Here is a 57,150-nt window from a genome sequence, read left to right as displayed (position 1 = left end):
GCGATTGCTGCAACGCGTTCGTCCGACGACTTCATCAGCCGGCCCAGCTGGATCGAATGCCAGGCGTCAAACAAGAACTGGCGCATCAGGGTGCGGCCGAAATCGCCGTTCGGCACCTCGCACAAGAGCACGTTGCGGAAATCCCAGGCGTCGCGCAGGAAGGCGAGATCGTCGGCGGATTTGCCGTCGCCTTCAACTTCGGCGGCAAGGCCGAGCCACATCTGGGTCTGGCCGATCATGTCCAGCGCAGTGTTGGCCAGCGCGATGTCCTCTTCCAGCACCGGCGCGTGGCCGCACCATTCGCTGACCCGGTGGCCGAGGATCAGGGTGTTGTCCCCCATCCGCAGCAGGAACTGGAAAAATGCTTCTTCGCGGGCCATTACATCGCCCCCACTTCTTCGGGGATGTCAAAGAAGGTCGGGTGGCGGTAGACCTTGCTTTCCGACGGCTCATAAAGCGGGCCCTTGTCGCTGGGCGAGGAAGCGGAAATGTGGTTGGCTTCCACAACCCAGATCGACACGCCTTCGTTGCGGCGGGTGTAGACGTCGCGGGCGTTCTTGATCGCCATTTCGGCGTCGGGGGCATGCAGGGAGCCGACGTGGCGGTGGCTCATGCCGTGCTGGCCGCGGATGAAGATTTCCCAGAGGGGCCATTCGTTTTTCATGTCTCAAATCCTCCTGGCTGAGGGGGCGCTGTGCGTCAGGGCGGAGCGCCGGAATGCTTGGGGTTATTCGGCGGCGTGCCGGCGTGCGGCTTTCTTCTTGGCGTGGGCAAGGAGGCCGTCGCGGACCCAGGCGCCGTTGTCCCAGGCCTTGTTGCGGGCGGCGAGGCGGTCAACGTTGCAGGGGCCATTGCCCTGGATCACGTCAAAGAACTCACTCCAGTCCGGGTCGGTGTAGTCGTAGTGGCCGCGTTCCTCGTTCCATTTCAGGTCGGGGTCGGGGATCGTCAGGCCCAGGTATTCGGCTTGCGGCACGGTCTGGTCGACAAACTTCTGGCGCAGTTCGTCGTTGGTGTTCATCTTGATCTTCCAGGCCATCGACTGGGCGGAATGGACCGAGTCCTTGTCGGAGGGCCCGAACATCATCAGCGACGGGTACCAGAGGCGGTTCAGCGCGTCCTGGGCCATTTTCTTCTGCTCCGGGGTTCCTTCCGCCATCTTGCGGATGGCGTCATAGCCCTGGCGCTGGTGGAAGCTTTCTTCCTTGCAGATGCGGATCATCGCGCGGGAGTAGGGGCCAAAGGAGGTCCGCTGCAGCGGCACCTGGTTCATGATCGCCGCGCCATCCACCAGCCAGCCGACCGCGCCGATGTCGGCCCAGTTCAGCGTCGGGTAGTTGAAGATCGACGAATACTTCATGCGGCCGTCCAGCAACATTTCGGTGATCTCGTCGCGGGAGGCACCCAGGGTTTCCGCCGCGCAGTAGAGGTAGAGACCGTGGCCTGCCTCATCCTGCACCTTGGCGAGGAGGATCGCCTTGCGCTCTAGCGTCGGCGCGCGGGTGATCCAGTTGCCCTCGGGCAGCTGGCCGACGATTTCGGAATGGGCGTGCTGCCCGATCTGGCGGATCAGCGTTTTGCGGTAGCCTTCTGGCATCCAGTCCTTGGGCTCGATCTTCTCGCCCGCGTCGATGCGCGCCTGGAAGGCCGCCAGCTTTTCCGGATCGTCCTGGGTCGCTTCGGATTTGATCATCTGAGCATACATGTCTGGGACCTCCCCTAGGGTTCGTTACACGCGTTCGAGGATCAGGGCGGTGCCCTGACCGACGCCGACGCACATGGTGCAGAGCGCATACCGCCCGCCGGTGCGCTGAAGCTGATAGGCAGCGGTCAGCACCAGCCGCGCCCCGGACATGCCGAGCGGGTGGCCCAGTGCAATCGCACCGCCGTTGGGATTAACATGGGGTGCTGCGTCCGGAAGGCCAAGCTCGCGCAGGGTGGCAAGGCCCTGGGAGGCAAAGGCCTCGTTCAGCTCGATCACGTCCATCTGTTCGATGGTCAGGCCGGTGCGGGCCAGAACCTTGCGGGTCGCGGGCACCGGGCCGATGCCCATGATGCGCGGCTCGACCCCTGCGGCGGCCATGCCGACGATGCGGGCCATCGGTTTCAGGCCGTTCTTCGCCGCAGCCGCTTCATTCGCCATCAGGATCGCCGCAGCGCCGTCGTTGACGCCGGAGGCATTGCCTGCGGTCACGGTCTTGTCCGGGCCGTTGACGCCCTTGAGGCCCGCCAGCTTCTCGGCCGAGGTGCCGGGGCGGGGGTGTTCATCGGTGTCCACCACCAGATCATCGCCCTTGCGCTGGGGGATGGAGACCGGGGTGATCTCGTCCTGGAAGATCCCGGCCTCATGCGCGGCGGCCCAGCGGGCCTGGCTGCGGGCGGCGAAGGCGTCCTGATCCTCGCGGGAGACGCCGTAGTCCTCTGCCACATTATCGGCGGTTTGCGGCATCGAGTCGGTGCCGTACATCTCGTGCATCTTCTTGTTCACGAAGCGCCAGCCGATGGTGGTGTCATAGACCGCATTGGCACGGGTGAAGGCAGAGGTGGCCTTGGGCATCACGAAGGGCGCGCGCGACATGCTTTCGACGCCGCCGGCGATGGCCATGTCATAGTCGCCGGCCTTGATCCCGCGGGACGCCATGCCGACCGCATCCATGCCGGAGGCGCAGAGGCGGTTGATGGTGGTGCCGGGCACAGAGGTGGGCAGACCCGCCAGCAGCGCCGCCATGCGGGCCACGTTGCGGTTGCTTTCACCGGCCTGGTTGGCATCGCCAAAGATCACATCGTCGAGGGAGCCCCAGTCCACGTCCGGGTTGCGCGCGGCAAGCGCGGCAATCGGCAGGGCGGCAAGATCATCGGTACGCACCTGGCTCAGCGCGCCGCCGTAGCGGCCGATCGGGGTGCGGGTGGCATCGCAGATGAAAGCATCCATGGGTGTTCGCGTCTCCTGTGGCGGCAGTAGATAAGCCGACCATTTAGTCGGTGATACGCGCAGAAGTGATTCTGGGCAAGAGAGATGTAACCAGATCGAACAAAGTGGTGGAATTCTGTAACGTATTAATGGTTCTCTTGCTGATCCTTCATATTTCGGTCGCTCTGCGCCTTTGCGCGTATGATCCATTCAGCGTCGCAGTGGCTGTCGAAAATAGTTTACATGTTGACTAATTGCGAGTGTCCGCTCTGATTGGAGAAGCGCGAGGTATCTGTTCGCTGCGATCTTTGCGGTGATCGGAAAGGGGAGGGGTGAATGAATATTCTCTATATCATGTTTGACCAGCTGCGGTTTGACTACCTCAGCTGTGCTGGGCATCCACATCTACAGACGCCTCATTTGGATGGGCTGGCACGGCGCGGGGTCCGGTTCACCAGAGCCTATGTGCAGTCGCCCACCTGCGGTTCTTCCCGTATGTCGAGTTACACCGGGCGCTATCCCTCAAGCCACGGGGTGCAGTTCAACGGTTACCCGCTGCGGGTGGGCGAATGGACAATGGGTGACCACTTGCGCAAGACCGGGATGAGCTGCCACCTGATTGGCAAGACGCATATGGTTGCCGATGCCGAGGGGCTGGAGCGTCTGGGTCTTGCCCCTGACAGCATCATCGGTGTGCGCCAGACGGAATGCGGTTTTGACCCATTTGTCCGTGACGACGGGCTGTGGGCTGAGGGGCCGGACGGTTTTTATGACAGTAAGCGAAGCCCCTATAATGAGTATCTCAAATTGCAGGGCTACCCCGGCGACAACCCCTGGAGCGATTTTGCAAACGCCGGCGTGGATGGTGACGATATCGCCTCTGGCTGGTTCATGGTCAACGCAGACAAGCCCGCCAATATCGCGGAGGAGGACAGTGAGACGCCCTGGCTCACCCGTGAAGCCATGCGGTTTATCGAAACTGCGGAGAGGGAGGGCGATCAGCCGTGGTGTGCGCATCTGAGTTACATCAAGCCGCACTGGCCATATATTGTGCCTGCGCCTTACCACGATATGTATGGTCCTGAGCATGTTCTGCCCGCAGTTCGTTCGAGCGCCGAGCGCGAGAATGCGCATCCGGTATTTGCCGGTATGATGAACAATCAGATTGGTCAGGCCTTCTCCCGTGAGGAAGTGCGTCAGAAGGTGATCCCCGCCTATATGGGGCTGATCAAACAGGCTGACGATCAGATGGGTCGGCTGTTCTCCTGGCTTGAGGCAACCGGGCGAATGAAGGATACGATGATCGTGGTGACCTCGGACCATGGCGACTACCTCGGCGATCACTGGCTGGGCGAGAAGAACCTTTTCCATGAACCGTCGATCAAGGTGCCGCTGATCATCTACGATCCGCGGCCCGAGGCCGACGCCACCCGCGGCACCACCTGCGATGCACTGGTCGAGTCGATTGATCTGCTTCCGACATTTCTGGAGGCAGCGGGCGGCGCGGCGGCACCTCATATCCTGGAAGGGCGCTCATTGATGCCCTTGTTGCGCGGCGAAACTCCAGAGTGGCGCGACTACGCGGTGGCCGAGTTTGATTATGCGACGCTCCCCCTGTCCGAAACACTTGGCCTGGCTCCGAAAGATGCGAGGCTGTTCATGATCGTGGATGCGCGCTGGAAGTTCATGCACGCCGAGGGCGGGCTTCGGCCCATGCTGTTCGATTTGCAGGAGGATCCAGGTGAGCTCGTGGATCTTGCCAAAACGAAGGCGCATCAGGAGGTGATCGACCTCATGTACGATCGACTGCTCGAGTGGGGGCTGCGGATGTCGCAACGCATTACCCTTTCTGACGAGCAGATTGCCAAGCGCCGAGGGAAATCGGTGCGCAAAGGGATCCTGTTGGGCGTCTATGAGCCGTCGGAGGTGGATGCAACCCTGACCGAGGCCTATCGTCGACCGGTTCCGAAAGCTGAGAGCTGACCGTCTAGCGCCCAAATACCGCGAGACGCACCGTCACGACCCGCAGGCAAATCGTGATGCTTGGCAAGCGGCGCAGACGCGCGGCATGATATCTCTTGTCAGGTCACGAAGCCGGATTTAGGGTCGGCATCAAGTTTGCGGAATGATGTTCCGCATGGCGAAATGTGCGGGGGTGACGTCTGCGTCCTGATCCGTGCCTGCCGCAAGGCAGCTGCGTTCCCGCGGTTGGAGCCTGTCGAAGTTTTGCTCGGCATCGCTCGCAATAAGAGGAAAGATCCATGACTGAAGCCGTTGTTTATGAGCGTATTGGCGATATTGCAGTGCTGGGCGCGCAGAACCCGCCAGTGAACGCTCTTGGCGTTGACGTGCGCCGTGGGCTTCTTGCCGGGATTGAGCGCGCCGAGGAAGAAGGCGCACGTGCCGTACTGATCTACGGCGAGGGGCGAACCTATTTCGCTGGCGCCGATATCCGCGAGTTCGGCAAGCCGATGCAAGAGCCCGGATTGCCTGACCTGTGCAACCGCATCGAAGCCGCCAAGCTCATCGTGGTTTCTGCCCTCCACGGCACCGCGCTGGGCGGTGGGTTGGAAGTGGCGCTGTCGTCGCACTACCGGATTGCAGTGCCAAGCGCCAAGATGGGCTTGCCTGAGGTGCATCTGGGCATCATCCCGGGCGCTGGGGGGACGCAGCGGCTGCCGCGCGTCACCGGAACCGAGGCCGCGCTGGAGATCATCACCACCGGCCGCCATGTGTCGGCGGCAGAAGCCTTCGACAAGGGGGTCGTTGATCGTATTGCGGAGGGCAGTCCCCGCGAAGTCGGTCTGGCTTACACCCGTGAATTGCTGGACCAGGATGCGCCGCGTCGACCGGTCTGTGATATGTCGGCACCGGAACCCATCGATTTCGATGAAGCCTATGAGAGGGTGCTCGCCCGGGGCCGCGGTCAGCTGTCCCCGGCCGTCGCGGTGCGTGCCGTTCAGGCTGCATGTGAAGCCAAGAGCTTTCTTGACGGGGTGCGCCAGGAGCGAGAGCTGTTCAAGAAGCTGATGGAGAGCGATCAGCGACAGGGTCTGATCCACGCATTCTTTTCGGAGCGCGCGGTCAGCAAGCTGCCAGAGCTGGCCGATGTGACCCCGCGCGACGTCGCCTCGATGGGGGTGATTGGTGGCGGCACGATGGGCGCAGGCATTGCAACCGCCGCCCTGTTGTCGGGGCTGCCCGTAGTACTGATCGAACGTGATGATGCGGCGACGGTCGCAGCTCATGAACGGATCGAAGGCAATCTGAAAGGGGCGCTTAAACGCGGCAAGATCGATCAGTCGCAGTTTGATACCATGATGAACGAGGCGCTGCAGCTGGCGACGGATTATGCAGCGCTGTCGCAGGTCGATCTGGTGGTCGAAGCAGTGTTTGAAGACATGGACGTCAAACGCGACGTTTTCTCGGCGCTGGATACGCATTGCAAACCCGGCGCAATTCTCGCCAGCAACACGTCATATCTCGATATCAATGAAATCGCTGCTGCGACGCGCCGACCGGCGGATGTGATCGGGTTGCACTTCTTCTCCCCGGCGCATGTGATGAAACTGCTTGAGGTCGTGGTTGCAGATCAGACCGCGCCTGATGTGATCGCCACCGGAATTGCCCTTGGCAAGCGGCTGAAGAAGATTTCTGTGCGTTCGGGTGTCTGCGATGGCTTCATCGGCAACCGGATCATGAACAGCTACCGCAAGGCTGCCGATTACATGGTGCTGGACGGAGCCTCACCCTACCAGATTGACAAGGTGATGACCGGGTTCGGATTTGCGATGGGGCCATTTGCGGTGGCGGATCTGGCAGGGCTTGATATCGGCTGGGCAGCCCGCAAACGGCGGGCGCCGACACGCGATCCCCGTGAGCGGATTGTGCATTTTTCCGATATGCTCTGCGAAGCTGGAGATTTCGGGCAGAAGACCGGCCGGGGTTTTTATGTCTACGAAGAGGGCAAGCGCGGCGGGACCCCAAATCCACAGGTATCCGAGTATATCGAACGCGATCAGCGGGATCAGGGCGTGACGCCGCAGGTCTTGGCCAATGACGAGGTCCTGCGGCGCTACATGTGCGCGATGGTCAATGAGGCGGCGAAGGTTGTCGGCGAGGGCATCGCCCGGCGTCCGCTGGATGTGGATATGGTATTGCTGTTCGGCTATGGCTTTCCGCGGTTTTGGGGCGGCCCGCTGAAATGGGCTGACCTGCAAGGTTTGGATAGCATCCTCAAGGACATCAAACGCTATGCCAAGGAAGATGCGTTTTTCTGGCAGCCGGCGCCCTCGCTGGAAGAGCTTGTCGCCGAGGGCCGCAGCTTTGACGATCTCAACAAGGAGGCCCGGTGAGATGAAACAGGCTGTCATCGTTTCCGCTGCCCGCACTGGGTTGGCCAAGTCTTTTCGCGGATCGTTCAACCAGACCCATGGCGCGACTTTGGGCGGCCATGCCGTAGCTGCAGCCGTCGAGCGGGCTGGCCTAGATGGTGGAGAGATCGAGGATTGCATTATCGGCTGCGGGTTCCCCGAACAGGCTACGGGTCACAATATCGGACGTCAGATTGCGCTGCGCGCGGGATTGCCGCAGACCGCAGCAGGCATGACTGTGAACCGGTTCTGCGCCTCGGGTCTTCAGACCATCGCGCTTGCGGCCCAGCAGATTACGGCCGAAGGGGCTGGCCCGATGGTTGCAGGTGGGGTCGAGAGCATCTCCATGGTGCAGCCCAATGTGAAGCAGGTGCAGGACCCCTGGTTGCAGGCGCACAAGCCAGACGTTTATTTGGCCATGATCGATACCGCAGATATCGTTGCCGAGCGTTACGGGATCAGCCGGGAAGCGCAGGATGCCTACGGGCTGCGCAGCCAGCAGCGGATAGCAGCGGCGCAGGGTGCAGGGCTGTTTGACGACGAAATCGTGCCCATGCAGACCGTTATGGCTTTAAAAGATAAGGAAACCGGTGAGGTTGGCACCCGCGAGGTGACTGTGGATCGCGACGAATGTAATCGCCCGCAAACCACTTTGGACGGGCTTGCCGGATTGGACCCGGTGCGTGGCGAGGGCAAGTTCATCACCGCAGGAAACGCCAGCCAGCTTTCCGATGGTTCGGCGGCGGTCGTGATGATGGAGGCCACCGAGGCAAGCCGTCGAGGGCTGAACCCGATGGGGGCGTTTCGCGGGTTCTGCGTTGCCGGCTGTGCGCCTGACGAAATGGGCATCGGCCCGGTACATGCGGTGCCGCGCCTGCTGGAGCGGCACGGGCTGACAGTCGCGGATATCGATCTGTGGGAGCTGAATGAGGCTTTTGCCAGCCAGGCGCTCTATTGCCGTGACCAGCTCCGTATCCCGGATGAAATCTGCAACGTGAACGGCGGATCAATTGCTATCGGCCATCCCTTTGGCATGACAGGCGCACGAATGGTCGGGCATCTGCTGCGTGAGGGCCGTAGACGTGGGGCCAAGTTGGGTGTTGCAACCATGTGCATCGGCGGCGGCATGGGTGCTGCGGGCCTGTTCGAGATCTACTGACTATCTGGGTACGGCTTCGCCGGTAGGTGCGGTCCAAGTAGATCCCGGATGAGAGCAGCGGGCACTATCGAAATAGCGCGGGGAGGTACGCGGAGATGGATCTGAATTACTCGACCGAAGAGTTGGCCTTTCGCGCGGAAGTGCGCGCCTTTCTGGAGGCGAAGCTGCCTCAGGATCTGTCGGACGCTGTGCGCCTGGGGCGGGGTATCGGCAAAGAGGGGCATGATCGCTGGCACCAGATCCTGAACGATCAGGGGTGGCTGGCACCGACCTGGCCGCAGGAGTATGGCGGCTGCGGCTGGAATGCGGTCCAGCGCCACATCTTCGAAGAAGAATGTTGTCGCGCCCACGCGCCGCGCATCGTTCCGTTTGGTTTGACCATGCTTGCGCCGGTTCTGCAAAAATTCGGATCCGATGCGCAGCGCGCGTATTTCCTGCCCAAAATTCTGTCCGGTGAACACTGGTGGTGTCAGGGATATTCCGAGCCGGGCGCAGGGTCCGATTTGGCCAGCCTGAGCACGCGCGCAGTTCGCGATGGTGACCATTATATCGTCAACGGACAAAAAACTTGGACCACGCTTGGCCAATTCGCCAACTGGATTTTCTGTCTCGTCCGCACTGATCCTCAGGCCAAGCAGCAGGAGGGGATTTCCTTTCTGCTGATTGACATGGCGACACCAGGCATCGAAGTGCGGCCGATCATCCTTCTTGATGGCACCCATGAGGTCAACGAAGTCTGGTTCAATGATGTGCGCGTGCCTGCTGAAAATCTGGTTGGTGAGGAAAACAAAGGCTGGACCTATGCCAAATATCTGCTGACCCATGAACGCACCAATATTGCAGGTGTCGGGTTCAGCCAGGCAGGGCTGGAGGCGGTGAAACGTCTCGCGCGTCACCAGCTTCATCGCGGTCGCCCGCTGATCGAAAATCCACATTTCGCCGCGCGACTCGCCCGCGCGGAAATCGATCTGATGGCCATGTCCACCACCAATCTGCGCATCATCTCAGCTGCGGCCCAAGGGCAGGCGCCCGGCGTCGAAAGCTCCATGCTCAAGGTGAAAGGCACCGAAATACGTCAGGAGATCAACGATCTCGCACGGCGCGCAGCGGGCGTTTATGCCCTGCCGTTTGCGTCGGAGGCGGTAGCCGGTGACAACAACGCGCTTTCTCCACCAGAGGGGAGCGAATCTGTCGCGGCCCAGTATTTCAACAATCGAAAACTGTCGATCTTCGGTGGATCGAACGAGATCCAGAAGAATATCATTGCCAAGGTTTCTCTGGGAGGCAGGACATGAACTTTCAGCTGACAGAAGAGCGCCAGATGCTTCAGGACAGTTTGCGCCGGTTTCTTCGCGATCGGTATTCTGTCGCCGCCCGAAACCAGGCGCTTGCCGATCCTTCGGGGTACTCTCCGGAAATTTGGGGACAGCTTGCTGACCTCGGGGTGATTGGCGCGCTGCTGCCCGAGGCCGCTGGTGGATATGGCGGGGCCGGATTCGACATTGCGACGGTGTTTGAGGAATTGGGCCGGGTCGGCGTTGTTGAACCGGTGCTTGACAGCGCCGTTCTTTGTGGCGTGCTGCTGTGTGGCTCTGGCACAGATCCGATTTCGCCGCGTGATCAGAAAATGATTGATCGGCTGATCGCTGGAGATCTGCAGCTGGCCTTTGCCCACGGCGAGCCTGCCAGCCGGTATGAGCGTACCTGGATCGAAACCAAGGCTGTCGACGAGGGGGATGACATTCTGCTCACCGGGCGGAAATCCGTGGTGGTGAATGCAGAGGCGGCCGACTTGCTGATTGTTGCCGCGCGCGAAGCGGGGTCACCCGGAGATCGTGACGGCCTGTCCCTATTTTGTGTTCGCCCCGATGCACCCGGTCTGCGAATGCGGGGTAGCGCATTGCTGGCAGGCGGCAGAGCCGCCGAGATGGAACTGGATTGTGTTCGGCTGTCGAAATCAGCGCGGATCGGCGCAGCTGGCAATGCTGCGGACCGTATCGAAGGCGCCATTGCCGCGGCGGAGGTTGCGCTCGCCGCAGAGACGCTTGGCGCGATGGAAACAGCCGTACGGCTGACGATGGATTACCTGACTACACGGCAGCAATTTGGACGTCCAATCGGCACGTTTCAGGCCTTGCAGCATCGCGTTGCAGAGATGTTGATCGAGCTCGAACAGGCGCGTTCTGCCGTGATCAATGCAGCAGGCCACCTGGAGGATCTGCCACTGGTGCGGGATCGTCATATCGCCGCCGCGCGCAATCTCATCGGGCGGACGGGGCGCCATATCGCGGAAGAGGCGATCCAGCTTCACGGAGGCATCGCGATGACTGCCGAATATGAGCTGGCCCATATCGCCAAACGCATCGTCTTGGCGGAACACCGCTTTGGTGATGCTGATACCCAGTTGGAGCGGTTCATTGACCTCACGGCGGCCTGATCCGATATCGCAGGCCACCGAGGCTGCGGCAGCACATGGGTCCGGGGGCACCAAGCGCATCATTGACGATCCAGGTTGTCAGCAGATGGTCGGGTATCGCACCGAGATCGATACGCAAACCGGGGCGTGCCTTGTGATGCTGGAGCTTGCTCCACAGCACCTTAACCGCAATGGCCTCCTGCATGGTGGCATCGTTGCGACCCTGATGGATGTGGTCTGTGGCAATACTGCATCTCAGCATTTTGACGCAGCCTTGCACCCGCCGGTGGTGACCGTCTCACTGACCTTGTCCTATATCGCGGCTGCACGGTCCGGGCAGGTTGTGGCATCGGCAACGGCAACAGGCGGTGGCGCCTCCCTGGCCTATGTGGCGGGAGAGCTGGTGGATGGTCGCGGGCAGATCTTGGCCACCGCGAGCGGGGTCTTCAAAAGGATACGGGGCTGAGGCCCCCGCGGCGCAGCTTTGTCTGCGGAGGGGGTGACAGATATCAACACGACCACGGGGAATCGAACATGACGCTTTGGCACGAGTATCTTGAGCAACATGCGCGCCATCGTCCGGAGTCTCCGGCCTTCAGCGACAGCGGCGGGACGAAGTGGACCTATGGTGAGCTTGCCCGCGTCTGCGATGAACTGCGATCTCATCTGGTGGCCGCTGGAGTGGGGCCGGGTGACCGGGTCATGTTAGTCTGCGAGAACTGCTGCGTCGCCGTAGCGGCCCTGTTTGCTACCTCACAATTGGGCGGTGTTGCAGTTCCCGTGAATGCCCGGATGCGAGCGCCCGAGGTCGAGCGTATCCGTGCCCATGCCGAGCCGACAGTGATCCTGCTGACGGTGGCCGCTTCGCCGGATGCTGCGGCCCACGCGGCCCGATTGGGCGCACACCCGATGCCGGGCGATCTGGGCAGCTTGCAGATCGTCATGTCAGCCCCCGGAGAGGGTGTTGCGGCGGGCGATCGAGGCGATGAAACGATACCGTCCGATCTGGCCGTGCTGCTCTACACAACCGGTACGACCGGTAATCCAAAGGGGGTGATGCTCAGCCATGGAAACCTGAGTTTCGGCGGCGGTGCCTCGGCTCGCTTGCGCGATATGACCGTAAGAGATGTGATCTATGGCGTTTTGCCACTTAGCCACGTGTTTGGCCTTGCGTCCGTTCTGACCGCCTCCGTGATGATCGGGGCCGAGGTTCGTCTTGAGGCGCGCTTTAGCGCGGCGCGGTTTTATCAGGCGTTGCGGAGCGGCGTCACCTTGGTTTCCGCCGTACCGCAGATGCACGCGCTGGTGATGCAATACGCTAAGGAACAGGGGTTGGCGCATCTTGATAGTCCCGATCTGCGCTATGTCTCCTCTGGCGCGGCTCCGCTCGACCCGGATTGGAAACGGCGGGCGGAAGATTTTTACGGCGTTGCCCTGCAGAACGGCTATGGGATGACCGAGGCCACGGCAGGGATCTGCGCGACACGCAACTGCCTGGGTGACCCTGATACATCGGTTGGCTCACCGCTATCGGGGGTTGAGGTGCGTCTGGATGAAAATGTCCCGGGCGGCGGCGGCGGGCTGGGAGAGATCTGCCTGCGCGGAGACAACGTTATGCTCGGCTATTTCCGCAACCCGAACGCCACGCGGGCGGCTCTCGATCCCGAAGGTTGGCTGCGCAGCGGCGATATGGGGCGTTGGGACCAAAGCGGCAATCTGCATATCGACGGACGCGCCAAGGAGCTGATTATCCATGGCGGTTTCAATGTCTTCCCGCCGGAGGTCGAAGCAGCTCTGAATGCCCATCCGCAGGTGGTTCAATCCGCTGTTGTCGGCCGCCAGATGGACGGGGACGAACAGGTGGTCGCCTTTGTGCAGGTGGCCACTGCCGATGCGCCTCGGGTTGAGGACTTACGTCTCTTCGTGGCAGAGCGTCTGGCAGGCTATAAACGGCCCGGCCTTATTGTGCTCACAGAACAGCTGCCAGCGGCACCGACAGGCAAGATCCTGAAGCATCTTCTGCTGTCCCATTTCGCGGACCGGCTGGCGTGAAGCGCCCGCGCCGCGCAACGCGCGGCGCTTGGCCCAACGGCTTCAGCGCCTTTCTTGAAAGGCGTCGCAGCGGGCGGGAGTTCCTTGTGTCCGCCCTACTGAATGCGCGCTGCTGTGATGTCGCTCGCTCAGGCCCAGACGCCAGCAGCAGCGGCTCGGATGTTGCGGATATTTTCTCCGTAAACCTCCGGCGTATCGACGGAGCCGCCCTTGAACACTGCTGATCCGGCGACCAGCACGTCCGCCCCGGCTTCGGCCACCAGCGGTGCGGTCTTGGGGTCAACGCCGCCATCAATCTCGATATGCACCGGGCGATCACCGATCATGGACCGCAGGCTGCGAATCTTGGCGGTCATATCGATGAACTTCTGACCGCCGAACCCGGGGTTCACCGTCATGACGCAGATCAGATCGGTCAGATCCAGCAGATGGGCAACCGCCTCGGCAGGGGTGCCGGGGTTCAGGGCCACACCGGCTTTCATACCTGCCCCACGGATCGCTTGCAGGGTGCGATGAATATGCGGCCCGGCCTCGACATGTGCGGTCAGAACGTCGGCCCCGGCATCTGCATAGGCGTCGATATAGGGGTCAACCGGTGCAATCATCAGATGCACATCCATCACGGTTTTGACATGTGGGCGAAACGCCTTCACCGCCATCGGACCAAAAGTAAGGTTGGGTACAAAATGCCCGTCCATCACATCGATATGAACCCAATCGGCGCCTTGGGATTCGATGGCCTGAATCTCCTGGCCAAAATTGGCAAAGTCGGCAGACAGGATCGAAGGTGCGATTTTGATGGAGCGGTCGAAAGACATGGCAGCAGTTCCTTGGTTTCGTGGGCAGCGTTTCGTCGCCGTATAGCGGCTTGTTGCCGGCGCGCCTAGGGGCGTGCTGGCTGTTGTCATGCCGGCCGTTACAAAAGCTTCACCGCGATGACACACAAGTTTTGATCTGGCAGCTTAGTCAGTCCCGCAAAGAGACGGGAGCCTCAGGTGCTGCGAATTGACAAACTGACCAAGAGATTCGGCGACAAGATCGCGGTGGATGCCGCGACGCTGGATATCGACAAGCCCTGCATGATCGGCATTATCGGCCGCTCGGGCGCGGGGAAATCCACGTTGCTGCGGATGATCAACCGGCTTGGGGACGCCAGTGAGGGGCGCATACTTTTCGAAGGGCGCGATGTGACCCAGCTGCGCGGCAAGGAGAAACGCGCCTGGCAATCCGATTGTGCGATGATCTTTCAGCAGTTCAATCTGGTTCCGCGGATGGATGTCGTGTCCAACGTGCTGCACGGCACGCTCAACCGTCGCTCGAGCCTTGCGACGTTGTTCAATCTCTACCCGATGGACGACATCCATCGCGCGATTGATATCCTTGACCGGCTTGGTATCGCCGAACACGCCGCAAAACGGGCCGAGGCGCTCTCGGGTGGTCAACAACAGAGGGTCGCGATTGCACGGGCTCTGATGCAGGATCCGAGGATCATTTTGGCGGATGAACCGATTGCCTCGCTTGATCCGATGAATGCCCAGACAGTCATGGAGGCACTGCGCCGTATCCACGAGGAGGACGGCCGCACTGTCATCGCCAATCTGCACACACTGGATACCGCACGTCGCTACTGCGACCGTGTTGTCGGCATGCGGGATGGGCGCATCGTGTTCGATGGTCTGCCGGAGCAGCTGACGACCGGTGTCGCCCGCGAGATCTACGGAGCAGGCGCGGACTTCTCCGAGGCCGCTACCTCTACAGAGATTGAGACATTGAACCGTATTCAGCCGCGCCGACAGCCTGTTCCCGCGAACTGACAGTTTTTTCCAAACCCGGCGGTTCGTTCGCCGACATGACCAACCAGAGAGATTGACTAATGAAAAACCTTATTGCTGCCATTCTGGCGACCACCGCGCTGACCGCACCGGTTCTTGCTGAGACCTCGGAAATTCAGGAATTCCGTATCGGTATTCTTGGTGGTGAAAACGCTCAGGATCGCCTGAACAACAACGAGTGCCTGCGTCAAAAGACCGAGGATCTTCTGGGGGTCGAAACCAAACTCTTTGCCCCGGCCGACTACAACGGGGTGATCCAGGGGCTGCTGGGCGGCACCATCGACATGGCGTGGCTGGGTGCATCCGGCTATGCCAAAACTTATCTCAGTGATCCGGCGGCGGTAGAGCCGATCCTGGTAAAGGTGAATAACGACGGTGGCTATGGCTACTATTCCATCGGTTTCACGCGTAAGGATAGCGGGATCACATCGCTCGATGACATGCAGGGCAAGACATTTGGTTTTGGTGATCCAAACTCCACCTCCGGTTTCCTGATCCCTTCGATCGAGATTCCACAGGTAACCGGCGCGACCATGACCTCCGGCGATTACTTTGGCGAGGTTAAATTCACGGGCGGGCATGAGCAGACAATCGTCGCTGTTGCGAATGGCGATGTGGACGCCGGCGTCAGCTGGGCTGACGGTCTGGGCGAATGGGAAGATGGTTTCAACTCCGGCGCGCTGCGTCGCGCGGTTGATGCAGGTCTCGTCGATATGAACGATCTGGTGCAGATCTGGCAGTCCAAGCCTATTCCCGAGGGCCCGGTTGTTCTGCGCACCGAACTGCCCGAGGACGTGAAGCTGAAGATGACTGGCCTGATGGCCTCTCTGAAGTCGATGGATGCTGAATGTTTCTATGGTGTGGCCGCCGGTGAGGCGAAAGGCTTCATGCCGATCACCCACGAGGCCTACGAGGTTATCATCGAAGCGCGGAAATTGAAGTCCAACTAATTTCAGTACCTAAGCGCGCGGGGTTCGGAGAATTCGTGCCGAACCCCGCCATTTTATCTGCCAACTGCCCTGGTTCGGAACTGACTGCGCGCAGTCTCCACCACGTGAAACATCGAAAGCCCAGCCGTTCGGCTGTTTTCGACGACACAGGATCCCATTCATGACAGATGCAACAGCCTCGGCCCCTTCGGTGTCCGACATTCAGGCCGATTACCAGGCGCTGATACAGCGCAAGCGCCTTTATGGCGGGATCCTTCTGGCCGTATTTGTGGCGATGATGGCCGCCGGTTTCAGGATCGCCGACGATCGCAACGCAGGGTCTTTCTGGAATGGGATTACCCATGTTTTTGACTACCCCTCTGAGGTGCTTTCGGAAGCGGTCGAGAAGGTGGCCCTATTGCCCGGGCATGTGTTACAGTTTTCACCGGCCCTGATCGAGACCTTGAACATCGCTGCCGCTGCCACGCTGATTGGGGCAATCTTCGGAACCATCCTGTCTTTGTTGGCAACACGGGGGCTGGCGCGCTGGCCGCGCCTTATCCCGCTGTTCCGCCGGATGCTGGATATCTTTCGTGCGATCCCGGAAATCGTCATCGCACTGGTGCTGATCTTTCTTTTGGGTGGTGGACCGGTGCCTGCGATGATCGCGATTGCGATCCACACTGCGGGCGCTCTGGGCAAGCTGTTTTCCGAGGTGAATGAGAACGCATCGCTGAAGCCTGTCGAAGGACTGGCCTCTGTCGGGGCCGGTTGGGCGCAGCGCATGGTGCTGGGCGTTTTTCCCCAGGTCGGCCCGAACTATGTGAGCTACGCACTTCTGCGGTTCGAAATCAATATCCGCGCCTCCGCCATTCTCGGCTTCGTCGGGGCAGGCGGTATCGGCTACGAGCTGCGTAACGCCATGTCCTGGGGGCAGGGGCGGTATGATGAAGCTGCGGCGATCTTTCTTTTGCTGTTTTTTACCATCGTCCTGGTGGATCAACTGTCGGGCCTGCTGCGCGACCGGCTGACCCACGGAGCCAAACAATGACGACCTTTGACACCACTGTTCCGCCGACCTTGCGCAAACTGGACATGGAGCGCCTGTTCATCCGCAAGCGCGTCCTGAGCCTTTCTCTGCCGCTCTTGGTACTGGTCTATCTCGCCTATGTCGTCGTCGCCTTCGACGTTGCGGGACTGGCCGCGCGGATGAATCCGCAGAATGCCCGCACGCTGGTGGCAGATAGTTACAGCTACAAAACCCACGTCACGCGCGACAATCGGACAGGTGACGTTAGCGTCGCCATCGAGGGAGAGCGCAAAGGGGCCTATCCCGATGGGCAAGCGCCGGAGTGGGTTTCCCTCGCGACGACACCGTCCGACGTTACCGTGATTGACCTCGAAGATGGTCATCAGGTTCGCTTCGGCCCCGAGAGCATTGTTTTTGATATCCCCGGCTATGGTAGGATCCGCGCAACCCCAAGTCGCAGCGCTGGCGTGCAGGCCGAATTTCCGGCAGGCGATCTGCCGGATTGGATCAATGTCTCAAAGAACCGGCTGGCAGTGACGACCGACGCCGGGCGTCTGACGGTGACCCGTAACCGTGCGGAGGTGTTTCGGTATTTTGCTGGTTGGGAGCTGTTCTTCTTTACCCTCGACAGCCGTTACCACGGTCTGGGGCCCGGTGAGCTGATGACCCGGGCCGCAACCGGTGAAGCGGGCGCGATCTTCCACGATTTCTGGACCAACAAGATGTGGCGGCATCAGGATGTGGCCTGGGCCATTTTCGAAACGCTGCTGATGGCGTTCCTTGGCACGATGGGCGCGGGGCTGATTGCGCTGCCGCTCGCATTTGCTGCTACCCGGAACTTCATGCCGCTGCGCGCGGTCCGCTTTGCAACCCGTCGCCTGTTTGATTTCGTGCGCGGCGTCGACTCTCTGATCTGGACCGTGGTCCTTGCCCGGGCCTTTGGACCCGGTCCGCTGACTGGCGCTTTGGCGATCCTGGTGACCGACACTGGCACTTTTGGCAAGATTTTCTCAGAGGCGCTGGAGAATGTGGACGAGAAACAGATCGAAGGCGTTGCCTCCACAGGCGCGAAGCCGGCGCAGCGCTATCGCTTCGGTGTCATTCCGCAGATCACGCCTGTCTTGCTGAGCCAGCTGCTCTATTTTCTGGAATCAAACACGCGCAGCGCAACGATCATTGGCGCCATCACCGGTGGCGGTATCGGCTTGCTGCTGACTCAGGCCATTATCACCCAGAAGGACTGGGAAGAGGTTGCCTATTACATCGTGCTGATCATTCTCATGGTGATGGTCATGGATTGGGTGTCCGGTTGGCTGCGCCGCCGCCTGATCAAGGGCGAGCCGGGCCGCAAGGCCCGCCGTCAGGGTGGCGCGATGCTGCTGCCGTGACCGTTGGCGGTGCTAAGAACCTGTCTCTTCAATATCTTCGAAAGCCACCCAATGCCCCGTCTCTCTGCCGATCAGCCGTATCTTCATTCCAACTGTTCGATTGCAAACAGCCAGTTTGGCGCCTTCGTCGAAATCGGGGCGGAAAGCCGGGTACTGAACAGCCGGTTCGGCGATTACAGCTACTGTGATCGCTACTGTGATATCGCCAATGCTGAGATCGGGAAGTTCTCGAATATCGCCAGCGCCACGCGTATTGGCGCCACCGATCATCCGCTGCAAAAGGCCTCGCTGCATCATTTCCTCTACCGCTCGTCGGCCTATTGGGACGACATCGAAGATGACGCGGACTGGTTTCAGCATCGTGCCAGTCGGCTGGCACATATCGGCCACGACACCTGGATCGGGCATGGTGTGCTGATCAAGCCCGAGGTGACCATTGGCCACGGTGCCGTGGTGGCGGCCGGGACTGTCGTTACCAAGGACGTTGCCCCCTATGCGATCGTCGGGGGAAACACGGCGCGGCTCATCCGGCGTCGGTATACCGAAGCAGTCGCTGAGGCGATGATCGCCTTGGCCTGGTGGGACTGGGACAATGCCCGGTTGAAGGCGGCGGTCCCCGATTTTCGAGCGCTAAGCGCCGAAGCCTTCTTAGAGAAATACGCATAGCACCTGCCTGCGGATCAGCCATCAACGAGGGCGTTATGCAGGCAGGTCACCCGTCGGCCAAACCCGCGTCATCCTGATCGCTGACGGTCAGGGTCACCCGGTCCCCGGCAAACCAAGTTCGGCCAAATTCGACAGGGGTCCCGTCTGGCGCTGCGTTGATGCCGGTTGTCCGCAGGATCGGGCTGCCCTCGGAGATCCTGAGGTGCAGTGCCTGCGTGGCAGTTGCGAGTTTGGCCGTGATACGGGTCTCCACCCTCGTATAGTCGGTGACCCCGCAGATCTTCAGCGCCGCTGTTACCGATTGGGTCTCTTGCAACGCGGGGAGCAGATCAGGCAGGTCTTCGGCGGGGAACACGCTTTGGAAGAGGGCAATCGGCTGGCCATCCGCCAGTGACAACCCATCATAGACATGTACGGCTGTTCCTGATTCCAGCCCCAGCGCTTCGGCTTCTCGGCGGTCGGCAGCCCTGGTCTCCAGGCTGAGGATTTTCTTTGCTGGAATACGTCCCAGCCGAGCGACGTTCTGGTGAAAGCGGACTCTTTTGCCAATCGGGTAATCTGTTGGCTGAGCCGCAACAAAGACACCGGCGCCCCGGCGGGCGTGAACCAGCCCCTGGTCTGCCATCTCCGACAAGGCGCGACGGACAGTGTGGCGGTTGACCCCAAATCGGCCTGCGAGCTGCACCTCTGGCGGAAGCTTGTCGCCGGTCTGATAGCGCCCCTGTGCGATGTCATCGGTGAGGCTGATGGCGATGGATTTCCAGACCGGGGTGCGGGGCATGTCACGAAACTTTCACAAGGTTGTCGTTGCGCCGCGTGGGGCGACTCAGGTAACATTTGTCTAGTTGTATAGATAAGCTAGACAAACAGGCCAAGAGGCTTCGACAAGATGAACAGAGAAAACAGCATGACAGCGGGTGGTACCGGCAGCGGGGTGGACCGCCAAGCATGGATGAGCCTTCTTGCCTCTGCAAATGCCGCGGCATTGGAGGAGCTCTGGCAGAGCTATGGGCAGAACCCCGATCACGCATGGCTGCGCCCGCCCGAAGTTGGCGGCGTGATGGTGCGGGGGCGCATGGGGGCCAGCGGAGCGGCCTTCAACCTAGGTGAAATGACGGTTACCCGCTGCGCGCTGACATTGGCCGATGGCGTTGTCGGCCACGGCTATGTTCAGGGCCGTAACAAGGCACAGGCTGAGATCGCCGCCAAGATTGATGCGCTGATGCAGACTGGGGCGGCGGCTGACGTGCAGCGTCAGATCCTGGCACCGCTGCGCGAGGCAAAGCAGGCGAAAAAGGCGGCTCGGGCTGCAAAAGCCGCCGCTACGAAAGTTGATTTCTTTACAATGGTGCGGGGGGAAGACTGATGTCGACGCAAGCCCAGGCTTCTCATTTCTCTGGTGGTTTTGCTTCTCCTGCGGTGCAGTCGGCGCATGCGTTTCGCGCTGCGATGACCGCCATGGCACGTCCTGGCCAGATCATGGACATCACTGGCGCAGCGCCACCCGATGACCTGTCTGTCGCCGCTGGCTGCCTGTTGCTGACGCTGTGTGATCCCGACACGGGTCTCTACCTAGCGCCGGATGTTGACACGCTGGCGGTGCGGGAATGGGTCACCTTTCATACAGGCGCGCCGCTGGTGGCGGCTGATGTTGCAGATTTTGCGCTGGGCGGCTGGGCTGCGCTGGCACCAGTTGATGCCTATCGTATCGGCACGGCTGAATACCCGGATCGCTCGGCCACTCTGATCGTTGAAATGGACGAACTTGCACCACCCAACGCTGAATTGAGCGGCCCTGGCATTAAAGACACCGCCCAGATCCACCTGCCTGATCTGGGCGCATTTCAGGATAACTCTGCGCTCTTCCCGCTGGGGTTCGACACTTATTTCACCGTCGGCAGCCAGCTTTGCGCGCTGCCACGTTCCAGCCGGATTGCTCCGCTGTCCAAGAAGGAGGGCTAAGACATGTATGTTGCCGTAAAAGGGGGCGAACGGGCGATTGACAACGCCCATGCGTGGCTGGCCGAAGAACGCCGGGGCGATACATCGGTGGCCGAGCTGAGCCTGGCCCAGATTCGCGAACAGCTGAGCCTGGCGGTGAACCGGGTGATGGCTGAGGGTTCGCTTTACGATCCTGACCTGGCGGCGCTGGCGATCAAACAGGCGCGTGGGGATCTGATTGAGGCGATTTTTCTGATCCGCGCCTATCGCACAACGCTGCCGCGATTCGGTGCATCTGAGCCGGTTGAAACGAGCCGTATGGCCTGTGACCGACGGATCTCTGCGACCTTTAAGGATGCGCCTGGTGGTCAGGTGCTTGGACCGACCTTCGATTACACCCATCGCTTGCTGGATTTCAAACTGGCGGCGGAGAGTGATGCCGGAGATCTGCCGGAGGCCCAGACAGCTGAGCCGCGGAGCGAAGACACGCCACATATCCTGACTTTCCTCGATGGCGAGAACATTATTGAACAGGAGCCTCAGGACGATACCGAACCGGGCGACCTGACGCGCGAGCCGATGTCATTTCCGGCGGGGCGGGCGGTGCGTCTACAGTCGCTCACGCGCGGGGACGAAGGCTTCATCCTTGGCATGGCCTATTCGACCCAGCGTGGCTATGCGCGCAACCACGCCTTTGTGGGGGAGCTGCGCATCGGCACCGTACCAGTCGAAATGGAGATCCCAGAGCTGGGTTTCGCGATTGAGATCGGAGAGGTTGAGCTGACCGAATGCGAGACCGTGAACCAGTTCAAGGGGTCGAAAACCGTGCCACCGCAGTTCACCCGCGGTTACGGTCTGGTATTTGGTCAGTCAGAGCGCAAATCCATCGCCATGGCCTTGGTTGATCGGGCGCTGCGCTGGAAGGAGCTGGGCGAGGATAACCTCGGCGCCGCGGCCCAGGACGAGGAATTTGTTCTGAGCCACGCCGACAACATTCAGGCCACAGGCTTTCTAGAGCACATCAAACTGCCACATTATGTGGATTTCCAGTCCGAGCTGGAACTGGTGCGCAAATTGCGCCGCGAGGCAACCGAGCTGGCAGAAACACTTGCTGCGCAGGAGGCTGCGGAATGACGTTAGTCGCAGCCGCCATCTCGTCCCCCAAAGCCATGATCTCCTCCATCGTATTGCCCCTCGGCACCAGCGTAACTGCCGTTCTGTGGTCGCGACTTAAGCGGTTGAATACGGAACAGTTTGACGACCAACAGTATTGCGACCACAGCCAGAACGAGGGTCGTTACGGAAAATTCCTGCAAAACAAATGCTCCCAAATACGGGCCGTGAGGGAAAAGTAATGACCGACTACAACTTTGCATATCTCGATGAACAGACCAAGCGGATGATCCGCAGGGCGATCCTGAAGGGGCTGGCGGTACCGGGCTATCAGGTCCCCTTTGCCAGCCGTGAAATGCCAATGCCCTATGGCTGGGGTACAGGTGGCGTGCAGGTGTCGGCAGCGACGCTGACGCCGGATGATACGTTGAAAGTGATCGATCAGGGTGCCGATGACACCACCAACGCGGTCTCGATCCGGAAGTTCTTCGAAAACACCGCAGGCGTAGCCACCACTGAAGAAACTGCGAAGGCCAGTGTTATCCAGACCCGCCATCGTATCCCTGAGGCGGAGCTGAGCGAGGATCAGATCCTGGTCTATCAGGTGCCAATCCCGGAGCCCCTGCGCTTTCTCGAGCCGCGGGAGACCGAGACCCGCAAGATGCACAGCCTGCAGGAATATGGGCTGATGCACGTGAAACTTTATGAGGACATCAGCCAGCACGGCGCGATTGCGACCTCCTATGCCTATCCGGTGAAGGTCGCAGGCCGCTATGTGATGGACCCCTCGCCGATCCCGAAATTTGACAACCCGAAAATGAACATGGCAGCGATCCAGCTGTTTGGCGCAGGGCGCGAGCAACGCATCTACGCGGTGCCGCCTTATACCGAAGTGGTCTCGCTGGATTTTGAGGACTATCCGTTTGAAGCCAGCAAGGCGGATCACCCCTGCGATCTCTGCGCGGCCGAAGACAGCTATCTGGATGAGGTGATCCTCGACGACGCGGGCAACCGGATGTTTGTTTGCTCGGACACGGATTATTGCCGATCCCGGCGTGACGCTGGCCATATTGGCCGCCTGAGTGAGGAGGCCGCGTGATGACGCCGCTGCTGCAAGTAAAGAACCTGGCCAAGATGTATGGCGCGCGGATTGGCTGCACAGATGTCAGCTTTGATCTTTATCCGGGCGAAGTCATGGGCATCGTTGGTGAAAGCGGGTCGGGGAAATCGACTCTGTTGAACAGTATGGCGGGGCATCTGACGCCGGATCGTGGTGAAGTGATTTTCGACACCCGTGCAGACGGGCCAATGGATACTGTCACAATGTCGGAACCTGCGCGTCGCATGCTGGGGCGCACGGATTGGGCTTTTGTCCATCAGCATGCGCGTGAGGGTTTGCGGATGTCCGTTTCGGCGGGCGGCAACATCGGCGAGCGGCTGATGGCTGTGGGGGATCGTCACTACGGGAACATCCGCTCCCATGCTGCGGATTGGTTGGGGCGGGTCGAGATCGCCGAAAGCCGCATCGATGACCGGCCCACAGCTTTTTCCGGCGGGATGCAGCAGCGACTTCAGATTGCCCGCAATCTGGTCACCGGGCCGCGCCTTGTCTTCATGGACGAACCCACTGGCGGGCTTGATGTTTCGGTGCAGGCGCGGCTGTTGGATCTGTTGCGCGGGCTGGTGCGGGAAATGGGCCTGAGCGCCATTATCGTGACCCATGATCTCACGGTGGTGCGTCTCCTGGCGGATCGGCTGATGGTCATGAAAGACGGTCATGTCGTCGAGGCTGGTCTGACCGATCAGGTGCTGGATGACCCGCAGCACGCCTATACCCAATTGCTGGTTTCCAGCGTTCTTCAGGTCTGAGGATCCGAGATGATTGAACTTCAAAACGTCAGCAAGAGCTTCACCCTGCACAATCAGGGCAGTGCGGTCATCCCGGTCATGGAAGGTGCAAATCTAAAGGTGGCCCCCGGAGAGTGCATTGGCCTGATAGGCGCATCCGGGGCGGGAAAATCCACTCTGATGCGGGTAATCTACGGGAATTATCTGGCGGCATCTGGCAGGGTTATGGTGGGCGGCGTGGATGTGGCGAAGGCGGCTCCGCGCGAGATCTTGGCGCTGCGCCGTGAAACGCTGGGCTATGTGAGCCAGTTCCTGAGGGTCGTGCCGCGAGTACCAACGCTTGATGTCGTGGCTGAGCCGCTTCTGTCGGTGGGCGTTGATACAGCTGCGGCGCGCGACCGGGCCGCGACCCTGCTTGCCGGATTGAACATACCGGAACGCCTGTGGCAGCTCAGCCCGATCACCTTCTCGGGTGGGGAACAGCAGCGGGTGAACATTGCTCGCGGTTTCGCCCATACCTACCCGGCGATGCTCTTGGACGAACCAACGGCGAGTCTCGATGCGCAAAACCGGGCGACCGTTCTGTCTCTGATCGAAGACGCCAAGGCGCGCGGCGCCGCCATTATCGGTATCTTCCACGATGAGGCCGCACGCGAGCAGGTCTGCGATCGTTTTGTCGATGTTTCAGCCTTTACCCCAAAGGCTGCTGCATGATCCTGGAGCCTTCGATAGCCCCTGTTATCGCTGTGGTTGGCCCCTCAGGGGTTGGCAAGGATAGCCTGATGGATGCGCTGATGGCCCGTCTGCCGGGCGTGCAGAAGCAGCGGCGCGTCATCACGCGGGCGCCGGAACTGGGTGGTGAAGACTATGAGGCGGTAAGCGAGGCCCGTTTTGCAGCGCTCCGTGCCGAGGAGCGGTTTGCGCTCCATTGGCAGGCGCACGGTCTGCATTATGCGATTCCACGAGAGATAGACGAGGCGCGTGGGATCGCATCGGGCGTCTTGGTGAACCTTTCGAGAAAGGTGCTCCTCGAAGCGCAGGATGTTTTTGGGGTCCTGATTGTTCTGTCTGTCACAGCCACCCCAGAGGCGTTGGCGGCGCGGTTGGCCGAGCGCGGGCGCGAGGATGACGCTGAAGTCAGCCGCAGGCTTGCCCGCGCGGCAACGCCGTTACCGACCGGGCTCGAGCATGTAATCGACATCGACAACAGCGGTGAACTGGACGGGGCGATCAAGGCCGCAGAAGCAGCCCTGGCCCCCTGGCTTCAGCCAGTGAGGGCATGACGATGGATCAGCTGAAAACGACCGTCGCTGCCCTCGCCGACCAGAGCCAGATCTCCAAGAACAAAGGGCGCTGGCACCAGCGGCACGAGCCGGTCCTGCAACATGCTTTCGATGGCAGGCAGTTCCGCCTTAGGCCGTTTGCCGGTCAGCGTGATGTGGAACCGGAAGCTGTCGCCGACATAGGGGTAGCCCCAGGTGAGAAGCGCCTGTTCCTGAGCGGGCGTCAGACCTCCAGTGCGGCGCCGATCCAGTTCAGCTGCCGAAGGTGGAGAGCGGAAATCGTCCAGATCCCGCACGCAGTTAAACGCAAGGCGGTTCAGCGACAGCTGATCCCCGGTCGGACAAAGGGCAAGGAAACGGCCAAGCCGTGTGAGAGTCAGCCCGTCCAGCCGAACTGGTGCCATCTCAGTTGCGAACTGCGCAAACCGCTCAGCCAGAGCGTCCGCTGTCTTGCCCTCAGCGAGCCGAAACGGCGGCTTGATGGTCGCGTGAAGCCCGTATTTGCGCGGCACGTCAGTGATTGCAGCAACGTCCAGACCGGTGTTCGGGGGATGATCCAGCGGACGCCCTTCGCAAAGGTCCCAGCCCAGCCAACTGGATGCAAATCGGCTCCATTCCGCCTGCTTGGGCGGCACATAATAGATCGCGTATCGCGTGAATGTCACAATGGCCTCCTAGGTGTGGCCCGTTCTATAGCTCAAACCGTGTGAAACTCAGATGACAGAACCTATGATCCTTGCCAATGCCACGCTCGTTCTTCCCGGAGAAACCCGCACCGGTTCCGTCACCCTGAAAGATGGGCAGATCGTGGATATCGCCGATGGCGCATCCGTACCGAATGGGGCTATTGACCTAGAGGGAGACTTTCTGTGCCCCGGTCTGATTGAGCTGCACACCGACAACTTGGAGCGACATATTCAACCGCGACCGAAGGTCGACTGGCCCCATGCCGCGGCCATTATCGCTCATGATGCCGAGCTGGCGGGAACCGGGATTACCACAGTTTTTGATGCAATGCGCGTTGGCTCGATCAAGGCGGCTGAGTCCCGCTACGGCGCCTATGCCCGTAGTCTTGCATCTGAATTGCTTGAGCTTCGCGATCAGGCGGCGCTCAAGATCAGCCATTTTCTACATCTGCGCGCCGAGGTGTGTTCTGAAACCCTGGTACAGGAGCTGAACGAATTTGGGGAGGAGGACCGGGTCGGTCTGGTGTCCCTGATGGATCACACGCCGGGACAGCGCCAGTTCCGCGACATGTCAAAGCTGGAAGCCTATGTGAAGGGCAAGCATGGCTTTGATGACGACGGCTTCCGAGCGCATGTAGCGGGACTGAAGCAAATGCGCGAGACCTATGGCGACCTGCACGAGGTCGAGGCGGTGAATGCTGCGCGCCGCTTTGGAGCGGTTCTGGCGAGCCATGATGATACAACTGCAGACCAGGTGGCGGTATCAGCCGGTCACGGCATCCATCTTGCTGAATTCCCCACCACCGTCGAGGCGGCACAGGCCTGCCATGCGCACGGCATCAAGGTGATGATGGGCGCGCCGAACCTGATCCGCGGGGGTTCGCATTCCGGCAACGTTGCGGCAAAGGAGCTTGCGGAACTAGAGCTTCTTGACGTGCTGTCCTCCGATTATGTGCCTGCGGCCCTGTTGCTGGCAGCTGCGCAGCTTGGCGATATCTGGGGTGACATGTCGCGAGGCCTCGCGACCGTCACTTCGGCACCGGCGGACGCGGTGAACCTGACGGATCGTGGACGTATCGACATCGGAAAGCGCGCAGATCTGATCCGCTTCCGAATGCGGGCAGGGGTGCCAGCGTTGTCTTCCGTCTGGTCACAAGGAAACCGCGTCGCCTAGTGCCTGCGCGGCAGGGCTGCGCCAGTCAGGCGCGATAGAACAGGTAGCGCCCCGGTGGAATATCCGCCGGGCCTTGCAACTCTTCAAATCCGACCAGCGGCTGACCTGAAACGATGACCCCGCCCGGCGTCATCACTGCCGCAATGGCCGGTGACAGAGCCGCAGCCTCGGCGATGTCCCGCTCCGGGACGCCGAAACCCAGATCATAATGGGCCAGCGCTATTGGGCTGTTCTCGCCGGCCAGCTGGTCCAGCATCGGGCGCGCCTCCCCTTGGAGGAAGTCTGCTTCTGGCGGCACGCAGGAGGGATGGCACTGCAGCACCCGGTCGATGACCCGCACCCTGCGGTCAGGCAATGTTTCGCGCAGGTGGTCATAGGTGCGGCCGTTGCCCAACCCGATATCAAGAACATCACCGCTCAGGCCACGAATTTGGTCTGCGGCCCAGTTGAGCCCATCTCGCTGCGCGGTCAGGCGACGCAGCATGGAATCCAAGCGGCTCATTCAGTTAATCCTTTCATCAAAAACCCAAGCACGCCCCGGGCCGTCCAGCAGGCGGCGTATCACATCGCTGCAGAACGTCCATGTCACATCGTCCTGCACCAGATGATGGGTCAGGATGCCATAGGGTTCGGCGACATCGGCCTGCCCCTTGCGGCGCGCTGCGAGCTGCGTGACCAGCTGTGAAAGAAGCAACGCTGGCGGTACGAGTGAGCGCGTGCCCTTCCAGTCGATCGGGTCCAGATGCGTATTGATCTGCCATAGACCCGGGGCTGCCTTGGCCCGTCGCCGAGGAGCAAAGGTCGATAGCGCGCTATAGCCGAGTCCGGCCAGCCAGGGTTCAACTTCGGCGTCGATCCGGTTCCAGGGAGGGACGAACATCGGTCTTAGCCGATCGCCAAAAAGGTCACGCAGAAGGGTCAGGGCGTTCTCTGCATCCTCCAGCACGTCATCTATCGGTCGATGGGTGCCGAACTCGGCCTTCTTTTCACCATGCGGGGCATGGTTCTGATGCGCCCAGCCATGAACCACCGGCACCAGCGTGTCGACCTGAGCCAGCCGATTGGCAAGGGAGGAGGTTGCGTCACGTCCCACAACCGCGAGATGGGCAGGTAGCGCCAGTTGCTGCGATTGTTCGATTAGCCGGTCGAGCTGTGGTGTCGCCGCAATCGCGTCGTCATCGCGCCACCACAGCGGCAGGATCAGCCCATCCTCCTGCCACCTGGCAAGCTCTCGGTCCAAATTGGTCCAATCGGGTGTCATGAACGCTCCTTTGCCATTTCGCGGGCAATCTCTACCGTTCGGGAGGCGCCGTCAAACCGGAAGCCATCTGTTGGCCGTGCGGGTGCCGCCATAACCGCGTCAACGGCCCTGCAAAGCGCCTCCGGCGTCAGATCGGCCGAGGGTATCGCCGCGATGCCATCCAGCTGCGTGAGACTGCTGGCGCGCAGGGTCTGTTCGACCTCATTGCCCGCATCGAATGGAACGATCACTGCGGGCACCCCTGTTTGCAACAGATCGAGCGCAGTATTGTAGCCACACATGCTGACCGAAGCGGCTGCGCCTTTTAGCATCTGCCTGAAATCTGGCCGTGCGGGTTCCAGATGTGCGAGTGTTTCGCCGTGCTCCGCCACCAGCTGGGCGATTTGCTCCGCTGCGGACGGGCCGCCCACCAGAATCCGCCAGCGTAGAGCGGGACGCAGCGCAGCGGCTTTGAGCGCGATCCGGTAAAGCGTTTCACCGACGGCGCCGCCACCGGCGCTGACAAGGATCTCGCCTTTGCCGGTTCCTTCTGGGTGCGGTGCTGGCGGGGGCGGTGCGACATATCCGGTATAGTGCAGCATTGACGAGATCGCCGGTGTGACAGGCCATGAGGCCTCCAACTGCGTGGCCTGGGGATCTGAATGAACCAGCACACCATCATAGCGTGTTGTCAGAATGGCCGCGGCGTCATCGGCCTTCTTGGGTTTCGAGGGTGGTGCCAGGATATCGCGCACGGACGCCAACACGACAGGTCGTTTCGGCAGGTCGTGAGCCGCATCGAGCAGTGCCAGAAACTCCTGCCGCAAGCTGCGCCGTCCAAAGGGGAATAACTCAGTGATGACAATATCCGGCTGGATCCGTTGAACCGTGTCGCACAGCATTTCGATCCGGCTGTCGAAATAGGCATCGTCGGCCACTTCACCGGTTGGTGTCAGCAGGCGCGAGAAACTGACGCCGTCTGATCGCAAAGGAGGCAGCTGCACGAGATCAACACCGCTATGATCAAGCTGACGCGCCGACCCGCCGCCGGAGACGACACAGGGCTGCTGTCCGGCAGCGCTGAACGCCCGGCCCAGTGTCAGGGCGCGTGACAGATGCCCAGTGCCCAACAGATGCGTGACTGCGATGAGGACTTTCATCACATGTCCCGTTTGCTGAGACGCACTGGTTCAGCGACGGGTGTGAGCCTGCCGTCAGCGTGTCGCTCCACCACGAACAACCGGTTGCGCTTGATCTGAAACGGGGCTGGCGAGTCAAAGTTCCAGCCATATGCCCGCGCCAGGATCATCCGCATGATCCCGATATGGCACACGGCCACGGTGTCCTCTGTCAACTGGGCGAGCCATGGCACGATCCTCTCCCAGACCTCCTGTGGGGTTTCGCCGCCGGGCGGGCGGTAGTCCCAGCCCCACTCCTCGATGTCGCGAAATCCGCTGGTCAGGTCGGCTCTTAGATCCTTGCCGTGCTGGCCTTCCCAGTCTCCCCAGTTCATTTCGATGAGCGCCGGGCTGGTCTGGGGGGTACGGTCTGCAACCAGCTTGGCGGTCTCGGCCGCGCGTTTCAACGGGCTCGACCAAAGCGAAGCTTGATCCCAAGGGGCAGGCAGGGCCTGCACGGCGAGTTCGGCACGCGCCGTGTCGTCCAACGGGATATCGCTGCGACCTTGAATTCGGCCGGCACGGTTCCAGTCGGTGTGGCCGTGGCGCAGGAGGGCAAGCCTGATCATGATGAAATCTCCAGCAAGGGTGAGAGCGTGGCCCACAATTTTTGTGCCGCCACCGGTGCGAGGTGTCGCGTGGCAATCCGGTCGCGGGCGCGTTTGGCCTGCCGGTTCCGCAAGGCTCCATCATCCAGCGCCCGTTCGAGCGCCCGGGCGTAGCCCGCAGCGCCGCTGTCGGTCGTTGGATTAAGGTCTGGTTCCTCCCATTGGGTGACGACATCGCACAGGCCAGGGCGATCCTGCGCCACGACAGGCACACCATGGGCCTGGGCTTCAAGATAGACCATTCCAAACGCTTCGTTGACACCGGGCCAGAGAAAAAGGGAGGCCTGTTGATAGAGCGCCTCCAATGCCTCCCGGTTCAACTCACCAAGAAATCGGACATGCTCGCCGAAGGGGCGCATCAGGGTTTCGACCTCGGGGCGGGCCGGGCCGTCGCCGACGATGTCCAACCGCCAGGGCTGGGATACCCTGGCGAGCGCATCCGCGAGCAGACGATATGAGGCGAGCTTGTCGCCCGGTCGCATCATACCGACGCTCAACAGCGGGCCGGAGTGATCGCTGGCGGTTGGCAGCGTCTTCGCTGTCAAGAACGGGGGCAGGTGGACCAGCCTCTGGTCCGCGTATCTGTCGCGCAGCAAGGTCTCGTGGTCCTGTTCGGTCAGATAGAAGATGACCGCAGCCGCATCGGCCGCCTCATGGGCTGCCCTGGCGAAATCCGACCATGGACCTTTGAGCCTTTTGTTGGCGCGTGTCGATTCTACCTGAACATAGGGGATGCCGAGACGCTCCGCGACGGCAGGGCCGATCAGATCGGGGGCCTTGTAATAGTTGTGGTAGGTAAGCCAGAGCGCAGGCCGGTCGGCCTCGGGAGTGGCGCGAATCTCGGTACAGATGCGGTCGATCTCATGTGCTGCCTTGCCGCGCAGTGTGGCTTGGTGTTCGGTGTCACCGGATCTGTCATACACCCGAAGCTCGCTGGCCAGAGTGACGGTTGCCCCAGTCCCGGCGAGTAATCCCATCAGATTGCGGGCCATCTCTCGATCACCTGAAGGCACCGGGTGGCGCGGTGACTTCATCGGCGCATAAAAGGCAATCTTGTGGCCCCGGCTCATGTCTCGCGTATCATCGTCTTCAGCCGCTCCGACAGCCGGGCGATGCCGGGGTCCATGCCAAAATCATGACGCAGTCGGACGAGTGCCGCTTCTGCCATTCGGGCGGCTTGCTCGGGATTCCGGCTCAGTGTCAGGATGGCCTCTGCCAAGGCTTCGGGGGTATCTTGGCTGAGCACGCCGTGGGTGCTATTTTCGATGAACTCCGGGATCGCAGAGACCGCGGTGGACAGGATCGGCAGGCGCTGCGACGCGGCTTCCATCAGCACGTTAGGCAGCCCGTCCCGATCACCATCGCTGGCGATGCGGCTGGGCAGGACGAATATGTCACATGCGCGCATGGCCGAGATAACCTCGGGCTGATCGCAGGCGCCGCGCCAGGTGATCCGATTGACCACGCCTAGATCCTCTGCCATGCCTCGTAGCAGGTCTTTTAGGTCGCCGCCGCCGATGTGGGTCCAGTGCCAGTCCAGCGAACTGGGCAGGAGGGCGAGCGCGGCGATCAACCGGTCAAAGCCCTTCTTCTCGACCAATCGGCCGACCGACATCAGATGCAGCGGGTCGCCCGGAGCACGCCATCTGCGCTGGGGCGGAGAGGGGAAACGCGAGAGATCCAGACCGTGATAGATCAGGTCAACCCGGTCAGTTCTGTCCGAAAGCGCTTGCAGGTGTTTCGCCCCAAACCCGGTGCAAGTGGCACCGAAGGCAGCGCCATGTGTCGCGGCTGCAAGCTTTTCTTTCAGTTCCCACTCGGGGGATGTCCAGATGTCCTTGGCATGGGCGGAAAAACTCCAGGGCAGACCGCGCATGATGGCGGCATAGCGCGCCACTGAAGACGGCGTGTGCAGGAAATGAGCATAAAGCCCGAGGACCTGCTCCGGCATTTCCGCAGCCAGGACGCAAGCCTGGCCAAATCGGCGGATCCGGTTGCGGGAGGGATCGCGGCGCAGGTCCTGCCGCCAGATCCGATAGGCGGTCTGATAGCCGGGCATGGCCTGTGCCTGTTGCCGCGCGCTCCAGACACGATCAGGTTCCTGATAAAGATACTCCGGCAGGTAGTGGACCGCGGCGCTCAGCTTCTCATGTAAGGGATGACGTTTGATATCCGTGGGATGACGAAGGGACCAGATTTCAAAACTATGGCCTGCGGCCTCCAGCGCGACCAGTTCCTGCGCGATGAACGTTTCGGACAGGCGCGGCCAACCTTTGACGATCACGGCAAGAGGCGGGCGCGACGGCGTGGTCTTGCGAGAGTTCATTCGGCGGCCTTCCCGCTGGTCTTATGCAGAAGTGCATCGACCCGGTCGGTTACATAATCGAGACCGTCCAACAACCCGTCGGGGATCGCCGCCGAGGGCGGTGGTTGGTCGGCGAGCGCGCGGATCGCACGGATCATCGCCTCTGGTGTCCAGCCGTCTCGACGCTCATCCAGCATGGCCGTCAGCCCAAGTTCTTCGGCGCGGCTGGCGCGGATCCACTGCTCAAGCCTCGGGGTGGTGCGCGGTACAATGACGGCGGGTTTGTCAAAGGACAAAACCTCGCAGAACGTGTTGTAGCCGCCCATGCAGACAACGCCCTGCGCCCCGGCGAAGAGGGTTTCGATCTCGGATTCGAACCCCACTGCTGTGACGCGGCCGTTCAGAGCGGCAACACGAGTCTCGAACTCGGTTCGGGTTTCGCCCGACAGGAAGGGGCCGTAGACCAGCATGGCCCGGGGTGCCAGGTTCGGGTCGCGTTCATAGGCGGTCAGGACAAGGTCGACCATCATCGCGCCATCGCCACCGCCGCCGGGGGTGATCAGGACATATGGCTGCTCGGGAGGGGTTCCCAGCTCGCCAAGATCGCGGCGCAGATACCCGGTCCAATGCATCCGCGCCTGTGCGTCCGCGCTGAGGGGAAGCCCGGCGGTGGGATCATAGACGGAGCGGATGCCATAGACCCAGATCTCGTCATAGAATTGTTCAGTGGCGGCAACGGCATCCTTGCGGGCCCACTCGGTGGCCAGCACCTCCGGCTCATCCAGAACATCGCGCAACCCGAGGATCAGGCGTGTTTTGCCCTTGCGCTGCAGCTCTTCCAAGGTGGGCAGCAATTCGCCGCGAAACCCGGTTGGTTCCTTGTCGACGATCAGCACATCGGGGGCGTATTCCATCGCGGTAGATCGGATAAGACCTGCCCGCAGCGTGGTGGTCTCTTCAATCGACATTCCCATTGTCCGTGACGCATAGGAGCCGTCCGACCGCTTGATTACACCGGGTAGCCGCACATGGTCGACGCGTGAGGGAAAGGCGAAACGCCCGGCCACGGGAGAGCCGGTCAGGATCAGGGCCGAGGCCGACGGGTCCGCATCGGTAATCGCACCGGCCAGGGCCCTCGACCGTCGCAGATGACCCAGCCCGAAGGTATCGTGGCTGTAGAGCATGACACGGGGGCCGCGAGGGGTGCTGGAGGGTGCGTTGACTGTCATCGCTGGGCCTGCGTCTGGTACAAGGATAGGAGAGATGAAACACCGGGCAACCCAAGTCGGGAGGACGTGCAGAGATGTTCTGGACACGGGTGCCCATCCTCCGCATCAGCGGCTGTGCGTAACAGCTCGGCCAGGGTCCGCCTCAGCATAGTATCGCCTCAGGTTGCTCAGCCTGACACGCTACGGGCCAAGGCACAGATCATCGTTGCGTCAGATCCAGAACGTCGAAGGGAGAATCCTGCGCCCGTCGGCGTGGTCTGCCCTCCTGCGCTCTGTGTGGTACGCTGAATTTTCTATAACGTGCAGAGGTATAAGTTGCAATCAAGCGCTTGCGAACCGCACTTTCACCACTGAAACGCCGTGCCAAGGTGCAAAGACTTGATATTTTCACCGTTTTGCGGCCTTGGTGAAGGGATGGTTCCAAAAAATCGGGTTGTTCTCATGTGGCGAATGGTATCGCAGTATCTTGTCTGTTTGACGCTGGCGCTGGTTGTGGCGGCCTTTGGTCCGGCAGCAACATGGGCGCAATCGACGTCACCTCAGGGTGGGGATGATCTAGCCAAGGCGATTGAGCAGGCAGCTGAGAGCGGCGTCGGCGTCATCATCGTTGATGGTCGCGGCCAGCTGGTTTCGCCCTCGGATGCGCAGGGTGGAACGATACCTGTTCCCGCCACGGATCAGATGGAAGGGGCCTCGGCGCTGATGAAAGCGCAATCGGAGGTGGAGCAATTCGGGGATGCCCTGAAAAGTCGTCTGGAGGCGATGCCCTATTCGATCTTTGAGGTGCAGTACATCCTGCGACAGACGAGCCCGGATGGCCGCATTATCACCTACGTGAAGGTGCTCGGCTGGAGCTTGTTTCTGCTGTTCATCGGTCGCTGGGTCTCAGTCGAGATTTACGGCAAGCGTATAGCCAAGAAACATGTGGTGTCGCGGATCAAGGAACAGCCCGAAGGCTATCAGGATAAAATGCCGTTCCTGGTCTTCCGTTTCATTATGGGGGTCGGCGGTACAATTGTAGCCATGGCGTTTGCGTTGCTGACGTCCTATCTCATCTTCGGAACTTCCGGCAATTCATCGGTGAAATTCACCGTCACCGCGATCTACACGGCGTTTTTCTTGTCGCGGACAGTTTCGGACCTGTGGCGCATGGTGCTGTCGCCTTACCTCAGCCAATACCGCATTCCCGTGTTCTCAGACCGGGACGCTCGGCGTCTGTATTTCTGGGCCTCCGGGCTGGCGACCTACGATATCTGTTCGGTGCTTTTTGCGACTTGGGTTGGCGATTTCGGGCTCAATTACAATGTATATGCGCTTGTCTATGGCGTGTTGGCATTGGTTGGCACGTTCGGCAATCTTTTGATGGTTGTGATCAATGCGCGACCCATTTCCAACGCCATACGTGCAGGCCGCGCCCCGGAAACCTGCTCCTGGCTCGTCCGGCTTCTGTCTGTTGCCTGGGCACCTGTTCTGGTGGTCTACATCATATTTGGATGGCTGGAGCTCGCCTTCGATCTGGTGTTGGAGCGCGATATGTCGCTGCCGCTCATGGCGGGCAGCTATTCGGTGCTGACCTCTATTCTGGTTGTCTACGGCCTCATCAACTATGTGATCGAACGCTTCTTCAATCGGTCGCAGCGACGGGTGCTGGTCAACGCTGCCGATGGAAGCGACGAAGACAGTGACGCAGAGACCGACGACGATGCCGAGATGCTTCCGCAACAGCAGCGGCACCCGATAGCCACTTTCGAAGATCTCGCGCGCCGCATCGCCGGTATACTGGCCTTTACCGTCGGCTTTCTCGCCATGGTCACGATCTGGAACCCCGAAGCAGCCTGGATGGAAAACTCCCGTCTGGACCGGATGAGCGATATAATCGTGATCCTGTTCATCGGTTATATTGTCTACCACATCGCCCGGATCTGGATCGACAGCAAGATCGACGAAGAGGTTGGCGACATGCCGGTTGGCGAATTAGGGGACGAGGGCGGCGCGGGCGGTGCCAGCCGGTTGGCAACCCTGTTGCCGCTGTTCCGAGGCGCGATCTTGGCGGTTGTCGTGGTCTCCATCATCCTGATCGTTCTGCTGGAACTGGGGATCAACGTCAGCCCGTTGTTCGCCGGTGCCGGTGTAGTCGGTCTGGCGGTGGGTTTTGGGTCGCAGACCCTGGTCCGGGATATCTTTTCGGGTGCCTTCTTCCTCGTGGACGACGCCTTCCGCAAGGGCGAATACATAGATATCGGCGATGTCAAAGGCACGGTCGAACGTATTTCGGTGCGATCCTTTCAGTTGCGCCATCACCTGGGAGCGTTGCACACCATTCCCTTTGGCGAGATCCGCGTGCTGACCAATTATTCCCGCGACTGGGTCATGATGAAGCTGCCGCTACGGGTGACCTATGACACCGATGTGGAAAAGGTGCGCAAACTCATCAAGAAACTGGGGCAAGAGCTGCTGGATGATCCGGTGATCGGAGACACCTTCATACAGCCGCTGAAGTCGCAGGGTGTGATTGAGATGCAGGATTCTGCAATGATCATTCGGGTCAAATTCATGACCAAGCCTGGCGACCAATGGCTGGTGCGCAAGAAGGTGTTTCAGGAAATCCGCGATCTCTTTGCGCGCGAAGGTATCAAATTTGCCCATCGCGAGGTTACCGTGCGTTTGGCTGGGGATCAGGTCGAGCAAACCCCCAAAGAGAAGCGCGATCTGGCTGTCGGGGCTGTTCAGGCGGCCATCGATGAGGATCTGATGGATGTGAACGATGGCGACGGTGACGATCGCTAGGAGATCAGCGAGGCCAGTCCGGCGCTGCTGTTCCTGATGCCGTCGCAGGCTGGACCCACTGCATCTGCGTCTTACCAACCGCCAGCGGCGCAAGCAGCCGCTGTCCGGGTCCCCAGCTTGTCTGCTCCACTTCCGGTGAGAAGTCGCGATCGACTGCGCCCGCCAGTTCCTGGCCGGGTGCGCCGTCATCGCCATGACAGTCGGTTAGGGATGTGAGCTCATGCGCGGTGCGGGCCAGCGACAGGCGCGCATCGGCAACAGGCTCGCCTCTGCTTGCCTTGCTCAATGCCTGTAGAACTGCTGCGGCCATCAGATAACCGGTCGCGTGGTCCAGTGCCTGTACAGGGAGCGGAACCGGTTTTGCCGCGGGGTCAGATGTCGATGGAAATCCGGCGACCCATTGGCGCCCACGTTCGGCGATCCCGCTGCTCATCTGCACAAGGCTGTCAAATCCCCTGCGCTGCGCCCACGGGCCGGTCCAGCCATAGGCATTCAAGCGCACATCAATGAGGTTCGGCGCGAGTTCCTGCAGTTTTGCGGTATCATATCCCAGCCCGTCCAGCGCGCCGGGACGAAAGCCATGCACCAGAACATCGGCGTCGGCTAACAGAGTTTCAAAGCGATCACGCCCGCTGGCGGAGCGCAGATCCAATGACGCCATATGTTTGCCCAGCGAAATATCCTGAAGCACGCCGGGTTCGTCCCAGCCCGGCGGATCAATCCTGAGGACAGTAGCGCCGAAGGCGGCCAAGGTCCGGGTCGCTACGGGGCCTGCCAGCACCCGCGTGAGGTCCAGCACCCGCAGTCCCGCCAAAGGCCGAGCCCCTGTTGCCAATGGATGCTTTCGAAGGTTGATGTGACGGGGCCGCCCCCAGGCGATCAAGGGCTCGGAACCGACTGCCTGCCCCTGTTGATGGGCCTGCCAGTCGGCATGGCTGCGCATCGCTGCCGCGACACCGCCCGCACCAACGATGGCCTGTTCCAACGTATCCGCGGATCGGCTAGCAACAGCGTCGCGTACCGCCTCCGGGGTAGGTTGGCAGCCGAGGGTCGTCAGCGCCGCGTCGCGATGATGGGGAAGGTTGGTATGAAGCCGGATCCATCCGTCGGCTGTGCGATAATCGCCGGCCAAGGGGTCCCAGAGATTGGGCATCTCCCAGCCCATGGGACGGAAGCTGTAGCGAAACCAGAGCGCAGCCCGGCGCTGATCGACGGTAACGGCCAGATCTTCGGTGCTGAGGTTCATCGCGGTCATCAGTTCGGCTAGGGCGACCCCGACCGCAGCCAGCGAGCGGTTGGCCAGTTCCGAAACAGCATAGCAGCTGGGCCAGCGAGCACCTGCGATCACGGAGTAGGTTTCAGGGTCTGGTAGCGCCTGCATTGGGCTCTCCTTTCGCGGGTCAGTTGATCACCTGGGGGTTATTGCTGGTAGGGATCCAGGCTGTCGCGCAATCCGTCGCCGAGGAAATTGAATGCAAGCACAACAATGATGATCGGAAGCATGGGAATGGCGGTCCATGGGTAAATCTCGATCGAAGCAAGATTTTGCGCGTCGTTCAGCATGACGCCCCAACTAACGGCCGGGGCGCGTAACCCGAGGCCAAGGAACGAGAGCGCCGTTTCACCAAGGATCATCGCCGGGATCGACAGGGCAGCAGAGGCGATAAGATGTGACATGAAATTCGGCAGCAGGTGTTTGCGTATCACCCGCCCCGAGGACGCTCCCATCATTTCTGCAGCGCGGACGTATTCTTCTTCGCGCAGGGACAGGAACTTCGCTCTGACGGAGCGCGCCAGTCCGGGCCAGTCAAGAATGCCCAGAATGATTGAGATGACAAAGAACACCGCGACTGGCGACCAGTTGGATGGCACAGCGGCGGAGAGCGCCAGCCACAGCGGCAGTTCAGGCAGCGAGCGCAGGATTTCGATCATCCGGTTGATCATCCAGTCCAGCTTGCCGCCGAAGTATCCCGCGAGGGAGCCAAAGAATATCCCCAGCACAAAGGAGACGGTGATGCCAATCAGACCCACGGTGAGTGACAGCTGGGCGCCATAAAGAATACGGCTGAAGACATCCCGGCCCAGCCGGTCGGATCCCCAGATAAACAGAGTTGCGCCTTCGGGGGGGCAGAACAGATGGGTGTCGGACGGGAACAGCCCGGCAATCTTGTAGGTTGCACCCTCGCAGAAGTATCGCAGCGGTTGCGGGTTTTCCAGATCTGGCTTGAAGACCCATTGAAAGGTTTCGAGATCCGCCTCCGAGGTCATCGGATAGATAAACGGCGCGCGCAGCTTGCCCTCATGGAACAGGTTTATGGATTGAGGCGGCGAGTAGATATGCTCGCTGTCGCGCTCATTCGGGCCGTAGGGCGCTATGAAGCCGATGACAGGAAGCAGCAGGTAGCAGACCAGCAGGAAGATACCCGAGGTGAGGCCCAGTTTGTGCGTTTTGAACTTGCGCCAGATCAACACCCAATTGGGGGCGTCGAGATCCTTGCGCTCCAATTCTTGCAGGGCCGTATTGGGATCATAGGGCGCGGTATCGACGTAGCGATTGTCGGGTTGGGTGCTCATCGCTTGCGCTCCTCATAGCGGATGCGGGGATCGAGCATCACCAGCAAGACATCGGAAATCATGGTCCCGATCAGGGTGAGCAGTGCGACGAACATCAAGACGAATCCGCTCAGGAACATATCTTGTGTTTTGAGTGCGGTGAGTAGGGTAGGCCCAATGGTCTGCAGGCCCAGAACAACGGAGACCAGAACCGAGCCGGAGATCATGGCTGGCAGCAGGTTGCCAATGTCCGCAACAAAGGGGTTGAAGGCCACACGCAGCGGATATTTTGTCAACATCCGGGCCGGTGCCATCCCCTTTGCTATCGCGGTTTCCACATAGGGTTTGCCGAGTTCATCCAGCATATTGGCCCGCAGCCGCTGCATCATGGCCGAGGCGCCGGAGGTTCCGATCACGAAGGTTGGCACAATCAGGTGGATCAGAATGGATTTCACCTTCTCCCATGTCATCGGCTCTCCCTCATAGGCGGGATCCATCAGGCCACCGATTGGCAGATCGAAATATTTATGCCCATAATAGAACAGGATAAGCGCCAGCAGAAAGTTCGGCGTTGCGAGCCCGAGGTATCCAACGAAGGCAGAGGTATAGTCGACCCAGGTGCGAGAGCGCGCTGCCGCCAGGACCCCCAGCGGAAGTGCAACGAGGTAGACGAACAGCACTGCTGCAACATTGACCAGAACGGTGAGCCAGAGGCTCTCGCCGACAATCTCGGCAACCGGGCGGTCAAATTCGAAAGACCAGCCAAAATTGCCCTGTATCATCCCGGAGAACCCATGCGGGCCGGGCATGAACCCCATCCAGATCATGTACTGCTGCCACAGCGGGCGATCCAGCGCATATTCCTTGCGAAGGAATTCCGCCTTGTCCACGCCGGACGACTGGCCGGAGGCTCGCAGCTCCGCGATCTGGTTGGACAGGTAGTCACCGGGGGGCAGGTTGATGATGACGAAGATCAGCACTGATACCACAAGCAGCGTCAGCAACATGGTTCCAAAGCGATAGATGGCGTAGCGCAGGATCTCCATCTGGTCGTGGTCCCTCAGCCTTTGCCGTCTTCGAAGAAGAACTCATCCGGGCGGTAGATGCCAAAATGGGCGCCCGGATCCCAGGCCCAGATGCCTTTTGTCGGCACATTGCGCAGACGATTGCTGACAACAACAGGTTGCGGGGCCGCAGCGACCAGACCGATTGCATAGACTTCATCAGCGTGGATCTTCAGCATTTCCTGCCAGACCTTGGTGCGGGTTTCGTCCGTTGTTGCGGCTTCCCAGGCGTGCCAGAGTTCCATCAGTCGCTGGGCGGGTTCGAGGTCCGGTGCCTCCCCAACGTCACCTCCGGTCTGATGGTATTGGCCCCATTTCGGCCAAGACAGAAACACCTGATCGGTCGGTGCCAGATAAGCAGGCGAAGTATAGGTTTGCGGCAGCCCGTTGTCCCAGCCATACCAGACCGAGGCCATTGTAGTGCCGGAAAACACCCGGTTGCGCAGGATGTCTCGATCAAGGGGCCGCATCACCAGTTTGACGCCAACATCGCGCCAGTCATCGGAGATGATCTGTAGCGCGTTTTCTACCTCCTGACGTTCGCCGGCGGTCTCCACGACAAGTTCCATGGGGCGGCCATCGGGCAGTTTACGGATGCCATAGCTGTCACGCTCGCTCAGCCCGGCTTGGTCCAGAAGCTGGTTTGCCAGCTCGGGGTCATATTGAGCCCAGGCCTCGCGCAGGGCGGGATCAAAGAAGGGGCTGGCCTCAAGCACCGCCATCGCCCCCGGCTTTGCCAGTTTGAAATAGAGCGCCTTGTTGATGCCGGCCCGGTTGATCGCGACAGAGAGGGCCCGGCGTACGCGCGTGTCGCGCAGAACCTGGCGCCATTGGTCGTCGTTTACGTTGAGATTTGGATAGATGGCGATCTGAGAAGCAGTTCCATTGCCCCAGAGATAGGTCTTGTAGGCGGCGCCATCGCTCTCTCCCTTGCGCAGGATCGGAATATCGCGAAAGCCAAGTCCGCGGGCTTGCAGGTCCGCTTCGCCGGCATTGGTCTTGGCGGCGACCAGGCCGCCTGCCACGATTTCCATCTCGACCGTGTCGATATAGGGCAGCTGCACGCCCTTGCTGTCGACACGATGGTAATAAGGATTGCGCACGAAGAGATGCCGGATCTTCTTGCCCGAGGTTGCATTGATCCAAGGCTGCAAAGTCGGCAATTCGTGGTTGTCGAACTTATACATATTGTCGAGCTTGTTGTGCAGGGCGGCCCAGCTCTTGACCCGGGCATAGTCCACTTCCTCAGCGAGCTTTTCGGGGTCGGCGTAATCGGCATGAAACTGTTTCAGATAGGCCGATGGGCGATAGATGAAGGGCGGGCTGGCCTGCGCAAGACTGTGCAGGAAACTGGGATTGGGGGCAGCCCATTCGTAGATGATGGTTGTTTCATCAGGAAAACTGACGGTTGGCAGCGCCCCATCCACCCGCAGATAATCCGGGGCGCCAGTAGGGTTGAGCAGCAGGTTATTGGCGACGTCTTTCCACCAGTATTCAAAATCGGCAGAGGTGAAGGGATCACCATTTGACCAGCGGTGACCCGGACGCAGTTTCAAGGTGAAGCGGCGATTATCCTCAACCTCGAAATCCAGCAGGATGTCTGGCTGTAGCTGATAGGTCTCGTCATAGCCCGCCAGTCGGGCGTAGCCGTACACCACCATCTGCCGGATGTCCTTGGACCGCGTCACCATGGTGTTGAGCGTGCCGCCCTGGACCCCGAACTGACGGCCCTTGGCTTCCAGATCGACGATCAACGGGACCTCGGGCACTCGTTCGGCGACAGGCGGCAGGTCGCCGGATTGCACCTCCTGTTCCCAAAACCCGCTTTCGATCAGTTGTGCGGGCGTGGCGACGGCCGTCGAGGCCATTGCCAGACTGAGGGCATGGGCCAGAACCGCGCCAGTTGCGAGGGTCTTCAGGGATGAGCGCAGATTAAACATGACAACGTACCTTATGTCCGGGCTCCACTTGTACCAAAGGCGGTGCCGTGATGCCGGAGAATTTGAAACGGTCTGGCCAGCTGTCGGGCGATCCGGCGCCCTGTGCTACCAATTTGAGATTGATCGGGCGCTTGATGCTCGGTTCCGGCTGCGCAGCAATCAGTGCCTTGGTGTATGGATGCTGAGGATTGTAAAACAGCGTTTCAGGCGGCGCCTGTTCTACCACCATACCACGGCGCATTACAGCGACCTCATCGGCGATGCGTGCCACCACAGCCAGGTCGTGGCTGATAAAGAGATAGGACAGTTGCTGCTGATCGCGGATGTCCTCCAGCAGTCGCAGGATCTGTTCCTGGACCGAGACGTCTAGGGCCGATGTCGGCTCATCGCAGACGATCAGCGATGGATCGAGCATCAGCGCGCGGGCGATCGACAGGCGTTGGCGCTGACCGCCCGAGAACGCATGTGGATAGCGAAGCAGCATTTCAGGTTGCAGGCCCACCAGCCGCAACATCTCTTCGGCGCGATCCCGGCGGCTGCTGCGATTGCCCAAACCGTGGATCTCCAGCGGTTCCGTCATGGCATCCTGAACACGCATCCGCGGCGACAGCGATGAATAGGGGTCCTGAAACACCATCTGGGCGGCTCGTTGAAACGCCGTCCGGCTGCTGCGGTCCATGTCATGAACAGAAATCGGTGCGGCATCTGCTGCGGGTCTGAACACGACTTCCCCGCCGGGGTCGGGGGCTTCGGCGCCAAGCGCAATACGTGCGGCTGTTGTCTTTCCCGAACCACTTTCGCCGACGATTGCCAGCGTCTTGCCGCGCGGGAGCGCTAGATTCAGCTCTTTGCAGGCATGAATAAGGGTGGGCGCAGACCAACCTTTGCCAGCCCGCAACGCGTATGTCTTGGAAATGTTGCGCAGTTCAAGGATCAGATCGTCTTGCGGCACAGGGGAGACGGGTTCTGGTGTCTCGGGGATCTGCGGGGCCGCCCTGAACAAAGCCTGAGTGTAGGGATGCGCGGGCGCGCCAAGGACAGCTTCGGCACTGCCGGATTCCATGACGCGGCCTTTGTGCATGACCACGACTTGCTCGGCCATATTGGCGACAACACCCAGATCGTGGGTCACCAGGATCATCGCCATGCCGGTATCGCGCTGGAGGTCTTTCATTAGGCCCAGTACCTGTGCCTGGGTGGTTACGTCCAGCGCCGTCGTCGGTTCGTCCGCGATCAAAAGATCAGGCTTGGCGACCATCGCCATCGCAATCATCGCGCGCTGACGCATCCCGCCGGACAGCTCAAAAGGATAGGATTTATAGGTGCGCTCAGGATCCGGGAAGCCCACCCGTTCAAAACAGGTCAAGACCTCGCGCTTGGCGGCGCTTTCGCTTTTGCCACCATGCAGCCAGAGTACTTCGGCAACCTGATTGCCGATCCTGTGCAGTGGCGAAAGAGAGCGCATCGGCTCCTGAAAGATCATTGCGATTTCATTGCCGCGAACGTCTCGCATCTGCCGCTCGCCCAGCGTGCGCAGATCCCGTTCGCCACCGCCGTTGGCGCCACGCCACAAGATCCGGCCCTGCCTGATCTGCGCGGCCTTCGGCAGGATCCGCAGGACAGCACGACAGGTCACGGTTTTGCCCGAGCCGCTTTCTCCGACAAGCGCAACGGTTTCACCTGCGGAGACGGAAAAATTCACGTCTCTCACAACCGGGTCACCCTGGCCAAATCCGATACTGAGGTTCTCGACAGACAGCAGAGGCGTCATTTAGCCTAAGCCGCCAAGCCGTTGCGGCGCTTGCATAGCGGTTCCATATCCCCTGTTTTTTTCGCCCACTGTCGCGCGCCACTGGGGCAATAGTCAAATCCCATTTCCATACCCTAAAGATTGATGCCAAAAAATTGAGTGCCCGCGAGCAGCCCAGGCTCGTGCAAAAGCGCAGAGACGCATAGCTTTCGGATGCTACACATTCGCGACAATCTCTGTCACAGCTGTCGCAACTTGCGGCCTTAGTGCTGCCACGGTCATCTAAGGGAGAATGTCATGAACGCGCAGAATACCACCACACGGCTTGATCTGTTTATCGACCGGATGGTGTCGCAGCGGGCCTGTCTGGATGCGGCTATTGTGCAGACCGCGGGCCGGACAGAGCCGGTGTTTGAACTGGGGTTAGGCAATGGCCGTACCTTTCACCACATGCGCGAACGCATTCGTGATCGTGACGTCTATGTATTCGAGCGCGCCGTCGCCTCGCATCCCGACAGCACGCCAGCGGAACATCTGACCATCCTTGGTGACGTTCGTGAAACACTGCCCGCAGCCGCAGACCGGTTTTCGGGAGGCGCCAGCCTGATCCACGCCGACCTGGGCGGGCATGACCGCGAAAAGAACGACGCCTTCGCGAGGATGATCTCGCCTCTGGTCGAGCCGCTTCTGGCGGTGGGCGGCCTTATGGTGTCCTCAGACCGGATGTATTTCGACTCGCTGGTGGAACAGCCTTTGCCAGCGGGGGCGGTTCCGGGGCGGTGTTTCATCTATTGCCGTGTGAGCTGATCCGCGCGTGTCAGCTGCGGTTGCGACGTCGGGTTTGACTGGCGCCGTGGCCTTCCGGCGACCTAGGCTGCTTGAGACGTTCCGAAACGCAGATGAGAGGCCGCACTATGATATTTTACGATTGCAGCACCGCCCCCAACCCCAGACGAGCGCGGATGTTCATCGCAGAAAAGGGGCTGGAGATCGAGACGCGCGACATTTCGATTGCAAAGGGCGAACAATTGTCTGAGGCGTTTCGGGCGGTCAATCCGCAGGCGACGCTGCCGGTTCTGGTGACGGATGACGGGCTGACCTTGACTGAGAACCTGGGGATTGCGGCCTATCTGGAGGCGCTCCACCCGGAACCGCCATTGATGGGGCGCACTCCGGCGGAAAAAGGGCAAGTCCTGATGTGGCATGCGATAGTAGAGGCGCAGGGCGGACTGCCGATCGCCGAAGCGCTGCGAAACAGCCACCCGGCCTTTGCCCACCGGGCCATTCCTGGCCCCGAAGATCATGCTCAGATTCCAGAGTTGGCAGAACGAGGTCTTGCCCGAACTGCGCGGTTTTTCGATCTGCTGGAGGCGCGCTTGCAGCAAAGCGTCTTTGTCGCTTTGGACGATCTGACCCTGGCCGATATTGCCGCCTTTGTTTTTGTCGACTTCGCCCGGGTCATCAAGATGCGTATCCCGGCAGACAATACTGCGACCCGCGCGTGGTACGATAGGATCGCCGAGCGCCCAAGCGCCCGATTGTGAGAACACTTGTAGGACCGGATGGACAGCCTGTACAAACAGCGGCAAGTTGTGCGGTCAGATCATTCGTGTCGTCTGCGGCCCGCCCGCCGAGGTTTCAATCCAAGTATTCAGAGGTCAGCCATGGCTGAAAAACCGATCCTGCACCGCGATGATCCCGAAGCCATCCCATTGGTTGGCAACGTCAAGGTCACGCGTGCAGATTGGCTGAATGTGGCGATGGATGTGCTGATTACCGACGGGGTCGAGCAGGTCAAGGTGCTTGCGCTCGCGGAACGCATGGGGGTTTCTCGGTCTTCGTTCTATTGGTATTTCAAGTCACGGCAGGATCTGTTGGACGCGCTGCTGACCAATTGGGAACAGACCAATACGGTTGGCCTGATGGGGCAGGCTGAAGCTGCGGCAGAGACCATTACCGCCGCTGTCCTGAATGTGTTTCGCTGTACGGCGAACCCGCAGTTGTTCAACACGGCTCTTGATTTCGCGATACGGGACTGGGCGCGCAGATCCGGCCATGTGCGCAATATTCTGGACATGTCGGATGCCCGCAGGATCGATGCGTTGACCTCGATGTTTCGGCGCTATGATTACCCTGAACGCGATGCAGAAACGCGGGCCAAAGTGCTCTATTACATGCAGCTGGGCTACGACATGGCGGGCCTTAATGAGCCGTACGAGCAGCGGCTCAGCATGACGGGGGCTTATCTGGAGGTCTTTACCGGCCAGTCGGCCAGCCCCGCAGAGCTGGCCGAATTTGCGGAATACGCCAAACAGTACTGGCGCCCCTGAGACGCGGTCTCACATCGCAGTGAGCAGCTTGTCGACGTCGGCCCTGGTCTTTTCGGCGGCGGCCATGCGCACCGGTCCGTATCCACGGATATCCATCGGTGCAGTCAGCACGGACAGCCATTTGTCGTGATCCTCTGCTGTATAGCGTACGGCGGCCTGCTGGAGGATGCCCTGATACCAGCTGAGCAGATCGCGGTGCAGACGTGCCTCTTCGTGATGACCGAAGGGGTTCCAGCGATGGCCTCTCAGGCGGCGTCCCTTCGCCAGAAGGCGGAGCGCCGGACGCATCCAGCCGCCGAACTGGATTTTGCGGGGGCGGCCCCGCGCATCGGTTTTGCGGCTGAGGAGCGGCGGGGCAAGGTGATAGTTCACCTTAAAGTCGCCCTCAAATTCGGTTTCGAGCTGATGCGTAAAACGATCGTCGCTCAGAAGGCGGGCCACTTCGAATTCGTCCTTGTAGGCCATCAGTTTGAACAGCGATCTTGCGGCCGCCTTGACCAGCTCTTCAGACCGATCCGCAGGAAGGGCATCGCGCAGGGTTTCCAGCTGGGCAGTATAAGATTGTGCATAGGCAACATCCTGATAGCCGGTCAGAAACGTGGCGCGGCGGTCAATCAGCTCGGCCAGGGTTTCTGCGCGCGCCACCTCTTCGGAGTAGAGATCTGACAGGCGCGCCGGATCATGAGCGAAGGCCCGCCCGATGGCCAGGGCCAGGCGGTTCTTCTCGATCGCAACACCGTTCAAGACAATAGCCTGATCAAGGGCGACGAGGCTGACCGGAACCAGTCCCTTTTGCCAGGCAAAGCCCAGCATCATGACATTGGCCAGAACGGCATCGCCAAGCAGAGTTTCTGCCGCTTCATTCGCGTTGAAGCCCGACAGGTTGTCGGCACCGATGACGCCGGCGATGGATTTTTCGCGCAGAGCGGCCATCAAGTCGGCATCACGGCGCAGGACCAGATCGCCTGTGGGCATTTCGGCGCGGTTCAGCACCATTTTCGTGCCCTCGCGATAGTGGGCTGACGCTTTCGGAGCGGAACTGACCACCACGTCGCAACCGATTACCGCATCTGCCGCATTTTGGTCGATACGCACCTGATGCAGCACGTCCGGTGCATTTGAAAGGCGGATATAGCCGAGTACGGTGCCGAACTTCTGTGCGAAGCCGGTAAAGTCCAGGACGCTGGCGCCTTTCCCTTCCAGATGCGCGGCCATAGTGATCAGAGCACCGACCGTGACGACGCCCGTACCGCCGACACCGGTCACCAGAAGATCGAATGGATCCTCCAGCGATGGCAAAGCAGGCATAGGTAGGCCAGCGGTCAGCGTACCAATGTCCAAAGCGGCAATTTCTTTCTTGCGCCGCGTTGCACGTTCCACGGTTACGAAGCTTGGGCAGAAACCATTCAGGCAGGAGAAATCCTTGTTGCAGCTTGAAAGGTTGATCTTGCGTTTTCGGCCAAAGGGGGTCTCTTTCGGCTCGACACTCAGGCAGTTGGATTCCACCGAACAATCGCCGCAGCCCTCACAAACCAGATCATTGATAAAGGCAAACCGCTTTGGATCCTCCATTGTGCCACGCTTGCGGCGGCGGCGTTTTTCGGTGGCGCAGGTCTGTTCGTAAATCAAGACGGTAACGCCGGGGATCTCCCGCAGCTCGCGTTGGACGGTGTCCATTTCGGCACGGTCGTGAAAACTGGTGCCCGCAGGGAAATCGGAGGAGGAGAACTTGCCGATCTCATCGGACACCAGCGCAATCCGGTCGACGCCTTCTGCGCGGCAGGTCTGGGCGATGCCTGAGACACTGACCGGTCCATCCACCGGCTGGCCGCCGGTCATCGCGACCGCATCATTATAGAGGATTTTATAAGTGATATTTGTGCCCGCAGCGACCGCCTGACGGATTGCCAGAGAGCCGGAGTGATACCAGGTGCCCTCGCCAAGGTTCTGGAACACATGCTTGCCGCCGTTGAATTTCGAGGCAACTGTCCAGGGCACCCCTTCGCCTCCCATCTGGGCATAACCGGCCGTGTCGCGGTCCATCCAGCTGGCCATGACATGGCAGCCAATTCCCGAGTTGGCCTTGCTGCCTTCAGGCAGTTTAGTGGAGGTGTTATGAGGGCAGCCCGAACAGAAATAGGGGGTGCGGGTGGCACCGGGGATATTCAGCAACTGAGGGGGCTTGGCGGTCAAGCTATCTGCCCGCTCCAACAGGTTTTCCGCTGGGAAGAACCGGTTCAGGCGTTCCGCCACGATCGGCACCAGCTGCAAAGGCGACAGCTCACCTGTCCAGGGGATCAGCGGGTTGCCCTGACTGTCATGTTTGCCGACCATCCGTTCCGGTTTGTCGCCTGGCCAGTCGTAGAAATATTCCTTGAACTGGCTCTCGATGATGCCGCGTTTTTCCTCGACTACCAGAACTTCCTGTTTGCCTTTTACAAAACGCAGCGCCTCGGTGCGGGCTAGGGGCCAAACCATCCCAACCTTGTAGATATCAATACCGAGACGTTTGCAGGCGGCCGCATCAAGTCCGAGCAGGCGCAGCGCCTCCATCAGGTCCAGATGTCCCTTGCCCGTGGTGACAAAGCCGAATTTTGCCTCCGGCAGATGGTAGATCCGCGTATCAATCGGATTTGCCTCGGCGAAGGCACGCACCGCACGCAGCTTGGCGTGGATCCGGGTCTCAATCTCCGGCGAGGGCAGGTCTGATCTGCGGATGTGCAGCCCGCCTGGATAATCGGGCAGTTCGGGGTAGGAGAAAGCGCGGTCCGGGCGCAGGTCCACGGAGCGTGCGCTTTCCACGGTTTCCGAGACGGCTTTGAACCCTACCCAAGTGCCCGAATAGCGCGACAGCGCAAAGCCGTATTCGCCAAACTGCAGGAATTCCCCGACATCGGCCGGGTTCAGGACCGGCATGAACCAGGACATGAAGGCCACGTCGGACTGATGTGGCATTGAGGAGCTGACGCAACCATGGTCATCGCCTGCAACGACCAGAACGCCGCCCTTCTCGGATGAGCCATAGGCGTTGCCGTGCTTCAGCGCATCGCCGGACCTGTCGACCCCCGGTCCCTTGCCATACCACATGGAGAACACGCCCTCGACCTCGCAGTGAGGGTCAAGAATGGCCTGCTGCGCGCCCAAGACGGCGGTTGCGCCCAGATCTTCGTTCACGGCGGGCATGAAGGTGATGTTATTGGCGTCCATGCGTGTGCGGGTGCGCCAGAATTCCAGATCAACGCCGCCCAGCGGAGAGCCGCGATAGCCGGATACAAAGCCTGCGGTATTCAATCCGGCCGATCTGTCGCGCCGTGCCTGATCCAGCATCACGCGCGCCAGCGCCTGGGTGCCGGTCAGAAAGACGCGGCCCGTCGTCATCTCATACCGGTCATCCAGCTGGTAACTGCGAAAATCGTGGCTGAGCTGGGTCATTGGAGTATCCCTTGCAATGATACGATCATATGCGCGAAATGATAATCCACATTGGCTGGATATTCTTGCCAGATTACCTCTGTTTTACTCCATTCATGAATGATATTTCCATGTGGTGTAAGAATTTGGATGATTTTACCATGGATGATGATCTCACCCTTGATGATCGGGACCGTCGGATCCTGACGCTGCTGCAACAGGATGCGCGGATGTCGAATGCGGATCTGGCAGAGGCGGTGGGGATGTCAGCTTCGGCGTTGTGGCGGCGGGTGCGCGCACTGGAGGAGGCGGGTGTCATTGAGCGCTATGGCGCGGTGGTGAACGCGGCGGCGATGGGGCTGGGATTTCACGCGATTGTCCATGTGCAGCTGACCCGTCACGACCGCGAAAAGCTGGCGGACTTCATCAAGGCGGTTGAGACCAGCCGTCTGGTTCAGGAATGCTATGCCACCACGGGGCAGTCGGATTACCACCTGCGGGTATTGGCGCCTGATCTTGACGCCTACAATCGGTTTCTTGAGGAGTTTCTGTTCCGCCTGCCTGCGGTTGCCAGTGCGCAAACAAACGTGGTGCTGCGGACCATCAAGCGCGACGAACCTGTCACGCGCTGAGCTTTGTCCCGGGCGCCGACAGCTTAGGTCGCGCTGCTTCGGCTTTCAGCCGAAACTGACATGCGCCCAGGCAGCTGCCATCGCAAGATAGGTGAGTTGGTGTAAGGCCTGGTCGGTGCCCATCGCGCGCCAGTAGACAGCCATATTCGGTGCCAGTTCCTTGCGTTTGGAATAGCAGGCCTTGCAATAGTCGATGTTGAAATGTGCCACCCATTCCAGCGCGCAGATGATCAAGATGAAGCCAACCGGAGCGCCCATGATAACAAAGGCTATAATGGATCCCATCACATGCACGCCCGCATGTTGTGCCCGTCCGGCATGCAGATATTCACCACGACCCGAGAGCATCTTGGGTGTTTGCAGGTAGAAATCCGCAAACATGTGTTTGATCTGAAGCAGGCAAAGCAATCCCAACAGGGATGCGAGGTGGTCTGTCAAAGCAATGGCCCCGTTTTGTGTCGCGCGCTGAAAGCTTACGTATTTTTTCGAAACAGGCAAATGGCCTGTGGCACTAATCGCCACGACGCTCCGTCATCTGGATAGGCTTTGGGCAAGGTCAGCTGGATTGAACCGGACGACACGGCGTGTGACGTCCGTCTTGCCATTGCCTGCAACTGGCAATCCGGGCTAGGCATATCGGGATCAGTTTCCGTAACATTTTCCATTTCGGAGCCGTCCCATAGAACGCACTCTTTTTCGGTTTATCTGGAACTACTCAAAGCGCGACCAACTGGTTCTGTTGGTGGTCACGGCCTGCCTGTTTCCACTTCTCTATCTCACTCTGGAACTGCCAAAACGCATCATCAACGATGCTATCGGGGCGCAGAGCTCCACGATTGACCTGCTTGGGTACGAGTTGAACCAGCTGCATTATCTCTGGCTTCTCTGCGGTGGATTTCTTCTGGCGGTTCTCGCGCATGGTCTGCTGAAAATGCGCATCAACACGATGAAGGGGGTTCTGGCCGAGCGGATGCTGCGGCGGTTCCGCTATCGGTTGATCTCGCGTGTTGTGCGGTTCCCACAGCCGTATTTCGAGCGGGTAAGCCAGGGCGAACTGGTGTCTATGATCACCTCGGAAAGTGAGCCGATGGGGGGGTTGATGGGGGATGCGGTCAGCCAGCCGGTGCTACAGGCCGGTCAGATGCTGACGATCCTCTATTTTCTGTTCATGCAGAGTGTCTGGTTCGGTCTGGCGGCGGTTGCGCTAATTCCCTTGCAGGGCTGGTTGATCCCGATGTTGCAGCGGCAAATCAACCTGTTGAACAAGAAGCGTATTCATCAGATCCGCGCTTTGGCCTCCGAGATCGGCGAAAGCGCCGCTGGCGCATCTACCCTACGTCTGAACGGCGGTTGGCGTTACCGGATGGCTGTGATCACGGATCGGCTCGGATGGCTCTATGACATCCGGTTTGCGATCTATCAGAAAAAATTCTTCATGAAGTTTCTCAACAACTTCATTACCCAGCTGACACCGTTCCTGTTCTATGCAGTTGGCGGCTATCTGGTGCTTGAAGGCAAGGTCTCGCTCGGTGCACTGGTTGCAGCCCTTGCCGCCTACAAGGACTTGGCATCGCCCTGGAAGGAACTTCTGGCCTATTACAACCAGACGCAGGATATGGCGTTGCGCTGGGATGTGATCCTGGAGCGATTTGACCCGCCCGGCATGGTCGATGAGGCCTTGATGACGGGCGCGCCCGAGGATTTGAAACGGCTTCGGGGCGATATCGTCGTGGAGGGGGTCAACGTCCGCGATGCGGATGGCAATCTTGTTCTGGAAGATCTCAATGCCCGCTTCCCGGCAGGCAAGGTGATCGGGGTTGCCGCGCCCTCGGAGGAGGATCGCCGTGCGTTGGCGGGATTGTTGACCCGCGAATTGCTGCCTTCGGCAGGCAAGGTCTGTATCGATGACCAGAACATGCGTGACATTCATCAGGCGGTGATCGCCGCCCGCATCGGTCATGCCACGTCCCGCCCGGTGCTGTTTCAGGGCTCTTTTGGCGACAATGTGATGATGCCGATCAGGCAGCGGCCGCTTGGTACCGCGCAGGACCTGCGGCGCTATGATGTCGCGCAGCGTGCGGGTAACAGCCCAGATCCACTGGACGCCTCCTGGCTGGACCCGAGCCTGGCCGGGTTCTCCAGCGAGGCGGAGCTGCGCGACTGGTGGCTGCGGTTGGTGTCGGGGATCGGGTCCGATACCGCCCTGTTCCGTCGTGGCGTCGAACAGCGTTTTGATGCCAAGAGTCATTCAGAATTGGCGCTTCAGCTGGTCGAACTGCGACCAAAGGTGCAGCAGGCGGTTACCAAGGCGGGCCTGGAACAATACGTGCACTTTCTGGCGTCCGATCGGTACAATCCGGCCCTGCCGGTGGCGGAGAACCTTCTATATGCAACCACGCAAGCGCGGATCACCGAAGACGTCCTGAGGCAACAGAATGATTTTCTGGATCAACTCAGGGCACTCGATCTTGACGTCGATCTCGTCGCGCTCAGCCGTGACGTGGTGGAAATGCTGCGGCAGATCTTTGGCATTGACGGTACCGATCATCCGCTCTTTCGCAAGCTTGGGCTGGAGGCTTCGGCCTATGAGGGGGCGCTGGCGCTGGTCGACAAGACCCGGAACGATGGCGTCTCTACGCTGAGCCATGGAGAACTTGCGCGGTTACTTATCGTGCCTTTCAGCATCTCTGCCGAGCAAATCGGTGCTGCGTTCAGTGATGAGATAGAAGAGCGCATTCTTGCGTTCCGCCAAAGCCACTCCAAGCAATTGATGGCGACGCTGGGTGATATTTTCGAGCCGCTTGATGAGGCGGCCTTTGCTCCGGGTCTGACGGTGCTCGAGAATGCCCTGTTCGGCAAGATCTCCGATAGCGCCGGCGGGCGAGCCGAGGAAGTGCAGAAGCTGGTCTCAGAGGTTCTTGTCGAGAACGGCGTGCGTGATCGGGTTGTTGAGCTGATTTTTGATCTGCCGATTGCGATAGGCGGGCAGGGGCTTGCAGCCAGCTTTGCCGAGCCGCTTGCCTTCTCACGCGCTTCGATCAAGCGCCCGGATATCCTGATCCTAGACACTGCAATGGCGAGCTACGATCTGGATACACGCATCGCCATTCACAAGAACCTGCGCCATCTTTTGCCAGAGACGACGCTGATCTATCTGGGCAGCAGTTTTGAAAGCCCGGATGTCTTCGACAGTTATTATGAGCTTCGCCAGGGCCGGTTGGTGAGTGACACCCCCGCTGCGGATGCGGTCAGTGATGGTGCGGGCAGTGCTGATCTTGCACGGAAACTACGGGCGCTTGAGCAAACTGAGCTGTTCTCCGAGCTCAACCGTCGCCAGCTCCGGCTTCTTGCCTTTGGGGCGCGCTGGTATACCGCCAAGGCTGGTGACACGGTGTTTCTCAAGGACGATGAAGCGAGTGACGGCGCTTATATGATTCTGGAGGGCGAAGCGGGCCTATATCTGCCGCAGGAAGGTGATGACAGCCGTCTCGTAGCCAAGGTCGGTGCCGGTCGTCTGGTTGGCGAACTGGGATTGATCCGGAAGGAACCCAGGGCGCTGAGCATGATTGCCGAAAGCGAGCTGACGTGTTTGCGGATCGGTGAGGAGGAGTTCCTTGCAGTTGTCGAAAACGATGCCGCAACGGCTTTCAAACTGTTGCAGGTGGTTGCTGGCTACGTGTCGAGCTAGCGCGGCCGAGACTTGTGGCAGGGCACGCGCAGGCCGGATGGTCAGACAGGCGGCGCGCATGCGCGACAGGTTCGAAATCCTACTGCGACGGGTAGTTCTGTTATTTGGTTTTGGGCGGCGCGCCGCCGACAAAACTGTTACCATCGGCGTAGTTGCAGGGGGCATCCTGCATATTGAGGTGCAAATCGTCTCCCTCGAATGGATGGGCGCGGGCGAGATCTTCGTCTACCTCGATACCAAGGCCGGGGGCGTCCGAGGGGATGACGAACCCAGCTTCGATCGTGATGCTCTGCTTGATCAACGACATGTGGAACGGCGTTTCAATGGTCTCGATCATCAGAAGGTTGGGGATCGACGCCGCCAACTGGATATTGGCAGCCCACTCCACCGGACCGGCGTAGAGATGCGGGGCCATTTGGGCACCAAAAACCTCGGCGATGGCCGCAATCTTCTTGACCTCCCAGATGCCGCCTGCCCGCCCCAATGCCGGTTGCAGGATTTCGGCCGCGCCAGCGCGCAGCACAGCGGCAAACTCCGCCTTGGTGGTCAGTCGTTCTCCGGTGGCAACGGGAATGCGCACCCGTTCAGCGACACGGGCCATATCCGCGACCAAATCGGGGGGTGTCGGCTCCTCGAACCATAAGGGGCTATAGGGTTCAAGAGCCTGCCCCAACCGAATGGCGCCGGCGGGCGTGAACTGGCCATGGGTTCCGAACAGTAGGTCGGCACGATCTCCCACAGCCTCACGGATCGCTCGGCAGAAGGCGACGGATTTCGTGATGTCAGATTGCGCCGGCATATGCCCGCCGCGCATCGTATAGGGACCGGCGGGGTCGAATTTGATCGCTGTATATCCGTTCTCCACAGCTACAATGGCGGATTCAGCTGCCAGCTCGGGGCTGTTCCAGAACGCATCCATGTCGTGATGGGGTTGCGGATAGAGATAAGTATAGGCGCGCAGCCGCTCGTTCATTCGCCCGCCGATAAGTGCGTGAACCGGACGATTGCGATCCTTTCCGAGAATGTCCCAACAGGCGATTTCCAGTCCTGAGAATGCGCCCATGACGCTGAGGTCGGGCCGCTGGGTGAAACCTGACGAGTACGCCCGTCGGAACATCCATTCGATGTTTTCTGGCGATTGTCCCAGCATGTGGCGGTCAAATACATCACGGATCACGTGGCTCATCGCGTCTGGGCCGATCGAGGCCGCGTAGCATTCGCCCCAGCCGATGATGCCGGTATCGGTGGTCAGTTTGACGAGGATCCAATAGCGCCCTCCCCAGCCGGGCGCGGGTGGGGCTGTGACGATGATGTCGAGGTCTTGCAGTTTCATGTCATTTCCCCGTGGCTACTGAACGGTTTATTGGTCGAAAACGATGATGTTGCGGCGCGCCGAGCCCGTCTTGGTGTCTGCGATCGCTGCATTGATCTCTTCAAGCCGCCACCGGCCGGAGATCAGCTCGTCCAGCTTCAAACGTCCTTGTTTGTAGAGGTCTACCATCCATGGAATATCGCGCTGGATAACGACGTCGCCCATTTTCGACCCGATCATGCCCTGACCGATAGCCGCCATGATCACGGGTTCGTAGCTGGCTTTCGCGCCGGAATGGGGCATGCCGATCATTACCATGCGCCCACCGACACCGAGATACCTTGTGGCCTGATCGTAGGCGGGGATCGCACCAACGGTGACCAGGACGACATCTGCACCGCGACCGCCAAGCGCTTTGTAGGCGGCCTTCCAAGGGGCATCCAGACTGCCGAGAACCGTATGGGTGGCCCCGAACTCTTCGGCAATGGCCAGCTTATCCTCGCTGAGGTCGACAGCGACGATGCGGCGGGCGCCGGCGATGCGGGCGCCCTGAATCGCATTGAGGCCGACACCGCCTGCACCAATCACCACAACATCCTGGCCTGCGCGCAGCTGGGCGGCGTTCACCGCAGCGCCGACACCGGTGATCACGCCGCAGGACAGAAGTGCGGCAACGTCTTTACCCAGATCTGCCGGAATTTTCACAATCTGGCGTTGGTCAACCACCACCCGTTCTGCAAATGCACCGCAGGCCATGGCCTGCATCAGGGGGGAACCTGCAAGGGTTTTCAGCGGGCCATTGATAGCATCATAGGGGGTCTCGCACAGCGTTGGAGCGCCCCCTGCACAGCTAGGACAGCTGCCGCAGGAGCGGATCAGGGTCACGACCACGCTATCGCCTTCGGCGAAGCCATGAACATGCTCGCCAACTGCGCTGATCACGCCGGCAGCCTCGTGACCATAGACAGCGGGCAGGAAACCACCCCAGGCACCCTCCGCATAGGAGATATCACTGTGGCAGATCGCGACGGCATCCAGTTTGACCTCCACTTCACCGCTACGCGGCGCGGCAAGCTGGACATCCTCGATCACAAGCGGGCTGCCGAACTGATGGCATACGGCTGCTTTAACGATAGGCATGTCGCGTCTCTCCCCTTTTAGTGGTCACGGTGGACCGGGGGAAGCGAGCCCGCAAGCCCGAAACCGTCTGTGACGCGTCGTATCTTGAAGACGAATTGGCGCAGGGGGCAGGGAAACGGTTGCGCCGATCACCGCCGGGTCAGGAGGGATTTCGTCTGGCTTGCAGGGCGGTGACGCTTTTCGCAAATTGCTGTGCCTCTTCCGGGGCAGAGCCAAGTTGCCGTGCTGCGTCAAAGATCGCGGTGTGATCAAGCTCTGGATAATGCGCGACCGTGATCTCCTGCAACGACTTTCCGTCTTGGGCGGCCTTGGCACAGAGCTCCTTGACCATCGCCTGCGCCTCACCGCGCCGCATATGCTCAGCCAGAGCAAAGCTCAACGCTTCGGCATGAATGGTACCGTTGGCAGCGTTCAGATTGTGCCGCATGCGGTCGACATCCGGTGTTAGACCCCGGGTGATGGAATTGGCAATCCGCACGGCACTGGCGGCGCAGAAAATGGTCTGCGGCAGGCTAAACCATTCGCCGAGCCAGCTTGTCCCGTCCCGTTGGTGCTGATGGCCAGCAGAATGATGCAGGGCCGAGAGCTGGGCGTTTGCCTGCGACGTCAGCGCAACCAATGCGGAGGCGCCTACCGGGTTTTGCTTCTGTGGCATTGTGGATGAGGCGCCGCGACTGCTGATCGCAATCTCATCAATACCACTCTGACGGAGGGCGAGGCAGTCAGTACCCAGTTTGCCCAATGCAACGCAGACTCGGGTAAACCAATCGGCAATACGCAAGACCGGCGTGCGGTCGGTATGCCAGCTGCGACCCGGATCGGCGAGCGACAGACCGGCGGCCAGTTCTGCGCGCAGCTCCGCAACCCGGGGGCCAAGCGCGCCAGAGGTGCCCGCGGCGCCTGAAAGTGACACCAGCAGACAGCTGTCGCGCAACCTTGGCAATTCGTCCAACAGCCCAAGCAGGGGCTGTCCCCAGGCGGCCACGACAGCGCCAAAACTTGTTGGCGTGGCCAGCTGGCCGTAGGTGCGTGCGGCCATCGGCAGGCTGGCATGGGCTTCAGCCAAATCGGAGAGCTGGGCCAGCAGCGCCATCAGATCCCCTTCCACCGCCGCAAGCGCCTGTCGCAGGCGTAGCATCAGCGCGCTGTCCATGATGTCCTGCGAGGTTGCGCCCCAATGAA

50 protein-coding genes (2 of these 50 cut by a window edge) are annotated in these 57,150 nt (G+C 60.4%); 26 read left to right on the top strand and 24 right to left on the bottom strand.

The window, feature by feature from the left end; all coding sequences use genetic code 11:
- From paaC to pcaF, 4 genes are all read right to left on the bottom strand, one after another.
- Nucleotides 1-380, bottom strand: partial view of a 1,2-phenylacetyl-CoA epoxidase subunit PaaC gene (gene paaC / locus VWY34_RS12740; protein ID WP_416545540.1) — the beginning only. Its footprint begins 382 nt before the window's first position; only the first 380 of its 762 coding nucleotides appear in the window; the start codon lies at nt 378-380; the stop codon falls past the left edge of the window.
- Nucleotides 380-664 carry a 1,2-phenylacetyl-CoA epoxidase subunit PaaB gene (gene paaB / locus VWY34_RS12735; RefSeq protein ID WP_008562338.1) on the bottom strand — a complete coding sequence of 95 codons (285 nt, stop codon included), beginning with the start codon at nt 662-664 and terminating at the stop codon, nt 380-382. The genes paaC and paaB overlap by 1 nt, the downstream gene beginning before the upstream one ends.
- 63 nt (nt 665-727) lie before the next feature.
- A complete protein-coding gene (gene paaA / locus VWY34_RS12730; protein WP_416545538.1) occupies nt 728-1,705 on the bottom strand; it encodes a 1,2-phenylacetyl-CoA epoxidase subunit PaaA in 978 nt (325 codons plus the stop codon).
- A 24-nt stretch (nt 1,706-1,729) separates the two neighbouring features.
- A complete protein-coding gene (pcaF, locus tag VWY34_RS12725; protein WP_416545536.1) occupies nt 1,730-2,932 on the bottom strand; it encodes a 3-oxoadipyl-CoA thiolase in 1,203 nt (400 codons plus the stop codon).
- Nucleotides 2,933-3,247: 315 nt separating this feature from the next.
- Here pcaF and VWY34_RS12720 point away from each other — a divergent pair, with 315 nt between their 5' ends.
- The 7 genes from VWY34_RS12720 to VWY34_RS12690 all read left to right on the top strand — a co-directional run bounded on the left by VWY34_RS12720 (nt 3,248) and on the right by VWY34_RS12690 (nt 12,911).
- Nucleotides 3,248-4,894: a sulfatase-like hydrolase/transferase gene (locus tag VWY34_RS12720; protein WP_416545534.1), complete on the top strand. Its 1,647-nt coding sequence runs from the start codon at nt 3,248-3,250 to the stop codon at nt 4,892-4,894.
- A 278-nt stretch (nt 4,895-5,172) separates the two neighbouring features.
- Nucleotides 5,173-7,266, top strand: coding sequence for a 3-hydroxyacyl-CoA dehydrogenase NAD-binding domain-containing protein (locus VWY34_RS12715; RefSeq protein ID WP_416545532.1), 2,094 nt, complete (start codon nt 5,173-5,175; stop codon nt 7,264-7,266).
- A gap of 1 nt (nt 7,267) precedes the next feature.
- Nucleotides 7,268-8,443: an acetyl-CoA C-acyltransferase gene (locus VWY34_RS12710; protein WP_416537209.1), complete on the top strand. Its 1,176-nt coding sequence runs from the start codon at nt 7,268-7,270 to the stop codon at nt 8,441-8,443.
- 95 nt (nt 8,444-8,538) lie between these two features.
- Nucleotides 8,539-9,738 (top strand): acyl-CoA dehydrogenase family protein, encoded by a 1,200-nt coding sequence (locus VWY34_RS12705; protein ID WP_416545530.1) that lies wholly within the window; start codon nt 8,539-8,541, stop codon nt 9,736-9,738.
- Complete coding sequence (locus VWY34_RS12700; protein WP_416545528.1) at nt 9,735-10,880, top strand: acyl-CoA dehydrogenase family protein; 1,146 nt, start codon at nt 9,735-9,737, stop codon at nt 10,878-10,880. The genes VWY34_RS12705 and VWY34_RS12700 overlap by 4 nt, the downstream gene beginning before the upstream one ends.
- Entirely contained in the window at nt 10,861-11,325 is a 465-nt protein-coding gene (locus tag VWY34_RS12695) for a PaaI family thioesterase (protein WP_416545526.1), read from the top strand. Before VWY34_RS12700 ends, VWY34_RS12695 begins: the two co-directional genes overlap by 20 nt.
- Nucleotides 11,326-11,393: 68 nt before the next feature.
- Complete coding sequence (locus VWY34_RS12690) at nt 11,394-12,911, top strand: class I adenylate-forming enzyme family protein (protein ID WP_416545524.1); 1,518 nt, start codon at nt 11,394-11,396, stop codon at nt 12,909-12,911.
- A 128-nt stretch (nt 12,912-13,039) separates the two neighbouring features.
- On the opposite strand, the gene rpe is transcribed toward VWY34_RS12690, so the two are convergent.
- Nucleotides 13,040-13,729: a ribulose-phosphate 3-epimerase gene (gene rpe, locus VWY34_RS12685; RefSeq protein WP_340544360.1), complete on the bottom strand. Its 690-nt coding sequence runs from the start codon at nt 13,727-13,729 to the stop codon at nt 13,040-13,042.
- A gap of 177 nt (nt 13,730-13,906) precedes the next feature.
- On the opposite strand from rpe, the gene phnC reads away from it, so the two are divergent.
- The 5 genes from phnC to VWY34_RS12660 all read left to right on the top strand — a co-directional run bounded on the left by phnC (nt 13,907) and on the right by VWY34_RS12660 (nt 18,756).
- The gene (gene phnC, locus VWY34_RS12680) at nt 13,907-14,725 is read left to right on the top strand and encodes a phosphonate ABC transporter ATP-binding protein (RefSeq protein ID WP_340544362.1); all 819 of its coding nucleotides are present in this window, start codon (nt 13,907-13,909) and stop codon (nt 14,723-14,725) included.
- A gap of 59 nt (nt 14,726-14,784) precedes the next feature.
- Complete coding sequence (gene phnD, locus VWY34_RS12675) at nt 14,785-15,693, top strand: phosphonate ABC transporter substrate-binding protein (RefSeq protein WP_416543336.1); 909 nt, start codon at nt 14,785-14,787, stop codon at nt 15,691-15,693.
- A 160-nt stretch (nt 15,694-15,853) separates the two neighbouring features.
- A complete protein-coding gene (phnE, locus tag VWY34_RS12670) occupies nt 15,854-16,723 on the top strand; it encodes a phosphonate ABC transporter, permease protein PhnE (RefSeq protein ID WP_340544364.1) in 870 nt (289 codons plus the stop codon).
- Nucleotides 16,720-18,090 (top strand): phosphonate ABC transporter, permease protein PhnE, encoded by a 1,371-nt coding sequence (gene phnE, locus VWY34_RS12665; RefSeq protein ID WP_416545522.1) that lies wholly within the window; start codon nt 16,720-16,722, stop codon nt 18,088-18,090. The genes phnE (VWY34_RS12670) and phnE (VWY34_RS12665) overlap by 4 nt, the downstream gene beginning before the upstream one ends.
- Before the next feature lie 51 nt (nt 18,091-18,141).
- Nucleotides 18,142-18,756 (top strand): chloramphenicol acetyltransferase, encoded by a 615-nt coding sequence (locus tag VWY34_RS12660; protein WP_416545520.1) that lies wholly within the window; start codon nt 18,142-18,144, stop codon nt 18,754-18,756.
- Between the two features lie 46 nt (nt 18,757-18,802).
- On the opposite strand, the gene phnF is transcribed toward VWY34_RS12660, so the two are convergent.
- Nucleotides 18,803-19,537, bottom strand: a complete 735-nt coding sequence (phnF, locus tag VWY34_RS12655; protein WP_416543333.1) for a phosphonate metabolism transcriptional regulator PhnF — start codon at nt 19,535-19,537, stop codon at nt 18,803-18,805.
- Between the two features lie 108 nt (nt 19,538-19,645).
- On the opposite strand from phnF, the gene phnG reads away from it, so the two are divergent.
- From phnG to phnN, 7 genes are all read left to right on the top strand, one after another.
- A complete protein-coding gene (gene phnG / locus VWY34_RS12650) occupies nt 19,646-20,122 on the top strand; it encodes a phosphonate C-P lyase system protein PhnG (protein ID WP_416545518.1) in 477 nt (158 codons plus the stop codon).
- The gene (phnH, locus tag VWY34_RS12645) at nt 20,122-20,718 is read left to right on the top strand and encodes a phosphonate C-P lyase system protein PhnH (RefSeq protein ID WP_416545516.1); all 597 of its coding nucleotides are present in this window, start codon (nt 20,122-20,124) and stop codon (nt 20,716-20,718) included. The genes phnG and phnH overlap by 1 nt, the downstream gene beginning before the upstream one ends.
- 3 nt (nt 20,719-20,721) lie before the next feature.
- Nucleotides 20,722-21,831 (top strand): carbon-phosphorus lyase complex subunit PhnI, encoded by a 1,110-nt coding sequence (locus VWY34_RS12640; RefSeq protein WP_340544370.1) that lies wholly within the window; start codon nt 20,722-20,724, stop codon nt 21,829-21,831.
- 220 nt (nt 21,832-22,051) lie between these two features.
- Nucleotides 22,052-22,909 carry an alpha-D-ribose 1-methylphosphonate 5-phosphate C-P-lyase PhnJ gene (locus VWY34_RS12635; RefSeq protein WP_340544371.1) on the top strand — a complete coding sequence of 286 codons (858 nt, stop codon included), beginning with the start codon at nt 22,052-22,054 and terminating at the stop codon, nt 22,907-22,909.
- Nucleotides 22,909-23,679 carry a phosphonate C-P lyase system protein PhnK gene (gene phnK, locus VWY34_RS12630; RefSeq protein ID WP_416549024.1) on the top strand — a complete coding sequence of 257 codons (771 nt, stop codon included), beginning with the start codon at nt 22,909-22,911 and terminating at the stop codon, nt 23,677-23,679. The genes VWY34_RS12635 and phnK overlap by 1 nt, the downstream gene beginning before the upstream one ends.
- A gap of 9 nt (nt 23,680-23,688) precedes the next feature.
- Nucleotides 23,689-24,372 (top strand): phosphonate C-P lyase system protein PhnL, encoded by a 684-nt coding sequence (gene phnL, locus VWY34_RS12625; protein WP_416545512.1) that lies wholly within the window; start codon nt 23,689-23,691, stop codon nt 24,370-24,372.
- Complete coding sequence (phnN, locus tag VWY34_RS12620) at nt 24,369-24,941, top strand: phosphonate metabolism protein/1,5-bisphosphokinase (PRPP-forming) PhnN (protein ID WP_416545510.1); 573 nt, start codon at nt 24,369-24,371, stop codon at nt 24,939-24,941. The genes phnL and phnN overlap by 4 nt, the downstream gene beginning before the upstream one ends.
- On the opposite strand, the gene VWY34_RS12615 is transcribed toward phnN, so the two are convergent.
- Nucleotides 24,923-25,606, bottom strand: coding sequence for a DUF1045 domain-containing protein (locus VWY34_RS12615; protein ID WP_416543327.1), 684 nt, complete (start codon nt 25,604-25,606; stop codon nt 24,923-24,925). The genes phnN and VWY34_RS12615 overlap by 19 nt on opposite strands.
- Nucleotides 25,607-25,658: 52 nt before the next feature.
- Between VWY34_RS12615 and VWY34_RS12610 the strand changes: the two genes are divergently transcribed.
- Nucleotides 25,659-26,801, top strand: a complete 1,143-nt coding sequence (locus VWY34_RS12610; protein WP_416540687.1) for an alpha-D-ribose 1-methylphosphonate 5-triphosphate diphosphatase — start codon at nt 25,659-25,661, stop codon at nt 26,799-26,801.
- 25 nt (nt 26,802-26,826) lie between these two features.
- On the opposite strand, the gene VWY34_RS12605 is transcribed toward VWY34_RS12610, so the two are convergent.
- Genes VWY34_RS12605 through VWY34_RS12575 form a run of 7 tightly spaced genes read right to left on the bottom strand, consistent with a single transcriptional unit; the run spans nt 26,827 to nt 33,361 of the window.
- Nucleotides 26,827-27,303 (bottom strand): class I SAM-dependent methyltransferase, encoded by a 477-nt coding sequence (locus tag VWY34_RS12605; protein ID WP_416536491.1) that lies wholly within the window; start codon nt 27,301-27,303, stop codon nt 26,827-26,829.
- Entirely contained in the window at nt 27,304-28,062 is a 759-nt protein-coding gene (locus tag VWY34_RS12600) for a polysaccharide deacetylase family protein (protein WP_416545508.1), read from the bottom strand.
- On the bottom strand, nt 28,059-29,201 hold the full coding sequence (locus VWY34_RS12595) for a glycosyltransferase family protein (protein ID WP_340544381.1): 1,143 nt from the start codon (nt 29,199-29,201) through the stop codon (nt 28,059-28,061). Before VWY34_RS12595 ends, VWY34_RS12600 begins: the two co-directional genes overlap by 4 nt.
- Nucleotides 29,201-29,788 (bottom strand): histidine phosphatase family protein, encoded by a 588-nt coding sequence (locus tag VWY34_RS12590; RefSeq protein WP_416545506.1) that lies wholly within the window; start codon nt 29,786-29,788, stop codon nt 29,201-29,203. The genes VWY34_RS12595 and VWY34_RS12590 overlap by 1 nt, the downstream gene beginning before the upstream one ends.
- Complete coding sequence (locus tag VWY34_RS12585) at nt 29,785-30,897, bottom strand: glycosyltransferase family 4 protein (RefSeq protein WP_416545504.1); 1,113 nt, start codon at nt 30,895-30,897, stop codon at nt 29,785-29,787. Before VWY34_RS12585 ends, VWY34_RS12590 begins: the two co-directional genes overlap by 4 nt.
- Complete coding sequence (locus VWY34_RS12580) at nt 30,894-32,153, bottom strand: glycosyltransferase family 4 protein (protein WP_416545502.1); 1,260 nt, start codon at nt 32,151-32,153, stop codon at nt 30,894-30,896. The genes VWY34_RS12585 and VWY34_RS12580 overlap by 4 nt, the downstream gene beginning before the upstream one ends.
- Nucleotides 32,150-33,361, bottom strand: coding sequence for a glycosyltransferase family protein (locus tag VWY34_RS12575; protein WP_340544386.1), 1,212 nt, complete (start codon nt 33,359-33,361; stop codon nt 32,150-32,152). Before VWY34_RS12575 ends, VWY34_RS12580 begins: the two co-directional genes overlap by 4 nt.
- A gap of 441 nt (nt 33,362-33,802) precedes the next feature.
- On the opposite strand from VWY34_RS12575, the gene VWY34_RS12570 reads away from it, so the two are divergent.
- On the top strand, nt 33,803-36,148 hold the full coding sequence (locus tag VWY34_RS12570) for a mechanosensitive ion channel domain-containing protein (protein ID WP_340544387.1): 2,346 nt from the start codon (nt 33,803-33,805) through the stop codon (nt 36,146-36,148).
- A 4-nt stretch (nt 36,149-36,152) separates the two neighbouring features.
- Here the strand turns inward: VWY34_RS12570 and VWY34_RS12565 are convergent, their stop codons facing one another.
- The 5 genes from VWY34_RS12565 to VWY34_RS12545 are packed head-to-tail and all read right to left on the bottom strand — an operon-like array spanning nt 36,153 to nt 43,476.
- Nucleotides 36,153-37,529 (bottom strand): CoA transferase, encoded by a 1,377-nt coding sequence (locus VWY34_RS12565; protein WP_416545500.1) that lies wholly within the window; start codon nt 37,527-37,529, stop codon nt 36,153-36,155.
- A gap of 38 nt (nt 37,530-37,567) precedes the next feature.
- Nucleotides 37,568-38,722 carry an ABC transporter permease gene (locus VWY34_RS12560; protein ID WP_416545498.1) on the bottom strand — a complete coding sequence of 385 codons (1,155 nt, stop codon included), beginning with the start codon at nt 38,720-38,722 and terminating at the stop codon, nt 37,568-37,570.
- Nucleotides 38,719-39,747 (bottom strand): ABC transporter permease, encoded by a 1,029-nt coding sequence (locus VWY34_RS12555; protein WP_340544391.1) that lies wholly within the window; start codon nt 39,745-39,747, stop codon nt 38,719-38,721. Before VWY34_RS12555 ends, VWY34_RS12560 begins: the two co-directional genes overlap by 4 nt.
- Before the next feature lie 14 nt (nt 39,748-39,761).
- Nucleotides 39,762-41,705, bottom strand: a complete 1,944-nt coding sequence (locus VWY34_RS12550; protein WP_416545496.1) for an ABC transporter substrate-binding protein — start codon at nt 41,703-41,705, stop codon at nt 39,762-39,764.
- Complete coding sequence (locus VWY34_RS12545) at nt 41,698-43,476, bottom strand: dipeptide ABC transporter ATP-binding protein (protein ID WP_416545494.1); 1,779 nt, start codon at nt 43,474-43,476, stop codon at nt 41,698-41,700. Before VWY34_RS12545 ends, VWY34_RS12550 begins: the two co-directional genes overlap by 8 nt.
- Nucleotides 43,477-43,752: 276 nt before the next feature.
- Between VWY34_RS12545 and VWY34_RS12540 the strand changes: the two genes are divergently transcribed.
- The 3 genes from VWY34_RS12540 (at nt 43,753) to VWY34_RS12530 (ending at nt 45,785) form a co-directional block, all read left to right on the top strand.
- A complete protein-coding gene (locus tag VWY34_RS12540; protein WP_416545492.1) occupies nt 43,753-44,262 on the top strand; it encodes a class I SAM-dependent methyltransferase in 510 nt (169 codons plus the stop codon).
- A gap of 107 nt (nt 44,263-44,369) precedes the next feature.
- Nucleotides 44,370-44,999 (top strand): glutathione S-transferase family protein, encoded by a 630-nt coding sequence (locus tag VWY34_RS12535; protein WP_416545490.1) that lies wholly within the window; start codon nt 44,370-44,372, stop codon nt 44,997-44,999.
- Nucleotides 45,000-45,119: 120 nt separating this feature from the next.
- Nucleotides 45,120-45,785 carry a TetR/AcrR family transcriptional regulator gene (locus tag VWY34_RS12530; protein WP_340544397.1) on the top strand — a complete coding sequence of 222 codons (666 nt, stop codon included), beginning with the start codon at nt 45,120-45,122 and terminating at the stop codon, nt 45,783-45,785.
- 9 nt (nt 45,786-45,794) lie between these two features.
- Here the strand turns inward: VWY34_RS12530 and VWY34_RS12525 are convergent, their stop codons facing one another.
- Nucleotides 45,795-49,217: an indolepyruvate ferredoxin oxidoreductase family protein gene (locus tag VWY34_RS12525; RefSeq protein ID WP_416545488.1), complete on the bottom strand. Its 3,423-nt coding sequence runs from the start codon at nt 49,215-49,217 to the stop codon at nt 45,795-45,797.
- A gap of 140 nt (nt 49,218-49,357) precedes the next feature.
- Here VWY34_RS12525 and VWY34_RS12520 point away from each other — a divergent pair, with 140 nt between their 5' ends.
- Complete coding sequence (locus VWY34_RS12520) at nt 49,358-49,828, top strand: Lrp/AsnC family transcriptional regulator (protein WP_340544400.1); 471 nt, start codon at nt 49,358-49,360, stop codon at nt 49,826-49,828.
- Nucleotides 49,829-49,873: 45 nt separating this feature from the next.
- Here VWY34_RS12520 and VWY34_RS12515 read toward each other — a convergent pair whose 3' ends face one another.
- Nucleotides 49,874-50,266, bottom strand: coding sequence for a DUF3307 domain-containing protein (locus VWY34_RS12515; RefSeq protein WP_340544401.1), 393 nt, complete (start codon nt 50,264-50,266; stop codon nt 49,874-49,876).
- 292 nt (nt 50,267-50,558) lie between these two features.
- Between VWY34_RS12515 and VWY34_RS12510 the strand changes: the two genes are divergently transcribed.
- Nucleotides 50,559-53,516 carry an ABC transporter transmembrane domain-containing protein gene (locus VWY34_RS12510; RefSeq protein WP_416545648.1) on the top strand — a complete coding sequence of 986 codons (2,958 nt, stop codon included), beginning with the start codon at nt 50,559-50,561 and terminating at the stop codon, nt 53,514-53,516.
- A 100-nt stretch (nt 53,517-53,616) separates the two neighbouring features.
- On the opposite strand, the gene VWY34_RS12505 is transcribed toward VWY34_RS12510, so the two are convergent.
- The 3 genes from VWY34_RS12505 to VWY34_RS12495 form a co-directional block, all read right to left on the bottom strand.
- A complete protein-coding gene (locus tag VWY34_RS12505; RefSeq protein ID WP_416536505.1) occupies nt 53,617-54,849 on the bottom strand; it encodes a mandelate racemase/muconate lactonizing enzyme family protein in 1,233 nt (410 codons plus the stop codon).
- A 27-nt stretch (nt 54,850-54,876) separates the two neighbouring features.
- On the bottom strand, nt 54,877-55,968 hold the full coding sequence (locus VWY34_RS12500; RefSeq protein ID WP_416536506.1) for a zinc-binding dehydrogenase: 1,092 nt from the start codon (nt 55,966-55,968) through the stop codon (nt 54,877-54,879).
- Nucleotides 55,969-56,107: 139 nt separating this feature from the next.
- Nucleotides 56,108-57,150, bottom strand: the 3' portion of a protein-coding gene (locus VWY34_RS12495) for a class-II fumarase/aspartase family protein (protein WP_416545486.1). Its footprint extends 307 nt past the window's final position; the window shows 1,043 of its 1,350 coding nt (coding positions 308-1,350); its start codon lies off the right edge, out of view — the gene reads right to left on this strand; its stop codon occupies nt 56,108-56,110.

Origin of the sequence: Phaeobacter sp. JH20_02 (genome assembly GCF_048056915.1) — a bacterium.
GTDB classification, from domain to species: domain Bacteria; phylum Pseudomonadota; class Alphaproteobacteria; order Rhodobacterales; family Rhodobacteraceae; genus Phaeobacter; species Phaeobacter bryozoorum.
This window is presented reverse-complemented; position numbering and strand designations above follow the sequence as displayed.

Excerpts from the sequence above, each read along its gene's own strand:
- paaB (WP_008562338.1), bottom strand. The coding sequence starts at position 664 with ATGAAAAACGAATGGCCCCTCTGGGAAATCTTCATCCGCGGCCAGCAC.
- paaA (WP_416545538.1), bottom strand. The coding sequence starts at position 1,705 with ATGTATGCTCAGATGATCAAATCCGAAGCGACCCAGGACGATCCGGAA.
- pcaF (WP_416545536.1), bottom strand. The coding sequence starts at position 2,932 with ATGGATGCTTTCATCTGCGATGCCACCCGCACCCCGATCGGCCGCTAC.
- VWY34_RS12720 (WP_416545534.1), top strand. The coding sequence starts at position 3,248 with ATGAATATTCTCTATATCATGTTTGACCAGCTGCGGTTTGACTACCTC.
- VWY34_RS12715 (WP_416545532.1), top strand. The coding sequence starts at position 5,173 with ATGACTGAAGCCGTTGTTTATGAGCGTATTGGCGATATTGCAGTGCTG.
- VWY34_RS12710 (WP_416537209.1), top strand. The coding sequence starts at position 7,268 with ATGAAACAGGCTGTCATCGTTTCCGCTGCCCGCACTGGGTTGGCCAAG.
- VWY34_RS12705 (WP_416545530.1), top strand. The coding sequence starts at position 8,539 with ATGGATCTGAATTACTCGACCGAAGAGTTGGCCTTTCGCGCGGAAGTG.
- VWY34_RS12700 (WP_416545528.1), top strand. The coding sequence starts at position 9,735 with ATGAACTTTCAGCTGACAGAAGAGCGCCAGATGCTTCAGGACAGTTTG.
- VWY34_RS12690 (WP_416545524.1), top strand. The coding sequence starts at position 11,394 with ATGACGCTTTGGCACGAGTATCTTGAGCAACATGCGCGCCATCGTCCG.
- rpe (WP_340544360.1), bottom strand. The coding sequence starts at position 13,729 with ATGTCTTTCGACCGCTCCATCAAAATCGCACCTTCGATCCTGTCTGCC.
- phnD (WP_416543336.1), top strand. The coding sequence starts at position 14,785 with ATGAAAAACCTTATTGCTGCCATTCTGGCGACCACCGCGCTGACCGCA.
- phnE (WP_340544364.1), top strand. The coding sequence starts at position 15,854 with ATGACAGATGCAACAGCCTCGGCCCCTTCGGTGTCCGACATTCAGGCC.
- phnE (WP_416545522.1), top strand. The coding sequence starts at position 16,720 with ATGACGACCTTTGACACCACTGTTCCGCCGACCTTGCGCAAACTGGAC.
- VWY34_RS12660 (WP_416545520.1), top strand. The coding sequence starts at position 18,142 with ATGCCCCGTCTCTCTGCCGATCAGCCGTATCTTCATTCCAACTGTTCG.
- phnF (WP_416543333.1), bottom strand. The coding sequence starts at position 19,537 with ATGCCCCGCACCCCGGTCTGGAAATCCATCGCCATCAGCCTCACCGAT.
- phnG (WP_416545518.1), top strand. The coding sequence starts at position 19,646 with ATGAACAGAGAAAACAGCATGACAGCGGGTGGTACCGGCAGCGGGGTG.
- phnH (WP_416545516.1), top strand. The coding sequence starts at position 20,122 with ATGTCGACGCAAGCCCAGGCTTCTCATTTCTCTGGTGGTTTTGCTTCT.
- VWY34_RS12640 (WP_340544370.1), top strand. The coding sequence starts at position 20,722 with ATGTATGTTGCCGTAAAAGGGGGCGAACGGGCGATTGACAACGCCCAT.
- VWY34_RS12635 (WP_340544371.1), top strand. The coding sequence starts at position 22,052 with ATGACCGACTACAACTTTGCATATCTCGATGAACAGACCAAGCGGATG.
- phnK (WP_416549024.1), top strand. The coding sequence starts at position 22,909 with ATGACGCCGCTGCTGCAAGTAAAGAACCTGGCCAAGATGTATGGCGCG.
- phnL (WP_416545512.1), top strand. The coding sequence starts at position 23,689 with ATGATTGAACTTCAAAACGTCAGCAAGAGCTTCACCCTGCACAATCAG.
- phnN (WP_416545510.1), top strand. The coding sequence starts at position 24,369 with ATGATCCTGGAGCCTTCGATAGCCCCTGTTATCGCTGTGGTTGGCCCC.
- VWY34_RS12610 (WP_416540687.1), top strand. The coding sequence starts at position 25,659 with ATGACAGAACCTATGATCCTTGCCAATGCCACGCTCGTTCTTCCCGGA.
- VWY34_RS12605 (WP_416536491.1), bottom strand. The coding sequence starts at position 27,303 with ATGAGCCGCTTGGATTCCATGCTGCGTCGCCTGACCGCGCAGCGAGAT.
- VWY34_RS12600 (WP_416545508.1), bottom strand. The coding sequence starts at position 28,062 with ATGACACCCGATTGGACCAATTTGGACCGAGAGCTTGCCAGGTGGCAG.
- VWY34_RS12595 (WP_340544381.1), bottom strand. The coding sequence starts at position 29,201 with ATGAAAGTCCTCATCGCAGTCACGCATCTGTTGGGCACTGGGCATCTG.
- VWY34_RS12590 (WP_416545506.1), bottom strand. The coding sequence starts at position 29,788 with ATGATCAGGCTTGCCCTCCTGCGCCACGGCCACACCGACTGGAACCGT.
- VWY34_RS12585 (WP_416545504.1), bottom strand. The coding sequence starts at position 30,897 with ATGAGCCGGGGCCACAAGATTGCCTTTTATGCGCCGATGAAGTCACCG.
- VWY34_RS12580 (WP_416545502.1), bottom strand. The coding sequence starts at position 32,153 with ATGAACTCTCGCAAGACCACGCCGTCGCGCCCGCCTCTTGCCGTGATC.
- VWY34_RS12575 (WP_340544386.1), bottom strand. The coding sequence starts at position 33,361 with ATGACAGTCAACGCACCCTCCAGCACCCCTCGCGGCCCCCGTGTCATG.
- VWY34_RS12570 (WP_340544387.1), top strand. The coding sequence starts at position 33,803 with ATGTGGCGAATGGTATCGCAGTATCTTGTCTGTTTGACGCTGGCGCTG.
- VWY34_RS12565 (WP_416545500.1), bottom strand. The coding sequence starts at position 37,529 with ATGCAGGCGCTACCAGACCCTGAAACCTACTCCGTGATCGCAGGTGCT.
- VWY34_RS12560 (WP_416545498.1), bottom strand. The coding sequence starts at position 38,722 with ATGAGCACCCAACCCGACAATCGCTACGTCGATACCGCGCCCTATGAT.
- VWY34_RS12555 (WP_340544391.1), bottom strand. The coding sequence starts at position 39,747 with ATGGAGATCCTGCGCTACGCCATCTATCGCTTTGGAACCATGTTGCTG.
- VWY34_RS12550 (WP_416545496.1), bottom strand. The coding sequence starts at position 41,705 with ATGTTTAATCTGCGCTCATCCCTGAAGACCCTCGCAACTGGCGCGGTT.
- VWY34_RS12545 (WP_416545494.1), bottom strand. The coding sequence starts at position 43,476 with ATGACGCCTCTGCTGTCTGTCGAGAACCTCAGTATCGGATTTGGCCAG.
- VWY34_RS12540 (WP_416545492.1), top strand. The coding sequence starts at position 43,753 with ATGAACGCGCAGAATACCACCACACGGCTTGATCTGTTTATCGACCGG.
- VWY34_RS12535 (WP_416545490.1), top strand. The coding sequence starts at position 44,370 with ATGATATTTTACGATTGCAGCACCGCCCCCAACCCCAGACGAGCGCGG.
- VWY34_RS12530 (WP_340544397.1), top strand. The coding sequence starts at position 45,120 with ATGGCTGAAAAACCGATCCTGCACCGCGATGATCCCGAAGCCATCCCA.
- VWY34_RS12525 (WP_416545488.1), bottom strand. The coding sequence starts at position 49,217 with ATGACCCAGCTCAGCCACGATTTTCGCAGTTACCAGCTGGATGACCGG.
- VWY34_RS12520 (WP_340544400.1), top strand. The coding sequence starts at position 49,358 with ATGGATGATGATCTCACCCTTGATGATCGGGACCGTCGGATCCTGACG.
- VWY34_RS12505 (WP_416536505.1), bottom strand. The coding sequence starts at position 54,849 with ATGAAACTGCAAGACCTCGACATCATCGTCACAGCCCCACCCGCGCCC.
- VWY34_RS12500 (WP_416536506.1), bottom strand. The coding sequence starts at position 55,968 with ATGCCTATCGTTAAAGCAGCCGTATGCCATCAGTTCGGCAGCCCGCTT.